General features: G+C 48.5%; 58 protein-coding genes, 2 tRNA genes, 1 other RNA gene, 1 pseudogene and 1 other annotated feature. Of the genes and pseudogenes, 47 read left to right on the top strand and 15 right to left on the bottom strand.

Annotated elements, in window-relative coordinates; all coding sequences use genetic code 11:
* Window positions 1–308: 308 nt before the first annotated feature.
* Window positions 309–1,328, bottom strand: coding sequence for a YaaC family protein (locus tag EDM52_RS13245; RefSeq protein WP_122909453.1), 1,020 nt, complete (start codon window positions 1,326–1,328; stop codon window positions 309–311).
* Between the two features lie 168 nt (window positions 1,329–1,496).
* Here EDM52_RS13245 and guaB point away from each other — a divergent pair, with 168 nt between their 5' ends.
* The 18 genes from guaB (at window position 1,497) to EDM52_RS13155 (ending at window position 22,095) form a co-directional block, all read left to right on the top strand.
* Window positions 1,497–2,957, top strand: a complete 1,461-nt coding sequence (guaB, locus tag EDM52_RS13240; RefSeq protein ID WP_122909452.1) for an IMP dehydrogenase — start codon at window positions 1,497–1,499, stop codon at window positions 2,955–2,957.
* A gap of 200 nt (window positions 2,958–3,157) precedes the next feature.
* Window positions 3,158–4,456 carry a D-alanyl-D-alanine carboxypeptidase family protein gene (locus EDM52_RS13235; protein ID WP_122909462.1) on the top strand — a complete coding sequence of 433 codons (1,299 nt, stop codon included), beginning with the start codon at window positions 3,158–3,160 and terminating at the stop codon, window positions 4,454–4,456.
* A 108-nt stretch (window positions 4,457–4,564) separates the two neighbouring features.
* A complete protein-coding gene (pdxS, locus tag EDM52_RS13230; RefSeq protein ID WP_122909451.1) occupies window positions 4,565–5,449 on the top strand; it encodes a pyridoxal 5'-phosphate synthase lyase subunit PdxS in 885 nt (294 codons plus the stop codon).
* Window positions 5,450–5,459: 10 nt separating this feature from the next.
* Complete coding sequence (gene pdxT, locus EDM52_RS13225; RefSeq protein ID WP_122909450.1) at window positions 5,460–6,032, top strand: pyridoxal 5'-phosphate synthase glutaminase subunit PdxT; 573 nt, start codon at window positions 5,460–5,462, stop codon at window positions 6,030–6,032.
* A gap of 94 nt (window positions 6,033–6,126) precedes the next feature.
* Window positions 6,127–6,344, top strand: a binding site (T-box leader).
* Between the two features lie 53 nt (window positions 6,345–6,397).
* Window positions 6,398–7,678 carry a serine--tRNA ligase gene (serS, locus tag EDM52_RS13220; protein WP_122909461.1) on the top strand — a complete coding sequence of 427 codons (1,281 nt, stop codon included), beginning with the start codon at window positions 6,398–6,400 and terminating at the stop codon, window positions 7,676–7,678.
* Window positions 7,679–8,095: 417 nt separating this feature from the next.
* Window positions 8,096–9,700 (top strand): malate synthase A, encoded by a 1,605-nt coding sequence (aceB, locus tag EDM52_RS13215; protein ID WP_122909449.1) that lies wholly within the window; start codon window positions 8,096–8,098, stop codon window positions 9,698–9,700.
* 29 nt (window positions 9,701–9,729) lie between these two features.
* Window positions 9,730–11,019, top strand: a complete 1,290-nt coding sequence (aceA, locus tag EDM52_RS13210; RefSeq protein WP_122909448.1) for an isocitrate lyase — start codon at window positions 9,730–9,732, stop codon at window positions 11,017–11,019.
* Between the two features lie 100 nt (window positions 11,020–11,119).
* Window positions 11,120–11,196: transfer RNA gene (locus EDM52_RS13205), tRNA-Arg, on the top strand.
* Between the two features lie 233 nt (window positions 11,197–11,429).
* Entirely contained in the window at window positions 11,430–12,440 is a 1,011-nt protein-coding gene (locus EDM52_RS13200; protein ID WP_122909447.1) for a LacI family DNA-binding transcriptional regulator, read from the top strand.
* Between the two features lie 11 nt (window positions 12,441–12,451).
* Entirely contained in the window at window positions 12,452–13,141 is a 690-nt protein-coding gene (locus EDM52_RS13195) for an RraA family protein (RefSeq protein ID WP_122909446.1), read from the top strand.
* Window positions 13,122–14,198, top strand: a complete 1,077-nt coding sequence (locus EDM52_RS13190) for an Ldh family oxidoreductase (RefSeq protein ID WP_338068313.1) — start codon at window positions 13,122–13,124, stop codon at window positions 14,196–14,198. The genes EDM52_RS13195 and EDM52_RS13190 overlap by 20 nt, the downstream gene beginning before the upstream one ends.
* Before the next feature lie 14 nt (window positions 14,199–14,212).
* Window positions 14,213–15,382 (top strand): iron-containing alcohol dehydrogenase, encoded by a 1,170-nt coding sequence (locus tag EDM52_RS13185; RefSeq protein ID WP_122909445.1) that lies wholly within the window; start codon window positions 14,213–14,215, stop codon window positions 15,380–15,382.
* Between the two features lie 51 nt (window positions 15,383–15,433).
* Window positions 15,434–16,924, top strand: a complete 1,491-nt coding sequence (locus EDM52_RS13180) for an aldehyde dehydrogenase family protein (protein WP_245996897.1) — start codon at window positions 15,434–15,436, stop codon at window positions 16,922–16,924.
* A gap of 24 nt (window positions 16,925–16,948) precedes the next feature.
* Complete coding sequence (locus EDM52_RS13175) at window positions 16,949–17,989, top strand: TRAP transporter substrate-binding protein (RefSeq protein ID WP_122909444.1); 1,041 nt, start codon at window positions 16,949–16,951, stop codon at window positions 17,987–17,989.
* Window positions 17,990–18,130: 141 nt separating this feature from the next.
* Window positions 18,131–18,637 (top strand): TRAP transporter small permease, encoded by a 507-nt coding sequence (locus EDM52_RS13170; protein WP_183185078.1) that lies wholly within the window; start codon window positions 18,131–18,133, stop codon window positions 18,635–18,637.
* Window positions 18,615–19,925 carry a TRAP transporter large permease gene (locus EDM52_RS13165; RefSeq protein WP_122909442.1) on the top strand — a complete coding sequence of 437 codons (1,311 nt, stop codon included), beginning with the start codon at window positions 18,615–18,617 and terminating at the stop codon, window positions 19,923–19,925. Before EDM52_RS13170 ends, EDM52_RS13165 begins: the two co-directional genes overlap by 23 nt.
* Window positions 19,926–19,938: 13 nt before the next feature.
* Window positions 19,939–21,072 carry a glycerate kinase gene (locus tag EDM52_RS13160; protein ID WP_122909441.1) on the top strand — a complete coding sequence of 378 codons (1,134 nt, stop codon included), beginning with the start codon at window positions 19,939–19,941 and terminating at the stop codon, window positions 21,070–21,072.
* 27 nt (window positions 21,073–21,099) lie between these two features.
* A complete protein-coding gene (locus EDM52_RS13155) occupies window positions 21,100–22,095 on the top strand; it encodes a 2-hydroxyacid dehydrogenase (protein ID WP_122909440.1) in 996 nt (331 codons plus the stop codon).
* 64 nt (window positions 22,096–22,159) lie between these two features.
* On the opposite strand, the gene EDM52_RS13150 is transcribed toward EDM52_RS13155, so the two are convergent.
* From EDM52_RS13150 to EDM52_RS13145, 3 genes are all read right to left on the bottom strand, one after another.
* Window positions 22,160–22,450 carry an MFS transporter gene (locus tag EDM52_RS13150; RefSeq protein ID WP_148038756.1) on the bottom strand — a complete coding sequence of 97 codons (291 nt, stop codon included), beginning with the start codon at window positions 22,448–22,450 and terminating at the stop codon, window positions 22,160–22,162.
* A gap of 20 nt (window positions 22,451–22,470) precedes the next feature.
* Window positions 22,471–22,623 carry an MFS transporter gene (locus EDM52_RS24360; RefSeq protein WP_148038755.1) on the bottom strand — a complete coding sequence of 51 codons (153 nt, stop codon included), beginning with the start codon at window positions 22,621–22,623 and terminating at the stop codon, window positions 22,471–22,473.
* A 222-nt stretch (window positions 22,624–22,845) separates the two neighbouring features.
* Window positions 22,846–23,256: a DoxX family protein gene (locus EDM52_RS13145; protein WP_122909438.1), complete on the bottom strand. Its 411-nt coding sequence runs from the start codon at window positions 23,254–23,256 to the stop codon at window positions 22,846–22,848.
* 194 nt (window positions 23,257–23,450) lie between these two features.
* On the opposite strand from EDM52_RS13145, the gene EDM52_RS13140 reads away from it, so the two are divergent.
* Window positions 23,451–23,792 (top strand): winged helix-turn-helix transcriptional regulator, encoded by a 342-nt coding sequence (locus tag EDM52_RS13140; protein ID WP_122909437.1) that lies wholly within the window; start codon window positions 23,451–23,453, stop codon window positions 23,790–23,792.
* A 6-nt stretch (window positions 23,793–23,798) separates the two neighbouring features.
* On the opposite strand, the gene EDM52_RS13135 is transcribed toward EDM52_RS13140, so the two are convergent.
* Window positions 23,799–24,146: a helix-turn-helix domain-containing protein gene (locus EDM52_RS13135; RefSeq protein ID WP_122909436.1), complete on the bottom strand. Its 348-nt coding sequence runs from the start codon at window positions 24,144–24,146 to the stop codon at window positions 23,799–23,801.
* 166 nt (window positions 24,147–24,312) lie between these two features.
* On the opposite strand from EDM52_RS13135, the gene EDM52_RS13130 reads away from it, so the two are divergent.
* Window positions 24,313–24,534 (top strand): helix-turn-helix transcriptional regulator, encoded by a 222-nt coding sequence (locus EDM52_RS13130; protein ID WP_276531792.1) that lies wholly within the window; start codon window positions 24,313–24,315, stop codon window positions 24,532–24,534.
* Between the two features lie 61 nt (window positions 24,535–24,595).
* Window positions 24,596–24,766, top strand: coding sequence for a hypothetical protein (locus EDM52_RS24700; protein WP_183185076.1), 171 nt, complete (start codon window positions 24,596–24,598; stop codon window positions 24,764–24,766).
* 142 nt (window positions 24,767–24,908) lie between these two features.
* Here the strand turns inward: EDM52_RS24700 and EDM52_RS13125 are convergent, their stop codons facing one another.
* The gene (locus EDM52_RS13125; RefSeq protein ID WP_245996896.1) at window positions 24,909–25,412 is read right to left on the bottom strand and encodes a ribonuclease H-like YkuK family protein; all 504 of its coding nucleotides are present in this window, start codon (window positions 25,410–25,412) and stop codon (window positions 24,909–24,911) included.
* A gap of 286 nt (window positions 25,413–25,698) precedes the next feature.
* Between EDM52_RS13125 and EDM52_RS13120 the strand changes: the two genes are divergently transcribed.
* Together EDM52_RS13120 and tadA are read left to right on the top strand one after the other, a co-directional pair.
* Window positions 25,699–26,298, top strand: a complete 600-nt coding sequence (locus EDM52_RS13120; RefSeq protein WP_122909434.1) for a nitroreductase family protein — start codon at window positions 25,699–25,701, stop codon at window positions 26,296–26,298.
* A complete protein-coding gene (tadA, locus tag EDM52_RS13115) occupies window positions 26,298–26,783 on the top strand; it encodes a tRNA adenosine(34) deaminase TadA (RefSeq protein WP_122909433.1) in 486 nt (161 codons plus the stop codon). Before EDM52_RS13120 ends, tadA begins: the two co-directional genes overlap by 1 nt.
* A 53-nt stretch (window positions 26,784–26,836) precedes the next feature.
* Here tadA and EDM52_RS13110 read toward each other — a convergent pair whose 3' ends face one another.
* Window positions 26,837–27,559, bottom strand: coding sequence for a pseudouridine synthase (locus tag EDM52_RS13110; RefSeq protein ID WP_122909432.1), 723 nt, complete (start codon window positions 27,557–27,559; stop codon window positions 26,837–26,839).
* Between the two features lie 199 nt (window positions 27,560–27,758).
* Here EDM52_RS13110 and EDM52_RS13105 point away from each other — a divergent pair.
* Window positions 27,759–27,847: transfer RNA gene (locus EDM52_RS13105), tRNA-Ser, on the top strand.
* Between the two features lie 150 nt (window positions 27,848–27,997).
* On the top strand, window positions 27,998–28,660 hold the full coding sequence (locus EDM52_RS13100; protein WP_122909431.1) for a YczE/YyaS/YitT family protein: 663 nt from the start codon (window positions 27,998–28,000) through the stop codon (window positions 28,658–28,660).
* Between the two features lie 73 nt (window positions 28,661–28,733).
* Here EDM52_RS13100 and EDM52_RS13095 read toward each other — a convergent pair whose 3' ends face one another.
* Window positions 28,734–28,979, bottom strand: a complete 246-nt coding sequence (locus EDM52_RS13095) for a type 2 periplasmic-binding domain-containing protein (protein ID WP_245996901.1) — start codon at window positions 28,977–28,979, stop codon at window positions 28,734–28,736.
* On the opposite strand from EDM52_RS13095, the gene EDM52_RS13090 reads away from it, so the two are divergent.
* Both EDM52_RS13090 and EDM52_RS24355 read left to right on the top strand, forming a co-directional pair.
* Window positions 28,925–29,398: an MFS transporter gene (locus EDM52_RS13090; protein WP_245996895.1), complete on the top strand. Its 474-nt coding sequence runs from the start codon at window positions 28,925–28,927 to the stop codon at window positions 29,396–29,398. The genes EDM52_RS13095 and EDM52_RS13090 overlap by 55 nt on opposite strands.
* The gene (locus EDM52_RS24355; protein WP_183185074.1) at window positions 29,376–29,873 is read left to right on the top strand and encodes an MFS transporter; all 498 of its coding nucleotides are present in this window, start codon (window positions 29,376–29,378) and stop codon (window positions 29,871–29,873) included. The genes EDM52_RS13090 and EDM52_RS24355 overlap by 23 nt, the downstream gene beginning before the upstream one ends.
* 126 nt (window positions 29,874–29,999) lie before the next feature.
* Here the strand turns inward: EDM52_RS24355 and EDM52_RS13085 are convergent, their stop codons facing one another.
* On the bottom strand, window positions 30,000–30,692 hold the full coding sequence (locus tag EDM52_RS13085) for a Crp/Fnr family transcriptional regulator (protein ID WP_183185072.1): 693 nt from the start codon (window positions 30,690–30,692) through the stop codon (window positions 30,000–30,002).
* Window positions 30,693–30,744: 52 nt separating this feature from the next.
* Here EDM52_RS13085 and EDM52_RS13080 point away from each other — a divergent pair, with 52 nt between their 5' ends.
* Genes EDM52_RS13080 through EDM52_RS13070 form a run of 3 tightly spaced genes read left to right on the top strand, consistent with a single transcriptional unit; the run spans window position 30,745 to window position 33,980 of the window.
* The gene (locus EDM52_RS13080; RefSeq protein ID WP_245996894.1) at window positions 30,745–31,881 is read left to right on the top strand and encodes an aminotransferase class V-fold PLP-dependent enzyme; all 1,137 of its coding nucleotides are present in this window, start codon (window positions 30,745–30,747) and stop codon (window positions 31,879–31,881) included.
* Between the two features lie 10 nt (window positions 31,882–31,891).
* Window positions 31,892–32,527, top strand: coding sequence for a YitT family protein (locus EDM52_RS13075; RefSeq protein ID WP_122909427.1), 636 nt, complete (start codon window positions 31,892–31,894; stop codon window positions 32,525–32,527).
* Window positions 32,528–32,573: 46 nt separating this feature from the next.
* Entirely contained in the window at window positions 32,574–33,980 is a 1,407-nt protein-coding gene (locus tag EDM52_RS13070) for an amino acid permease (protein ID WP_221175548.1), read from the top strand.
* Between the two features lie 64 nt (window positions 33,981–34,044).
* On the opposite strand, the gene EDM52_RS13065 is transcribed toward EDM52_RS13070, so the two are convergent.
* From EDM52_RS13065 to EDM52_RS13055, 4 genes are read right to left on the bottom strand one after another with little or no spacing between them, the layout of a single operon-like run.
* The gene (locus EDM52_RS13065; RefSeq protein ID WP_122909426.1) at window positions 34,045–34,560 is read right to left on the bottom strand and encodes an arsinothricin resistance N-acetyltransferase ArsN1 family A; all 516 of its coding nucleotides are present in this window, start codon (window positions 34,558–34,560) and stop codon (window positions 34,045–34,047) included.
* 18 nt (window positions 34,561–34,578) lie between these two features.
* The gene (locus tag EDM52_RS24695) at window positions 34,579–34,716 is read right to left on the bottom strand and encodes a hypothetical protein (protein ID WP_183185070.1); all 138 of its coding nucleotides are present in this window, start codon (window positions 34,714–34,716) and stop codon (window positions 34,579–34,581) included.
* A gap of 14 nt (window positions 34,717–34,730) precedes the next feature.
* The gene (locus tag EDM52_RS13060) at window positions 34,731–35,597 is read right to left on the bottom strand and encodes a permease (protein ID WP_122909425.1); all 867 of its coding nucleotides are present in this window, start codon (window positions 35,595–35,597) and stop codon (window positions 34,731–34,733) included.
* A gap of 52 nt (window positions 35,598–35,649) precedes the next feature.
* The gene (locus EDM52_RS13055) at window positions 35,650–36,099 is read right to left on the bottom strand and encodes a MarR family winged helix-turn-helix transcriptional regulator (RefSeq protein WP_122909424.1); all 450 of its coding nucleotides are present in this window, start codon (window positions 36,097–36,099) and stop codon (window positions 35,650–35,652) included.
* Between the two features lie 142 nt (window positions 36,100–36,241).
* On the opposite strand from EDM52_RS13055, the gene EDM52_RS13050 reads away from it, so the two are divergent.
* From EDM52_RS13050 to EDM52_RS13010, 9 genes are all read left to right on the top strand, one after another.
* The gene (locus tag EDM52_RS13050; RefSeq protein ID WP_122909423.1) at window positions 36,242–36,565 is read left to right on the top strand and encodes an ArsR/SmtB family transcription factor; all 324 of its coding nucleotides are present in this window, start codon (window positions 36,242–36,244) and stop codon (window positions 36,563–36,565) included.
* A gap of 26 nt (window positions 36,566–36,591) precedes the next feature.
* The gene (locus EDM52_RS13045) at window positions 36,592–37,884 is read left to right on the top strand and encodes an arsenic transporter (protein WP_122909455.1); all 1,293 of its coding nucleotides are present in this window, start codon (window positions 36,592–36,594) and stop codon (window positions 37,882–37,884) included.
* Window positions 37,885–37,899: 15 nt separating this feature from the next.
* Window positions 37,900–38,325: an arsenate reductase (thioredoxin) gene (gene arsC / locus EDM52_RS13040; RefSeq protein WP_122909422.1), complete on the top strand. Its 426-nt coding sequence runs from the start codon at window positions 37,900–37,902 to the stop codon at window positions 38,323–38,325.
* A 335-nt stretch (window positions 38,326–38,660) separates the two neighbouring features.
* Entirely contained in the window at window positions 38,661–39,245 is a 585-nt protein-coding gene (locus EDM52_RS13035) for a sulfurtransferase TusA family protein (protein ID WP_122909421.1), read from the top strand.
* A gap of 39 nt (window positions 39,246–39,284) precedes the next feature.
* Window positions 39,285–39,680: a DsrE/DsrF/DrsH-like family protein gene (locus EDM52_RS13030; protein WP_122909420.1), complete on the top strand. Its 396-nt coding sequence runs from the start codon at window positions 39,285–39,287 to the stop codon at window positions 39,678–39,680.
* A 30-nt stretch (window positions 39,681–39,710) separates the two neighbouring features.
* Window positions 39,711–40,862, top strand: a complete 1,152-nt coding sequence (locus tag EDM52_RS13025; RefSeq protein WP_122909419.1) for an MBL fold metallo-hydrolase — start codon at window positions 39,711–39,713, stop codon at window positions 40,860–40,862.
* Window positions 40,863–41,058: 196 nt separating this feature from the next.
* Window positions 41,059–41,541 (top strand): DsrE/DsrF/DrsH-like family protein, encoded by a 483-nt coding sequence (locus EDM52_RS13020; RefSeq protein ID WP_122909418.1) that lies wholly within the window; start codon window positions 41,059–41,061, stop codon window positions 41,539–41,541.
* Window positions 41,542–41,598: 57 nt separating this feature from the next.
* On the top strand, window positions 41,599–41,865 hold the full coding sequence (locus EDM52_RS13015) for a metal-sensitive transcriptional regulator (protein WP_122909417.1): 267 nt from the start codon (window positions 41,599–41,601) through the stop codon (window positions 41,863–41,865).
* A 21-nt stretch (window positions 41,866–41,886) separates the two neighbouring features.
* Window positions 41,887–42,276 carry a rhodanese-like domain-containing protein gene (locus tag EDM52_RS13010; protein ID WP_122909416.1) on the top strand — a complete coding sequence of 130 codons (390 nt, stop codon included), beginning with the start codon at window positions 41,887–41,889 and terminating at the stop codon, window positions 42,274–42,276.
* A gap of 65 nt (window positions 42,277–42,341) precedes the next feature.
* On the opposite strand, the gene EDM52_RS13005 is transcribed toward EDM52_RS13010, so the two are convergent.
* Entirely contained in the window at window positions 42,342–42,653 is a 312-nt protein-coding gene (locus EDM52_RS13005) for a DUF4870 domain-containing protein (RefSeq protein ID WP_122909415.1), read from the bottom strand.
* A 241-nt stretch (window positions 42,654–42,894) separates the two neighbouring features.
* Here EDM52_RS13005 and EDM52_RS13000 point away from each other — a divergent pair, with 241 nt between their 5' ends.
* Both EDM52_RS13000 and EDM52_RS12995 read left to right on the top strand, forming a co-directional pair.
* Window positions 42,895–43,542: a DedA family protein gene (locus EDM52_RS13000; RefSeq protein ID WP_122909414.1), complete on the top strand. Its 648-nt coding sequence runs from the start codon at window positions 42,895–42,897 to the stop codon at window positions 43,540–43,542.
* 112 nt (window positions 43,543–43,654) lie between these two features.
* Entirely contained in the window at window positions 43,655–44,539 is an 885-nt protein-coding gene (locus tag EDM52_RS12995) for a DMT family transporter (protein ID WP_122909413.1), read from the top strand.
* Between the two features lie 12 nt (window positions 44,540–44,551).
* Here EDM52_RS12995 and EDM52_RS12990 read toward each other — a convergent pair.
* Window positions 44,552–45,468 (bottom strand): annotated as a pseudogene (locus tag EDM52_RS12990) (EamA family transporter).
* Between the two features lie 285 nt (window positions 45,469–45,753).
* On the opposite strand from EDM52_RS12990, the gene EDM52_RS12985 reads away from it, so the two are divergent.
* The 6 genes from EDM52_RS12985 to recR all read left to right on the top strand — a co-directional run bounded on the left by EDM52_RS12985 (window position 45,754) and on the right by recR (window position 52,116).
* Window positions 45,754–47,262, top strand: a complete 1,509-nt coding sequence (locus EDM52_RS12985) for an HD domain-containing phosphohydrolase (protein ID WP_245996890.1) — start codon at window positions 45,754–45,756, stop codon at window positions 47,260–47,262.
* A gap of 92 nt (window positions 47,263–47,354) precedes the next feature.
* Window positions 47,355–47,619, top strand: an RNA gene (gene ffs / locus EDM52_RS12980) — signal recognition particle sRNA large type.
* A gap of 241 nt (window positions 47,620–47,860) precedes the next feature.
* Window positions 47,861–49,291, top strand: a complete 1,431-nt coding sequence (locus EDM52_RS12975; RefSeq protein ID WP_122909412.1) for a PAS domain-containing sensor histidine kinase — start codon at window positions 47,861–47,863, stop codon at window positions 49,289–49,291.
* 148 nt (window positions 49,292–49,439) lie between these two features.
* Window positions 49,440–51,152 (top strand): DNA polymerase III subunit gamma/tau, encoded by a 1,713-nt coding sequence (dnaX, locus tag EDM52_RS12970; protein WP_122909411.1) that lies wholly within the window; start codon window positions 49,440–49,442, stop codon window positions 51,150–51,152.
* Window positions 51,153–51,177: 25 nt separating this feature from the next.
* On the top strand, window positions 51,178–51,489 hold the full coding sequence (locus EDM52_RS12965; RefSeq protein WP_122909410.1) for a YbaB/EbfC family nucleoid-associated protein: 312 nt from the start codon (window positions 51,178–51,180) through the stop codon (window positions 51,487–51,489).
* Between the two features lie 30 nt (window positions 51,490–51,519).
* Window positions 51,520–52,116 (top strand): recombination mediator RecR, encoded by a 597-nt coding sequence (gene recR / locus EDM52_RS12960; protein ID WP_122909409.1) that lies wholly within the window; start codon window positions 51,520–51,522, stop codon window positions 52,114–52,116.
* Window positions 52,117–52,180: the final 64 nt, after the last annotated feature.

Here is a 52,180-nt window from a genome sequence, read left to right as displayed (position 1 = left end):
CAGACAACCTGGAGCCCACAGATTTGCCACGCAACAAGCGAATCAAGGCTACCAAGGTGAAATCGCTTGCTGATGTGCGCACCGAGCAAAAAACGAAAAAAGAGGAGTCCCCTAAAGAAGCAACCGGAAAATAACGTTTTGAAACGAACTAGCTAGTCCACAAAGCAGCTTCCAGAAGAAAAAAACGGCAGCTGCTTTTCTTATACTATCAGAAAGTTTAAGTGCGCTAAAGCTAAAAGATTAGCGGAAGATAGTATAAGTGCAACTAAGGCACCGCCAAAAGCTTGGCGTAGCCAAGTTTTCTAAATTTAAACCGGGAATTTTACCTGATTGTACAATTCCATCTGTTTCATAATCAGTGATGGAAAGGTCGCCATATGATGGGCGAGAAAACGTTCCACGAGGTATCGCTCCGCCATATCATGAGACATTGTTAATTCTCCCCACCATTCTGTTTCATATCGGCATAGCATGCCTAGCTGGTAAAGCAGCAGAAAGTGACTCGCCCATTGTGGAAGAGGAAGAGATTCTGCTGAGCCATTCCAAAAAAAGAGCGTACGATCATGGAGATAAAATAAAGGGTGTTGTTCCAATTGTGAAAGGGCAAACTGAGATAGGAACATTTGACGATTGGACCAGGCTTCCCAACCTATAGTGTTCAGCGAAATCGTACTAGGTGCAAGGCGCTGGATATATTGCTTCAACGTATCGTTCGAATATGCCAAGGAACCTTCTGTTTTTACCGGAAAAGTTACTCGATATTCATCAGCTTCTCGCCTAGAGGAAGCTGCACCCTCATGGACGGGTGAAGAAAGCTGGAGACGCGTCCAATGAGGCTGTATTTCTGAAAGTGCTGCACAAATTTCACTCATTTCAGCGAGTGAAGCAAACAAATCCTGTACGGAATAGCGATCTCGCAGCGGGGTAAGACGGAAGGTCTGAGACAGGTGCGAAAAAAACCCTTCCTTTTGAGGCCGAATTTCATCTTCCATCAGCACGTATGCTTGTCTTTTTACCTTTCTTGATGCAACGCCGTGCTGCAGCATCCGACTGTTCTGCGGATAAGCTGGATCACGGGTGATTAACATACCCTTGAGTAAATGCGTACAGCCATAAAAAAGGAGCAAGGGCTGAATCGACAAATCTGCTGATTCGGCCGTTTGATAAAAAAGACGTGCTTGCCTCCACAAATACAGATAGCGCGTACTTTGCTGAAAGGCAAGCCGATCCGGATGCTCCCATTCTCGATTTGTGTAGCATTGAGACAAAAACTTGCGTGAAGTAGGTTCAGTCTCTAGGTATTGCAATCTGTTCCAAGCAGAATCCATGCTCTATCACCTTCGATTAATTTTCGTCTTCTCACCGTGTTTGTAGATTAGTTTTTTGATTTATCTGGATAATCCGGTTGATTACCGAACAATATACGGATTCCTTGACAGTAAATTATGCCATTTGTTAAACTGTCTTAAACTATTTTCCGAAAGGAGTTTTCTGCTGTGCGGGAAGACAAATTTGTAAAAGAGGGTCTCACGTTTGATGACGTTTTGCTCATTCCAGCGAAATCAGAAGTTTTGCCAAGGGATGTTGACCTGCGTACCAAACTAAGTAAAACAGTGACTCTCAATATCCCCCTCATTAGTGCTGGTATGGACACGGTGACGGAATCAGCTCTTGCAATCGCAATGGCTCGCCAGGGCGGTATCGGGATCATCCATAAAAACATGACAATTGAACAACAAGCGAGCGAGGTCGATCGAGTCAAACGCTCCGAAAGTGGCGTCATCACCAATCCTTTCTCCTTGACGCAGGATCATACTGTAGCGGATGCAGATGCTCTGATGGGGAAATTCCGCATTTCCGGTGTACCGATTGTGGACGAAGGAAATCACCTGATCGGGATTTTGACCAACCGTGATTTGCGTTTCGTCCACGATTTTTCTACTCCGATCAAGGATGTCATGACCAAAGAAAATTTGGTTACAGCTCCTGTGGGGACGACCCTGCAGCAAGCAGAAGCCATTTTGCAGAAGCATAAAATCGAAAAGCTTCCTCTGGTGGACGAGAACAATATCCTCCGTGGACTGATTACGATTAAGGATATCGAGAAAAACATCCAGTACCCGCATGCAGCAAAGGATCAACAAGGACGTTTGTTGTGCGGGGCTGCTGTCGGCGTATCGGCGGACACATTCCAACGTGCAGAGGCATTGGTAAAAGCAGGCGTTGATGTACTCGTCATCGATACCGCTCATGGTCATTCCAAGGGAGTTATTGATACGGTGAAAGAGATCAGAAAAAGCTACCCGGAACTGACCATTGTGGCAGGAAACGTAGCGACAGGACAAGCTACGCGCGATCTGATCGAAGCAGGTGCTTCAGTAGTCAAAGTGGGCATTGGCCCTGGCTCGATTTGTACGACTCGTGTAGTGGCAGGAATCGGTGTGCCGCAAATCACAGCTATCAACGACTGTGCCAAAGTCGCGCACGAGTATAATATTCCAATTATTGCCGACGGCGGCATTAAATACTCAGGTGATTTGCCAAAAGCGATCGGTGCGGGTGCATCTGCGATCATGATTGGCAGTTTATTTGCAGGAACCGAAGAAAGTCCTGGCGAATTTGAAATTTATCAAGGTCGTCGCTTCAAGGTCTATCGAGGCATGGGCTCGATCGGCGCGATGAAAGCCGGAAGTAAAGACCGTTATTTCCAGGAGAATGAACAAAAGCTGGTCCCTGAAGGAATTGAAGGACGTGTACCGTATAAAGGTCCACTAGCAGAGGTAACCTATCAGCTTATTGGGGGATTGCGTGCTGGTATGGGATATTGTGGCACCAAAACCATCCAGGAACTGATCGAGAATGCCCAATTCATCCGTATCACAGGAGCTGGCTTGCGCGAGAGCCACCCACATGATGTACAAATCACCAAAGAAGCTCCTAACTATTCCATATCCTAGAATTTGGTTCTATGGACCTACTCCCCCTTTTTCTTGCAGAGAAAGGGGGTTTTTACTAGCTTTTGGAGTGGAGAAACAGGTCTCACAAGCTTCAATCACGCATGCTTCCTATGGTACACTTACAGTTGTGTGTATGGTCAGCAATGTCAACCAATTCAACCAAGACAAAATCGACAGAAGTGGGAGAGTGAAAGATGGCGATGAAACAAAAAACATGGACAAGACGATTAATGAGTCTATACCTTTCTGTCGCTGTATTTGTTACAGCTATGGTAGGAATGACAGCAACAGCAGAGGCAGCACCTGCGAATTTGGATTTGGCTGCAAATTCTGCGATTCTCGTAGAGGAATCAACGGGTAGAGTGCTTTATAGCAAAAACCCGGACCAGCCTCTCCCTCCTGCTAGCATGAGTAAGATGATGACAGAGTACCTGATTCAAGAAGCAGTGCAGCAGAAGAAAATCAGCTGGGACGATCAAGTCCCTGTTAGCGAATATGCGTTTTACGTTGCAAAGATTTCAGATGCTTCTGGTGTTTATTTGAACGCTGGAGAATCATTTACAGTCAGAGAATTGTATGAAGCAATGGCCATTGTTTCTGCGAACGATGCAACCGTGTTGTTGGCAGAAAAAGTAGCAGGTAGTGAACCGAATTTCGTTCAGATGATGAACAAGAAAGCAGCGGAACTGGGAATGAAAAACACCTCGTTCGTTACTTCTAGTGGTTTGCCTGCAAATGAATTAGGTCCTTACTCGGTGGACACAGAGCAAACAGAAAATCTGATGTCTGCACGTGATTCCGCCATTCTTGCCCGTGCCCTGATCCGGGATTTCCCACAGGCGTTGGAAGTGTCTAAAGTTCCCCGGTTTACTTTCCGTACAGGTACTCCACAAGAATTGAAAAAGGCCAACTACAACTGGATGCTGCCAGGCCTGAACAGCTTTTATGATGGTGTCGACGGTTTGAAAACGGGCTATACAGCAGCTGCACAGTACTGTTTTACGGGTACTGCTTCCAAAGACGGCATGCGTCTGATCAGCGTTGTTATGGGAACAGAAAGCAATACCAAACGCTTTGCCGAAACGAAGAAAATGTACGATTACGGCTTTAGCAATTACAAAGTAACCAAACAAATGGACAAGGGTGCTGTGGTGACCGGTTTTGATACTGCACCACTCAAAAATGGCGTTGAGTTGACTGTACCGGTTGTAACAGGTAACGAAGTAAAAGTACTCACCAAAATTGGGACAGAACCAAAATTTACACCAACCGTTTCCTTCTCTGAGCTATCTGCCCCCATTGCGAAGGACCAGGTAGTCGGAAAATTAGTTTTGAATGAAGAAGGTGTGAAAGAGTCGGATTATCTACAGGCCGAAGACATGCAGAAGGCATCCTACGATGTTGTAGCTGCTCAGGAAGTGGAAGAAGCGAGCTGGATTCGCCTGTTTTTCCGCAGTATCATCCAATTTTTCAGCGGCTTGTTCAGTAGTGGAAAATAAATAAAGTGTTGTTTCCCTCTGCGCTTTGGTTTACAATGAGCGTAACTCAACCATAACACCACATAACAGTTGTGGTGTTATCACTTTTATGACGTAGGGGGAAATAGCATGGTACAAGTAGGAACGGACCGCGTGAAAAAGGGAATGGCAGAAATGCAAAAAGGCGGCGTCATCATGGACGTCGTGAATGCAGAACAGGCAAAAATTGCGGAAGCAGCTGGTGCTGTAGCTGTTATGGCATTGGAGCGTGTTCCTTCCGACATTCGTGCTGCGGGCGGCGTAGCGCGTATGGCTGACTTGAGCATCGTCGAGGATGTGCTGAAAGCTGTTTCGATACCTGTCATGGCAAAAGCCCGTATTGGCCATTTTGTGGAAGCGCGTGTTTTGGAGTCCTTGGGCGTAGACTACCTCGATGAGAGCGAAGTACTGACCCCAGCAGACGACTTGTACCATATTAATAAAAAGGATTTTACTGTTCCGTTTGTATGTGGTGCCCGTGATCTGGGTGAAGCGCTGCGCCGAATCGGTGAAGGTGCATCCATGATTCGTACCAAAGGCGAGCCAGGTACAGGGAACATCGTAGAAGCCGTACGTCACATGCGCACGATGATGGCGCAAATCCGCAAAGTACAAGCGATGTCCTACGATGAATTGATGGCAGAAGCGAAAAATCTGGGAGCGCCATATGACCTGCTGGAGTATGTGCACAAGAACGGAAAGCTACCAGTCGTCAACTTTGCCGCTGGTGGAGTCGCTACACCTGCAGACGCAGCGTTGATGATGCAGCTCGGATCCGATGGTGTGTTTGTAGGATCTGGAATCTTCAAATCGGAAAATCCAGAGAAATTTGCCCGTGCAATCGTAGAGGCAACCACTCACTACACCGATTACGAACTGATTGCTCGTGTATCGAAAGGCTTGGGAAGCCCGATGCAAGGAATCGAAATCTCCAAAATCCGTGAAGCAGACCGCATGCAAGAGCGCGGCTGGTAAGGTGATCGCGATGAAAATAGGCGTACTTGCCCTGCAAGGTGCAGTAGTCGAACATCTACGTTTACTCGAAGCTGTGGGAGCTACAGCCGTTGCTGTTAAAAAGGTAGAGGAGCTCCACGACCTGGACGGCCTGGTGATTCCCGGTGGAGAAAGCACGACGATCAGCAAGCTCATGCACCAATACGGATGGATGGAAGCGATTCGTGCGTTTGGAGAAGCGGGAAAGCCGATCTTCGGTACATGCGCAGGCGCGATCCTGTTGGCCAAGCAAATAGAAGGACAGCAGGAAGCACACCTCGGTTTGATGGATATCAAGGTAGCGCGCAATGCCTTTGGTCGGCAAAAAGACAGCTTTGAAGTCAACTTGCCCGTAGCGGGAGTTGCTGCTGATTATCCAGCGGTGTTTATCCGGGCTCCCTACCTGATGGAGGTAGGAGAAGCTGGTCAGGTATTGGCAAAGTACGAGGATAAAATCGTTGCAGCGCGTGTCGGACAATATCTGGCAGCAGCCTTTCATCCCGAATTGACCGAGGATACGCGCTTGCACAAGTATTTTCTCGATATGGTGAAGGAATCAAAATAGGTTTCATACTCCGAATCGTGGTAGACAGCGACTCTTTACACAGGTATAGAACCTGTAGTACAGTTAACAATAGAAGTTAGAAGTTGTTAAATGTGCAAACACGCTGATGAGAACAAGTACTCCGCAAGGTCTGGTCTAGAGAGTCGGTGGGTGGTGCAAACCGATCCAGCATGCGAAGGAATCCATCTCGGAGTGACAAGGATGAACTTGTCCGGAACCGTCCCGTTACGACGGAAGAGTGGACAGATGTTTTGGGTACGATGCATCTGTCAACGAGGGTGGCAACGCGGGTATACAACACTCGTCCCTTACCAGGGGACGGGTGTTTTTTGTTTTTATTTGAAGTTGATTTGGAGGGATTCGAAATGCTGGACGTAAAAGTTTTACGACAAGACCTGGAGGAAGTTAAGCGCCGTTTGTCCGCTCGTAATGAAGATATCTCCGCTCTGGATCAGTTTGCCGAAGTGGATGAGAAGCGCCGCCAAGTGATTCAGGAAGCCGAAACCTTGAAAAATAAAAGAAACACGGTCTCCGAGCAGGTCGCGGTAATGAAACGCAACAAGGAAAATGCTGATAGCCTGATCGCTGAAATGAAGGAAGTAAACGAGCGCATCAAGGTTCTGGACGAAGAATTGCGTCAACTGGATGAGCAGCAGGAAGAAATCCTGCTCAGTCTGCCCAACCTGCCACATGAGAGCACACCAATTGGTACTTCTGAAGACGATAACATCGTAGCCTGGACATGGGGCGAACCTCGTGATTTTGGCTTTGAAGCCAAAGCACACTGGGATCTGGCTACACAAGCTGGCATTCTCGATTTTGAAACTGCAGCCAAAGTAACAGGCAGTCGTTTTGTCTTTTACAAAGGCTTGGGAGCGCGTTTGGAGCGTGCATTGATCAGCTTCATGCTCGATCTGCATACCACGGAGCACGGATATGAGGAAATTCTTCCGCCCTACATCGTCAATCGTGCCAGCATGACAGGAACAGGGCAATTGCCGAAGTTTGAAGAGGATGCATTCAAACTGGATGGACCTGATTATTTCCTGATTCCAACAGCGGAGGTGCCTGTCACCAACATGCACCGTGATGAAATCCTCGACGGAGCTGATTTGCCGCTCTATTATGCCGCATATAGTGCATGTTTCCGTTCGGAAGCGGGCTCTGCAGGTCGTGATACTCGCGGTCTGATCCGTCAGCACCAGTTTAACAAAGTAGAGATGGTGAAGTTCGTCAAACCCGAGGATTCCTATGACGAATTGGATAAGCTGGTGAAGAACGCGGAGAAGGTATTGCAGCTCTTGGGCCTGCCTTATCGTGTATTGAGTATGTGCACAGGCGATCTCGGTTTCACTGCTGCGAAAAAATTCGATTTGGAAGTATGGATTCCAAGCAACAACACGTATCGCGAAATTTCGTCTTGCTCCAACTTCGAGGCTTTCCAAGCACGACGCGCTAACATTCGTTTCCGCCGCGATACCAAGAGCAAGCCAGAATTCGTTCATACCTTGAACGGTTCGGGATTGGCGATTGGCCGTACGGTAGCTGCAATTCTGGAGAACTACCAGGAAGCAGATGGTTCCATTACGATCCCAGAAGCACTGCGTCCGTATATGGGCGACTTGGAGAAAATCGCCCCGAAATAAGCGTTGTCCAATAAAACAAACAGCTCTGATCCATTTGGAACAGAGTTGTTTTCTTTTGTACTAGTACAGTTGAAAAAATTTAAAAATTGTTGTTGCACTGTTATATTCCCTGTTATATAATAACTTCAAAAGTTAAGAATATTGTTTTAATACAGAAATAGGAGGAATGGGGAATGAATTGCTACAGGTGTGATGGAAACGGTGAACAGGATTGCACACGTTGTGAAGGAGTCGGTATCGAGGCGAATGGCACGACATGTCGCCATTGTCTGGGTGACGGGCATGTTTGCTGTAGCCATTGCAGCGGTAGTGGCAGCATAGAGTAGCCCATTTTTTTTGCTTGATCTGTACTATAATAACTAATTAATTTGCAATCTGTACCATAATAAAGCTGGGTAGGAAAAGGAGGGGCTTTGCTTGACTACAATACCAACGAACCCATCTCCAATGGAGATTGATGCAGAGATTCTGCCAGGGTATGAGGAAATTTTGACACCGGAAGCGCTTCAGTTCATCGTCAAGCTGGAACAAAAGTTTGGGGATCGTCGACTGGAGCTGTTAGCTAGACGCGAGGAGCGACAAGCGCAGATTGATGAAGGGGAATTGCCTGATTTTCTGCCGGAGACGGCGCATATTCGCAAAGGAGAATGGACGGTGGCACCTCTGCCGATGGATTTGTTGGATCGAAGGGTGGAGATTACCGGTCCTGCAGGCGACCGCAAAATGGTCATCAATGCCCTGAACTCCGGAGCACGTCTGTTCATGGCTGATTTTGAGGATGCCAACTCTCCTACGTGGGTGAACACGGTCCAAGGCCAAATCAACATGAAGGATGCGGTAAGACGCAATATTTCCTACACCAGCCCGGAAAACAAAAAATACATGCTGAATGAGAAGATTGCTGTACTGAAGATACGCCCGCGAGGTTTGCACATGGAGGAAAAACACATCCTGCTCGATCAAAAGCCGGTTTCTGCCAGTTTCGTGGATTTTGGCCTCTATTTTTATCACAATGTTCAAGCTCTTTTGGCGAACGGGACTGCCCCGTATTTCTATTTGCCGAAGCTGGAGAGTCATTTGGAAGCTCGACTCTGGAATGATGTTTTCTTGTTTGCGCAGGAGGAATTAAATATCCCCCGGGGTACGATTCGGGCAACCGTCCTCATTGAGACCATTATGGCTGCCTTTGAAATGGATGAGATCTTGTATGAGCTGCGCGAGCACAGCGCTGGACTCAATTGCGGCCGATGGGATTACATCTTCAGCTATATCAAAAAGCTGAGAAATCAACCCGACGTGATACTGCCGGATCGTGCACAGGTGACGATGACGGTACCATTCATGAAGGCCTATACCACCTTGGCGGTAAGGACGTGCCACAAGCGAATGGCTCCTTGCATCGGCGGAATGGCCGCGCAGATTCCGGTCAAGAACGACCCGGTCAAAAATGAGGAGGCCTTGGCCAAGGTACGTGCTGACAAGGAGCGGGAAGCATACGACGGACACGACGGCACATGGGTTGCGCATCCGGGATTGGTGCCCGTCGCGATGGAGGTATTCAATCGTCTGATGCGAGAGCCCAATCAGATCTGGTACAAACGCGAGGACGTGCAAGTGTCTGCGGAGCATCTGCTGGCTGTCCCAGCTGGGGAGATTACGGAAGAAGGGGTCCGCACGAATATCAGTGTCGGCATCCAGTATATCGAGGCGTGGCTGCGCGGATCAGGAGCGGTGCCGATCCGCAATCTGATGGAGGATGCTGCGACAGCCGAAATCTCCCGCGCGCAGGTTTGGCAATGGATTCGCCATGATAAAGGAGTTTTATCGGATGGCCGCAAAATCACGATCGCGCTGGTAAAGCAGTGGACGAGTGAGGAAATGCTTCTTTTGAAGCAGGAGCTGGGTGAGGAAAAGTATCAGCATAGCCAGTTCCCGTTGGCAGGAGAGCTGTTCCTGAGACTGGTGACAGAGGATACGTTTGAAGAGTTTTTAACCATACCGGGTTATCGCTATTTAGCTTAAATATAAAAACATGGGTGGAGGAAATGAAAATGACGAAAATCAACAAGCAGGAAGCGATTCAACAAGTGGAGCAATATTGGCAAACGGAACGTTTTCAAGGAATCACGCGCAGCTATTCGGCCGAAGATGTCGTACGATTGCGTGGTACGGTGCAGGTAGAGCATACCTTGGCACGACTAGGTGCGGAAAGATTGTGGAGCTTGCTTCATACCGAACATCATATCAAGGCGCTGGGGGCATTGACCGGGAATCAAGCGATCCAGCAGGTAAAAGCAGGGTTGAAAGCAATCTACCTGAGCGGCTGGCAAGTCGCAGCTGATGCCAACCTGGCTGGACAAATGTATCCGGACCAGAGCTTGTATCCTGCCAACAGTGTGCCGCAGGTAGTTAAAAGAATTAATCAGGCTTTGCAACGGGCCGATCAGATCGATCAATCCGAGGGAGGCTCTGACACGCATTGGTTCGCACCGATCGTCGCAGATGCGGAAGCCGGATTTGGTGGACCGCTCAACGTCTTTGAGCTGATGAAAGGCATGATTGAAGCGGGTGCAGCAGGTGTTCATTTTGAGGATCAGCTGGCTTCCGAGAAAAAATGCGGACATATGGGCGGCAAGGTGCTGATCCCGACTCAGGCAGCTGTTCGCAACCTGATTTCTGCTCGATTTGCAGCCGATGTGATGGGCGTTCCGACCATCATTGTAGCACGTACAGATGCGAATGGTGCTTTCCTTATCACGAGCGACATCGATGAGCAGGATCAGCCGTTTCTCACAGGAGAACGTACACCAGAAGGCTTTTTCCGTCTACGTGGCGGGCTGGATGCTGCTATCGCACGCGGTTTGGCTTATGCGCCTTACGCTGATCTCATCTGGTGCGAGACTGCGGAGCCGAATCTCGAGGAGGCGCGTCGCTTTGCCGAGGCGATTCATGCAAATTTCCCGGGTAAAATGCTGGCTTACAACTGCTCTCCGTCATTCAATTGGAAGAAAAAGCTGGATGACGCATCCATCGCTCGCTTCCAGGAGGAGCTGGGCGAGATGGGTTACAAATTTCAGTTCGTCACCCTCGCAGGCTTCCATGCCCTCAATTACGGCATGTTTGAGCTGGCTCGCAACTACCGTGATCGCGGCATGGCGGCATACTCTGAGCTGCAGCAGGCAGAATTTGCGAGCGAAGTGTACGGCTACACGGCTACGCGTCATCAGCGCGAGGTAGGTACCGGGTATTTCGATGAGATCGCACAGGTAATCGCTGGCGGGAACTCTTCGACCACAGCTTTGAGCGGCTCGACAGAGGAAGAGCAATTTACTCATCATTAATTCGGAAAAAAAGAGGAGGATCAGGGCTTGTTTGCCCTGGTCCTCCATTTGCCAAATGGCGATACTCTTTTTATAATGGAGAGTGTACAAAAGAAAATCTGTCCCCGTAGCTCAGCAGGATAGAGCAACGGTTTCCTAAACTGTAGGTCGGAGGTTCGAATCCTCTCGGGGACGCCATTGGAAAGCCGCGTGATTGCGCGGTTTTTTCTATTTTTTCGAAAGGCCCAACCACTACAAGCTGTGAAATAAGATTCTGCTAATTCAAAAAATACATATTGAAATCGCTTTATTGGGCTGTTAATATCTAGTTAACCGATTCACGAAACCGATTTCCAAAAACGGTTTCCAAAACTTCTAATACGAATGAATCCTTTATTTCTCAAAGAAATATGGAAAAGAGGAACTGATTAATGAAAGTAACGATTGATGATGTGGCAAAAAAGGCTGGGGTATCCAAGACTACGGTCTCCAGAATTCTAAACGGTCACTTCGAACATGCAACAGAAGAAACAAAGAAACGCGTATTGGAAGTGATTCGTGAATTGGATTATCGCCCAAATGCTTTGGCTAGAGGATTAAAGCAGATGCGGACAAACGTACTGGGAATCATTTTGTCCAATTTGCAAAACCCGTACTGGACCAGGGTGTTGGAGGGTGTGGAGGACGCTTGTCGTGCTCTGGGCTACAGTTTGATGATTTGCAACTCCAATGACGATCCTCAATTGGAGGAAGAGTACATCAGGGGACTACAGATGAGGCAGGTCGACGGGATCATTATCAACCCGACGATGAAAAATTTTGCCTTGTACGAGTCTTTGATTGGCAATAAATATCCCGTTGTGGCGGTCAACCGCAAAGTGGCGGAGCTGGAGCTGGATACCGTTGTCGTGGACAATGTGATGGGTGCTACGCTGGCCATTGATCAGCTGTGCAAAAATGGTCGAAAAAATATCGCGATCATGGTGTACCCTCCTGAAGGCGTAAGTCCGAGACTCGAACGGATTGAAGGATACAAGCAGGGCTTGGTTCGCAATGGCTTGGCTGTGCGTGATTCGCTGATACGGATTTTGCCAGAGAAAAAAGGGATTGTGAAAGAAGCCACCAAGGAGCTGCTTGCACAATCACCAGAAGTAGATGCGATTTTTTCTACTAACAACATGATGACGCTGGAAATCCTCGAAGCCATCAAGGAACAAAACCTGCGCGTGCCCCAAGATATTTCGCTCATAGGCTACGACGAGACGGTCTGGTCGAAGCATTTGGATCCTCCGCTGACAACGGTCAATCAACCAGCCTATGAAATGGGAGAGATCGCGGTAAAAAGTCTAATCAAGCGCATTCAGGCAAAGCGGCCTGTAAAACCCAAAACAACTTTGCTGGAACCCAATTTGATTATTCGTCGCTCTTGCGGGACGAAGTAGGAGGAATCATCATGGCGAACATCGGCTTTCGAATATTTCCAATCAGCAAGCGCCCTGCAAAGGAGCTTGTAGAACAATATCGGCACGTAGTTACTCCTCATATCAGCGATAACCTCAATAGGATGCATGGCGTGGCTGCCGGATTAACGCCCTATCATAAAGAAGGAAAGCTGGTCGGGACTGCTCTAACCGTAAAAACTCGACCAGGCGACAACCTGATGGTGCACAAGGCGATCGACATGGCCGAAGCTGGAGATGTCATTGTCGTCGATGCAGGTGGTGATTTGACGAACGCGATTGTCGGAGAGATCATGCTTCGAATCGCTCAGAAAAACGGGGTGAGCGGATTTGTGGTAGATGGGGCAATCCGCGATACCGAAGCCTTTAAACAGGACGTGTTCCCGGTATATGCAAGAGGAGTGACCCACCGTGGACCCTATAAAGACGGCCCAGGAGAGATTAATGTTCCTGTCTCGGTAGGAGGAATGGTCGTGCATCCCGGGGATATCATCGTTGGTGATGAAGATGGACTAGCTGTCGTTCCAGCGGATTTGGCTGAAGAGGTTCTGGCGCTGGTCAAAGCTCAACAAGCAAAGGAAGAAGCCATTCTTGCCTCTATTGCAGACGGAACCGTAGATCGTACATGGGTGGATGAGACATTAAAGCAGAAGGGCTGTGAATTTGTTGGCATTACCGAGTAGATACAGCTGGGAAGGACTACAACATTTTTGTGAGCAGGTATTTATCAAAGCGGGTGTACCCGCACAGTCGGCAGCGATTGTGGCCGATTCTCTGGTTCAGGCAGATTTGCGAGGAGTGGAATCGCACGGAGTGGTGCGGACGGCGATCTACCTAAAGCGCATCGAAGCAGGTATGATTGACCCCTTTGCTGCCGTGGAGAAGGTGAACGAGAGCGAAGCGACCATTTTGGTAGATGGCCAGAACAACTTTGGCTCTGTGATCGGCACGAAGGCATTGGATTTGGCATTGGAAAAAGCCAAGAAGCACGGTGCTGCATTTGTCGGTGTAAAAGGCTCCAATCATTTTGGCACCGGAGCTTATTATGTCATGAAGGCTATCGAGCAGGATATGATTTTGCTGGTCATGTCCAACGCCTCACAGACGATGCCTCCAACTGGCGGGGTAAGGCCTTTCATTGGAACCAATCCACTTGCAGTCGGTGTCCCAAGTGGAAAAGAGCTGCCCTTTATTCTGGATATGGCGACAAGTGTGGTAGCGCGAGGTAAAATTATCGTTTCTGCACAAAAAGGGGAGCCAATCCCATTGGGCTGGGCCATCGATAAAGATGGAAATCCTACAACGGATGCCGAAGCTGCTCTGGAAGGATCTGTTTTACCGGTAGGGGGTCCGAAAGGCTACGCGATCTCCATGTTTATCGATATTTTATCGGGTGTCTTAACAGGGGCCGGATTTGGCAAATACGTCAATAATATGTACGAAAACTGGGAGGAGTCACAAAACGTCGGCCATGTTTTCATCGCGGTAGACATCAATCGGTTCATTCCTGTCGAGCAGTTTAAAGCGCGGATGGATCAGTATATCCAGGAGATCAAGCAAGAACCGAAAGCACCTGGGGTACAGGAAATCTTGATTCCTGGCGAGTTGGAACACCGTCGCAGCCTAGAGCGTAAAGAATTTGGAATCGAACTACAACCAAAAGTAGTCGAGGAACTCACAGCAATCGGAAAGACTTACGGAGTCGATTTGGCACTAGCAGAATTTGAAAAGGCGAAATAACAGGGGGTTCATCCATGCAACTAAATCGCGTATTCCGATATGAAATTCCAACAGCCATCGAATTTGGAAACGGTTCCATTCGTTCGCTTGCAGACCATGTGAAGGCCTTGGGAGGCAACAAGGTACTGATCGTAGCAGACCCGGGTGTAGTCTCTGCCGGTGTCGTCGAGCGATTGGAAGAACCATTGAAAGAGGCTGACATTCCCTATGTGATTTTTTCAGAGATCGAAGCTGATCCGGACATTTCCTCGGTAGAAAAGGGAACTGACATAGCCAAAGCGGAAGGCTGCAACCTCGTCGTAGGGGTGGGAGGCGGCAGTTCGCTGGATACAGCCAAAGCGATCGGAACGATGCTGACGAACCCTGGGCATATCCGTGATTATGTCGGCATCAACAAGGTACTCCATCAAGCCGCTCCGGTCATTGCCGTGCCTACTACAGCAGGGACGGGAAGCGAGCTGACGATCTGGTCTGTACTGTCGGACAAGAAAGAAAATGTGAAATTGAGCGTTGGCAGTACATACAACTGTCCGACACTGGCGCTTTGCGACCCTGAACTGACAATCAGCTTGCCGTCGCACGTGACCGCAGCAACAGGGATGGATGCCTTGACGCATGCTCTCGAGTCTTATGTGAATAAAGCGACTCAGCCCATCTCCGAGGGGATGTCCATTCAGGCGATGAAAATGATTGCGAAAAGCTTGCGTGTAGCGGTCGTTGCAGGGGATAACCTGCAGGCGCGTCACGATATGCTGCTCGCCAGCCTGATTGCAGCGATGGCCTTTAACTCAACTCGCTTGGGACTTGCTCATGCTTTGGCCATTCCGCTTGGGGCTCATTTCAAGATTCCTCATGGCACGGTAAACGCCATTCTACTGCCAGAAGTCATGCAATTTAACCTGATTGGCAATTTGGAGAAGTTTGCGGAAATCGCATCGATTTTTGGGGAGAAGGTCGAGCATCTCAGTGACCGGGAAGCCGCAGAGCGTTCCGTCGTGGCGATTCGACAGTTGAAACAGGATGTCGGGATCACGCAGACGCTTTCAGACTACGGACTGAAGGAAGAGCACCTCGGTTTTATTGCCGAAGAAGCCATGCTGTCAGGCAATGTTCCCGTCAATCCACGCAAACCGACCTTGGAAGACCTGAAGCAAATCTGCAGAGCAGCCATGAAAAAGGATTAAAGGAAAGTTTGATCATTTTCATACTAGAAAAGCTGGAAAGGGGAAATTGCAGTGTCTCAACACGACATGCTGACTTGGCTGGACCAACACGCGGGGAAAACGTACGGGAATTACATCAATGGACAATGGGTTGACAGCAGCAATGGAAAAGCAGTTCCACTGTACCACACAGCCCGCAAATCGCAGTTGCTCGGTTATTTTCCGGATTCTACAGAGACCGATGTAGATGCAGCTGTTGTAGCAGCCAACGAAGCGTTCAAATCCTGGTCGAAAATGCCTGCGCCAGATCGTGGTGCGATCCTGATGAAGTTTGCCGATTTGCTGGAGCGGGATATCGACGAACTGGCTTACATGCTGTCGGCTGAGCAGGGAAAAGCACTGGCGGAATCTCGCGGAGAGGTTGCTCGTGCTGCCAAGGAAACTCGCTTTGCAGCAGGGGATGCGATTCGCATGGACGGAGAGACTCTACCCGGTGAGCGGACTCACGTGTGGAATTCGACGATACGCCAGCCGATCGGAGTCATTGCCGCCATCGCTCCGTGGAATTTCCCTGTTGTCACACCTGTTCGAAAAATAGCACCTGCTCTCGCCTACGGATGCACCGTTGTATTCAAACCGGCTTCAAATACACCGTGGGCAACGACCAAGCTGTTTTCGCTGCTTGCCGAAGCGGGGGTGCCAAAAGGCGTCGTCAATCTGGTGATTGGCAGCGGGTCGAAAGTGGGAGATCCGCTTGTAAAACACCCGCTGGTAAAAGGGATCAGCTTTACAGGATCGACCAAGCAAGGAGTGGCGATCCATGAAATCGCTGCCAAACGGTTGGTGCGAACCCAGTTGGAGTTAGGCGGGAAAAATCCGGCAGTCGTGCTCGATTATGCCAATCTGGAAAATGCAGCAAAGCAGATTGTCGGTGCGGCTTTTGCTTGCAGCGGTCAACGTTGTACGGCAATCAGCCGGGTCATTGTACTGAAAGAACAGGCCGAAGCTTTAACAAAGGCATTATTGGAAGAAATCCGACTGATCACAGTAGGTCCTGCCTGGGAACAGAAGGCCAACATGGGACCACTCGTTAACAAAAGCCATCTCGATTCTGTTCAAGAGTATCTGCGAATCGGCAAGGAAGAAGGAGCACGTCTGCTCGCGGGCGGAGAGATTCTTTCGGAAGGTGAGTATGCGCATGGCAGTTACATGACACCCGCCTTGTTTGACCAGGTGACTCCGGATATGAGAATCGCCAAGGAAGAGATTTTCGGGCCGGTATTGAGCGTCATTGCGGTTGAAGATGAGAAGGAAGCGTTTGAGATCGCCAATTCTGTCGAGTATGGGCTTGCCGCATCTGTCTTTACGGATAACCTTTCATCCGCATATCGTTTTGCTGAACAGATCGAGAGCGGGATGGTTCATATTAATCACGGTACAGCCAGTGCAGCTTATATGCCATTCGGTGGTGTAAAACAATCCGGGTTCGGCGCTTATTCGATTGGCAGTACCAACAAAGATTTCTTTACAGAATTGAAGGTCGTGTACTTCCAATACGATTAATCGAAAAATGGGGGAGAGATAGATATGAAGAAGTGGATGAAAGCAGCAGGTGTTTTTTCAGTAGCAATGTCTTTGCTGGTTGGTTGTTCTTCATCACCAGCAACGAATGGAGGGGGCAGCCAGCAGGCAGCGGGTGAAAGTAAACCGGCGGAGACTGCTGCTGCGGTGAAGCTGAAATTGGGCCATGTCTGGACATCCGCCGAAATCCATTCACAAGCGGTAGAGCAGTTTGCAGCGGAAGTGGAAAAGCTCTCAAATGGTTCCGTCAAAATTGAAGTATTTGGCGATGGAACATTAGGGAAAGACAAGGACCTTCTTGAAGGGTTGAAGGTAGGCACAGCTGATATTTGGATCGGGGGTGCGGGTGTTCTGTCCGGTTCCTCTGATGCTGCGAAGATTTTTACAGTACCTTTCATGTTTGACAATCAAGAGCATTTTAACAAGGTGTATGACGGTGAAGTAGGTAAAGAGATATCTGCTACGATTGAACAGCAATCGGGATATAAGGTATTAACTTATTGGGACCGCGGTGCTCGTTGGCTGACTGTGAACAAAGAAGTGAAGGTGCCTGAAGATCTGAGTGGATTAAAGGTTCGCGTACCGGAAAGTCCTGTGTTTGTAAAATCCTTCCAGCAGCTGGGGGCAGCACCGACTCCGATGGCATTTGGCGAGGTGTACACAGCCATTCAACAAGGGGTGATTGACGGACAGGAAAATCCGCTGTCCCTGATCTATTCGTCTAAATTTAGTGAAGTAAACAAGTTCCTGGTCAAGACGGAGCACGTTCGTGAACCGATCGCGATGGTCATCAGCGGTGAAAAATTCAATTCGCTAAGTCCTGAACAACAAAACGCTCTGATGGAAGCAGCAAATGGACAAGCCAAAAAGTATGTTATCGAACAAGTAGACAAGGGGAACAGCGAGTTTTTGACCAAGCTGCAGGAGGAAGGCATGACTTTGGTTGAGCCCGATCTGGCAGCATTCCAGGCCAAGCTGGAAGGATTCGTAGACAACCAATTCCCAGAAATCAAGGAACTGTACGAAAAGGTACTGGCGGCCAAATAAACAGACACGAACATTGGGGGAAGGGGCAGCCTTTCCCCCTCCTCTCCGCAATTTTCGATGATCCCTGTATGTAATGAAGGATGGATACATGCGGGGGTGATTGAGAATGAATGTAAGCATGCTACGTTACGAGGAGGACATATGAGACATGTAATTGCAGTAGCAGATCGCATGAACCTCTGGATTTTTAATCTGATTGTCATCATCTTCGGATTGATTTCCCTGCTCACGATATATCAGGTTTTCGCTCGCTATGTGTTGAAAAACCCACTTGTGTGGTCAGAGGAGTTATCTCGTTACCTGATGATTTGGATTGTATTTTTGGGAACAGCGATCGCTTTACGCAAAGGGCTTTTGATTTCTGTTGAAATCATCCAGCAGCTTGTCCCCAAAAAGGTAAAAAAAGTGCTGGAAGTCATCACTGTCCTGATTAATCTCGTTCTATTATTCATTCTGATCAAATACGGCTTTGGAATCATGACAAATCTGGTGGGACAAAGCACAGGGGCGATGGACATTCCTGTTGCCTGGACCTATGCTGCGATTCCGGTCGGAGCGATTCTGGCATTTCTGAATAGCGTGGTTGTCCTGATTGAAATCTTTACAGAGAAAGGGGAGGAGAAGAATGGCGGGGATCTTATTCTCTAGTTTGCTCATTCTGTTTGCGCTAGGTGTTCCGGTCGCCTTTTCCATGGGATTGGCCAGTATCTTCGCCATGATGGACAGCGGAATATCTTTGCAAGTCGTGATCCAGAGAGTATTTTCCTCCCTTGACTCCTTTCCGTTGATGGCCATTCCGTTCTTTATCCTTGCCGGTAACATTATGGAGTACAGCGGGATATCGCAACGCTTGATCAACCTGGCCAATTCGATTGTGGGTCGCATGACGGGTGGATTGGGTATGGTGACCGTATTGACAGCGATGTTTTTTGCCTCTATTTCCGGGTCAAGTGCCGCGACGACCGCAGCGATTGGCAGCATCCTCATCCCAGCTATGGTCAAGCGAGGATTTCCGAAACCATTTTCGACCTCTGTCCAGGCGGTTTCAGGTGAGCTGGGTGTCATCATTCCACCCTCCATCCCTATGATCATCTTTGCATTGAGTGCAGGAACAGCGATCTCGATCGGAGATTTATTTTTGGCGGGTATTGGTCCTGGGCTTCTCATCAGCCTCTCACTCATGCTGGTGATCTATCTCGTGAGCAAGCGAAATGGCTACGGTCAATTAGTGTTGAGTGCCGAAGAGCAAGAGGCGGAAGCAAAAATGATGAGCTGGCAGGGAAGATGGGACGCATTGCGAAAGGCGGTATTGCCTTTGATGATGCCTGTCATCATTCTCGGAGGAATCTATGGCGGGATTTTTACGCCAACGGAAGCAGCGGCTGTTGCAGTCGGATATGCGCTAGTCCTCGGTCTGTTTGTTTACCGTACCATCAATCAGACGAAAATGATGGAAATTCTGCGCAGCTCGGTTTTATCGACGTCTGTCATCATGCTCATTATCGGAAATGCGGGTTTGCTCGGTTGGGTGCTTACGGCAGAAAAGGTTCCGAGTCTTGTCGCCAACTGGTTTGTCTCTATTTCTGACAGTCCTATCGTCTTCCTATTGCTCGTCAATCTACTCTTGCTGTTGGTCGGGATGTTTCTCGAGACAGGGGCATCCATTGTCATTATTGCACCAATTTTGACTCCTGTTGCGATGCAATTTGGCATTGATCCCATACATTTTGGAATTATCATCATTGTAAATCTGGCTGTTGGCATGGTTACGCCACCTATAGGCGTGAACTTATTCGTCGCTTGCCAGATTGCCGGATTACGTATCGAACAAATCATGAAATCGATGCTGCCGTTTTACTTGATTTTAATTATTGATATCCTGTTGGTAACCTATTTACCGCAGATAACTCTCTGGCTGCCATCTATTTTGAAGTAAGAGGGGGAAGGCAATGAAGATTGTAGTAGCACCAGATTCCTTCAAAGGCTCCATATCTGCGCGTGACCTATGCGCTGCGGTGTGCAGGGGCATTCATGCCGCGGACCCGAAGATTGATGTGATCGAGCTCCCATTGGCAGATGGCGGGGAAGGAACCGTGGACAATATGGTTTACTCGACCCAAGGCGAAACCAGACTCGTACAGGTAAACGACCCGTTGGGAAGGCCCATTCGTGCAGCCTATGGCATCCTTGGCGACCATGCTACTGTGATTATCGAAATGGCCCAGGCTTCCGGTCTTCCGCTATTGAAGCCCGATGAGAGAAACCCGCTCATCACAAGCAGCTTCGGAACAGGAGAACTGGTATTACACGCCCTTAACGCAGGCTATCGGAAATTCATCATTGGTTTGGGCGGGAGTGCTACCAATGACGGTGGTGCAGGCATGTTGAAAGCGTTGGGGGCTGCCTTCTACGATCAGGATGGAGTTTTGCTACCGAAAGGCGGGGCTTCACTCGAAAAGCTTTCATACATGGATCTTTCCGGACTGGACAAAAGGCTGCAGGAGTCTACCTTTACCATTGCCAGCGATGTGAACAACCCATTATGTGGTGCCAATGGCGCTTCGGCTGTCTTCGGACCGCAAAAGGGTGCTACACCAGAGATGGTACAGCGTTTGGATATGGCGCTATCCCGCTTTGCTGACGTAGTCGAAAAGCAACTCGGTATTGACGTGCGTCATCTGCCAGGAAGCGGGGCTGCTGGCGGGATGGGGGCTGCGTTATTAGCATTTCTTCATGCAGAATTCAAATCTGGTATTGAGCTTGTCATGGATGCGATTCATTTTGAGCAAAAAATACAAGCAGCCGATCTGATCATCACGGGTGAAGGGAAGCTGGATGAGCAAACGATGGCTGGCAAGGTCATTGCTGGCGTATGTAAAAAAGCTAAGCCTTATCAGATACCAACTATCGCGATTTGTGGAGGCATGGAGCTGACCAGTGATCAGATGGATGAGATTGGTTTGCTAGCAGGGTTTTCGATCGTGCCTAAGCCATGTAGCCTTGAGCAGGCCATGGAACAGGCAGAAGGATGGGCACAGGAGCGAGTGGAGCAGATAATCCGGTTCATGAAGCGGTTCGTATAGCAAATTTTCCAGAGAGGATGGTGTACCTTGCGACCAAGCGTATATATTACGAGACGAATTCCCGATAGCACGTTGGAGAAGATCAGCGAAGTCTGTCAGGTAGAGATGTGGGAGGAGGAAGACATACCTGTCCCACGCGCTGTATTGGAAGAAAAAATAGAAAACATAGACGGTTTGTTCTGTCTCTTGACGGAGACGATCGACGAGGCACTATTGCAAAAAGCGAAGCAATTAAAAGTCATCAGCAATATGGCTGTTGGCTATAACAACATCGATGTAACCGCAGCCACCGAAAAGGGCATCTTCGTGACCAACACTCCTGGTGTACTGACGGAAACCACTGCAGATTTGACATTTGCCTTGTTAATGGCCACCGCACGTAGAATTGTGGAAGCATCTGATTTTCTGCGCGAGGGAAGCTGGAAAACTTGGTCCCCGATGCTGTTAACCGGTCAGGATATCTATGGGGCGACACTTGGGATCATTGGTATGGGTCGGATCGGTGAATCGCTGGCAAAACGGGCAAAAGGCTTTGACATGCGTATCCTCTACCACAACCGCAGTCGCAAGGAAGAAGCGGAAAAAACATGGGGAATCGAGTATGCCGACCTAGACAGCTTGTTGCGTGAATCCGATTTTGTCTGTGTGATGACACCGTATACGGAAGAGACCCGGAACCTGATCGGGGAAAGAGAATTGTCCTTGATGAAAAATTCGGCGATTCTCATCAATACTGCACGTGGCGGCATTGTAAATGAAGCAGCCTTGTATGAGGCATTGAAACAAAACAAGATTTGGGCAGCGGGAATTGATGTATTTGAGCAGGAACCAGTCAGTCCTGATCATCCGCTTCTGACTTTGCCCAATGTGGTCACGCTGCCACACATCGGCAGTGCGTCCATTCAGACTCGGACACGGATGGCTGAGCTGGCTGCGGCCAATCTGATCCAGGGAGTAATGGGAGAGCCGCCGAGAAATCGGGTGAATCAGGACGTTGTGCAAGCAAGGAAAATCGATGTATAGCTTCAAAAAATGAAAAGCTTCATTCCTCTTTGGGAACGAAGCTTTTTTGGTTTGCGTGGAGCGATTACCCTTGCTGGTTCAAAACCTGCAAGCCCTCTCGTTTCTTCCTGATCACAGCTCTCCGATGATGCAAGGTATAATACGAAACGACGTACATAAAGCTGTAGTTCATGGCCGATGCGATCATTCCCAGTACGAATGAGCCAACCCCCATACCGGTATCAAGCAAAAGAAAGTAGGTACCCGTTGCCAATCCTCTGCGCTCGTTTGGAGCGGATTTGATCGCGATGGCTTGAAAGCTGGGGAAAACACTACCATAGCCGAGTCCAATCACGCCGCTCGCCACCAAAAACATGACCGGACTATGTGCTTGGCTCAGGAGGTAAAGGGGCGGGAAATGACAATCATAATGGCATAAATCACAAAGAAGTAGCTGGAGGTCTCCACCATGCCTTGTTCTTTCGCATAGACAGGAATAAAAGATAGCAATCCACTATAGGCAAACGAGAGCTTCTCGATCACCGCCATTCAAGACCTCCATGACGTAGACAGGCAGTGTAGCCACCAAGGCGTAATACGTGATGAACAAAAACAAACTGCTGAGACAAATACTGAGGAAGTCCCTACGCCATAGGGGCTGTCGTTGCAATGTAATCTCTCCTATCCCACGGATGATAGATTTTTTATCCATGCAGCTCCGCGTTAATATTCTCTCTAATTTTGGCTAACAACTTTTTTAACAGCTCAATCTCATTCAGCTTCTTTTTTCCCGGAGAATACCCGGTCAACACTGTACAGCGAGCTACCGCTGATAACCAATGCAACCAGCATAGCCAACAGGGCGAGGTCGAGCTCGTATCCAGCGCCTGTTCCATTTCCCATAAATCCACCGCCAAGCTTTGCAGTGAAGATGGCACCTACCATGACAATACCCAGCAGCCCAGAGAAGATGCGGGTACCCAATCCAAGAATCAGGGCAAGACCGCCAATGGTTTCCAGAAGTGTAACCACATATGCGAGAAAGGCTGGCAGACTCATGCTGCCGAAGAATCCGACCACGTTATCCAATCCCATCTGGAACTTGGCAATTCCGTGGATAAAAAAGGTAATCCCTGCAATGACGCGTAGGATAAGAGCACTCCATTCAAAACGACTATTCATAATGGCCTCCTAATTGTTTATGTTTAATAATAAGATTACTTTTCGTTAGTAAGTATACAATAATAATTAGAGTTGTCAACCCTCTCTATTCCTAGTGGATGAAGACAAGATTCGTTATTTACACTCCATTCTCATCATACGTTTTGAAGGAATCATAAAAGAGCGGTATACTGGAAGGAGAATGAGGTGATTTTATGAAACAGTCTTCCCTCTGTCCCAGGTTTGAAAAAGGCATGCAACTACTAGGCAAACGCTGGACGGGGCTCATATTGTATCAATTGCTTTCCGGGCCTCAGCGATTTTGTGCCTTGGAAGGAGCTTTGCCGGTAAGCGGAAGGCTACTCTCTGAACGCTTGAAGGATTTGGAGAAGGAAGGTCTTGTGCATCGCCAAGTTTTTACGGATTCAGCACCCGTACGCGTAGAATATTCGCTGACTGATAAAGGCCGTGCTTTGGAGCCGGTCTTGAAGGGAATTGAAAGCTGGTCGCAGCAATGGATCGAGCTGGACGCTGATCATGCATCCATAGACGAATAAAACCCCTCATTGAGGGGTTTTCTTTTTCCATTTCAGGTATTCGATGTGATTTTTTATCTCTGCCAGATCACTTTCGTTCAAACCTTGCAGATCAAAAAAGGGTGCCTGTGTCTCTCGAACGGATGCATGTTGCCAAAAGGGAGCGGGGTTGTCCGTTTTGCCGTGAAGAAAATCTGTTGAGACTTCAAATATGTCTGCTACATGGGAGATAAGATAATAATCGACACCTTTTTTCTCGCCGGATTCGATACGAGACAGAACCGTATTATGAATCCCCAGCTTCTCAGCCAGTTGGAGCTGGGACCATTTTTTTTGTTCGCGAAGCCATTTGATTCGTTTACCAACCACTGACATGCTGGAACCACCTTTCCGTTATGGCAATATTATTTTATCAATTTTCCAAAACGGAAAAAACAAGTTTGTCGAAATGACAAAAATTGTATTGACTTTGTTAAAATGGAAACGATATGATGACTTTAATTAGGAGTTTGCTATTTTTACAAGAGGGGGAGAATAGCAAATGGAAGTGGAAGTAATCAATCTTGCGTTTATTGCCAAACGGAGAGCGGAATGTGGTTGGACTCAACAGGACATGGCAGAGTTTTTGGGCTTCAAAAACGCCTCTGCCTATCAAAAATATGAGAAGGGCGAGTATGCTTTCAAAGCCATTCATTTGCCCATATTGGCCAGGAAGCTCGGGTGTGACCTGCAGGATTTATTTTACAATCGCCAAGTTTTCTAATGCGCATCGGTTTTGCTAAAACAGCAAAATAAAGACAGAAGGCAGGTAAGGAGTGAAACCAGTGAAGCCGTATGAGGCAAATTTGCGACAGCTGGAAATTTGGAAAAAGACGATTGAGTATGAAATTCAGATGATGGCGCCACAAAGCAAGGCAGCTTGCGACGACTTTGTGGTTCGCCTGCTGCTTTTTGAGCAGAAATTACGGGAAGAGATGAATGTACAACGTTCATAGCTTAAAGAACGAAAAGTGCAGGTTTTACAGTTACTGTAGGTTAAAAAAGTAGGATTTCATGAACGGTATCACGAATCCTTTGAACATGACAGAAAAATAGCGGTTACGCTAAGGCAGCGCTCCGCTGTGTGTATGGCCATTGCTACCGGGTAAACTTGTCGGCAATGGTGGAAGCACAGAAGGAATGAGGCTTGATTTCTGCGCGAAACTGATTCGATGCTGCTAAGCTGAGTAGAGACTGGATAAACTTACGAGTAGGTCCATTCGCACCAATGTCAAAATGGAGACGGACAGGTGTGTCATGATCGTGGTCGCGAAGGTATTGGCGTACTTCGGTCGCTAAACCTACTGCGTAGACCGCTTCCTGAAAAATGCGTTGCTGCAGTGAGGAGTAGCGCTGCTCCTGGAACTTGTGATAAAAGAACGATCCGCCATGACCGGGCCGAATGACGGTGATGACCAGAGCAAAGAATGTGCCGCGACTTTTCAGCTGGGAATCGGCACCCACGATAATCTCGAAGGAGCCTTTATTGGAAGCGATGGTCTGTTCTATCAGGGAGAACACATCATCTTTGGTTAATTGCCCTTTGGTAGGGCTGTGAAAAGATTCAAACAGGTTGTTAGTCGAAGATAAGCCCACTCGCATCCCTCCAAAACGAGGCTCACTGTCACTTGCATCCAGTTTCCTTACACCATTAATGTATGTAATCTCTCGGAGAGTATGTGAACGGGTAAGGACAAAAAAGCTCATGAATAAACAAATAACAGTTTTTTTTACAATGAATTATGAAGAAAGTTTGCCTCATGCGGTGCGTGTAGCATCAGGCTGTTTGGGCACTTGAGTGATAATAAGAACGAATGTTCCTTATTATAGATAAGCTTTTCCCTATCCCGATTGATGTATGAAAAAATGAAATCAGGAGGCACGAAGCATGACGAAGGTGTATTTACCCCAGGTACAAGAAAATCGACAAGCAGGACATGATATCGATCCTGTCTTTTTGAATCGTTGGTCCCCGCGTTCCTATAAAACTGACGCGGTACCAGATGAAGTGCTGTTCAGCTTGTTTGAAGCGGCGCGTTGGGCTCCATCTGGTAGCAACGAACAGCCTTGGCGCTTTATTTTTGCCCGTACACAAGAAGATAGAGAGCGTTTCTATCCATTTATCGCGGAGGGCAATCGCGCATGGTGTGAAAAGGCACCTGTCCTCGTTCTCGTCTTGTCCAAAACGATCAGCTCGCGTGAAACTCATCTCCGCTCCCATGCTTTCGACGCAGGAGCAGCTTGGGGATATCTGGCGCTGGAAGCCACTCGTCAGGGTCTGGTCACGCATGCGATGGGTGGTTTTGACCCGGAAAAAGCGCGCGAGGTGCTGAGTATTCCAGCTGAATATGAGCTCCACGCCGTGATCGCGGTGGGCTATCAGGGTGAAAAGGAAGCATTGTCTGAAGCCTTCCAGGAGCGGGAAAAGCCATCCTCCCGCCGTCCGCTGGAAGAAACGGTTTTTGAAGGAGTCTTCAAAGAAAAGTGATGGAACTTCAGGCACATGAAACGTACATGCGTGCTGCGATGGAGGAAGCACAGAAGGCCGCTGCAATCGGTGAGGTACCGATCGGCGCTGTGATCGTTCGCGACGGGGAAATTGTAGGTCGAGGCTACAACCTGCGGGAAACCCGCAAAGATCCTACTCTCCACGCCGAAATGATCGCGATTCGGGAGGCCAGTGAACGATTGGGTGGCTGGCGTCTGATCGGCTGCACCTTGTACGTCACACTGGAGCCCTGCCCGATGTGCGCTGGAGCCATCGTGCAAAGCAGGGTCGAGCAGGTGGTATATGGCGCAGTCGATCCCAAAGCAGGTTGTGCCGGGACATTGATGAATTTGCTAGAGGAACCTCGCTTTAATCATCAGGTTCCGGTAGTAGAGGGTGTGCTTGCCGAAGAGTGCGGGCAATTGCTGAAGGATTTTTTTCGTGGCTTGCGAAAAAAAAGACAGCCTGCTCTCCCTGAAAAGTGACGAAAAACCGCCCGGTGCAACTCGGCAGATGCGCCTGGGCGGTTTTTGCTTGGTTATTTTTGAATGTGATTGCGCAGCATTTCCAGCTCTTCTTCGGTCAGCTCCCGGTATTCGCCCAGCTCGAGGCTCGGATCGAGTGGGATAGGACCCATGCGTACGCGCTGCAGGTAGGCGACATGCAAGCCAAAGGCAGCAAACATGCGTTTTACCTGGTGAAATTTACCCTCCATGATGGTGACGCGAATCTCCGAGGTTTCTCCGGAAGAGAGGATGTTAAGCGTGGCCGGCATGGTGGTAAAATCCTCAAGCTCTACACCTTTGGCAAACTCCTTGACATGCTCCTCTGTCACGCGACCTTCGATGCGAGCGAAGTATTCTTTTTCCACTTTCTTTTTGGGGGAAAGCAGGCTGTGCGAGAACTGTCCATCGTTGGTCAAAAGCAGAAGCCCTTCGGTGTCGATATCCAGACGTCCCACGGGATGCACCTTGATCGCCCATTCGTACGGAAGCAAGTCGACAACCGTCTCATGCAGGTTGTCCTCCGTCGCAGAAACGACTCCAGGGGGCTTGTTCAGCATGACGTAGACCCACCGCTTGTAGTTGAGCTCCTCGCCATCAACGACGATCTCCTGTTCTTCCGGTATGACGTGCATACCAGGATCAGTCGCGACTTTCCCGTCTACGACTACAACCTTATTCTTTACGAGTGCTTTCACTTCCTTGCGTGTGCCAAAACCCATATTGGCGAGCACTTTATCCAATCGTTCACGTTTCATCTATGTTCCTCGTTTCTTTTATGTACTTTAGGGAGTACGGATTCGCTCTACTTTGGAGAAAATGACAAGGCAAATGCCCGTTTTGCATACTCTTACTAGTTTGTCCTATTGGCAGGCTCAAATCAAGAGGTGGCAGGGATTTACACTTGCATTTGAGCATAAGTTTTGCTATATTAAATAATGTTTCGATAAACGATATGGAGAGATACCCAAGTGGTCATAAGGGGACGCACTCGAAATGCGTTAGGCGTCGTGAGGCGTGCGTGGGTTCGAATCCCACTCTCTCCGCTTTGTAGGAGATGCAAAGCATATTTTTGCCGTAGGCGAGAATATGCTTTCGTTTTTTTTTATTGGCAAAAAAGAGAAATTTTCATGTTCTGGAGGTTCAGATCCAGCATTTCCAATATTCACATTAAGAGGAAAGGAGAGATGTCTCGAATGAAGACTCAAAATCCGCAACGAATTCGACAATATATCGTGTTTCTGGCAGGTCTTTTTTTTATGGGACTTGGAATCGCGCTGGTGACGAAATCAAACCTCGGGACGTCGCCGATTTCCAGTGTTCCGTACGTGTTGAGCATGACGCTTCCCATTTCGATGGGAACGCTTATTTTTCTGTTATGTACCTTGTTCTTTTTCATTGAACTGATGATTGTGGGCAAAAAATTTCCCAAGAAGCAGTATCTGCAGTTGCTTGTGGGACCGATCTTTGGCGTTTTTATTGATTTGGGAATGGCGATTTTCTCGTTCTTGGATCCTTCCTTGTATTTCGTCAAAATCGTCGAGTTGGTGATCGGTTGCATTCTTCTTGCACTGGGGATCTACCTGCAAATTGCGGCGAATACGATTTTGAACCCGGGTGAAGGTGTGGTAAAGGTCATCGCCGATAAAGTGGGGAAAGAGTTTGGCAATGTTAAAATGATGTTTGATGGAACCTTGGTGCTGGTCGCTTTGATGGTTTCGTTTGTTGCTTTTGGATCAATCGAAGGTCTGGGTGAAGGGACCATTATTTCCGCCTTTCTGGTAGGCTTCTTCGTGAAGCTGATCAGCCGGATCGGGAATAAAATCGTGTATAAAAACAAGCTGGAAAATGCAGCTTGAGCCATCCTTATACGTGTTGAAAGAGCCATCAACCAGGCATATGTTTGGGTTGATGGCTCTTTCTGTTTCTTCGTTAAATCGCCCCGAGTTCGCGTTCATTATTTTCCGCAAAATACTCCACCAAAAAGCTTTGTAACTTGCGAGCAGCCAATGAAAGATACCGTTTTTCCAACCAGGCTTGAACGAGACTCATCATGGCAGCAGGCTCTTCTACCTCACAAACAATATTGGGTTGTATGCCCGCTCTCCCCAGGATGTCGGCATTTGTTTTTCGCAAGGGATGGCCCGTCTTATACTCGACAAAAGGTTCATCCGCTATCTCGTGCAGTGAAATGCTTTGTCGCCCAGCAAAACGATGCCCAGGAGGGAGGGCGAGGCTTTCCGCCAGAGACACGCGGTCATGCGCTCGGAATTTCCGCTACAGGATTGGCAGTCGGTGGCGCGCTTGGTCCGGTTATTGCGGCATTGGTCGTAAGTGTCGTGCATTGGCGATGGCTGTTCTGCATTCCGTTATTTATCGTGTTTATCCTGCCGTACTTCCGCAAACATTTGGACAATCATCAAGGGGATCGGACGCGTATCGTGGCTTGGCGGAGGGCTGCTCGCAGTGACAGTCGCTCCTTTTGTTCCAGTGACTCTATTGAAAAACAAACGCTATGCGGCCGGATTGGGATTATGCGTATTGGTAATGGGGATGGGCTTTTCACTTCCATTTTTGACGCCGCAGCTTTTGGCTGAAGTCAATCAACGGGAAGCGGGATGGATCGGCTTCGCGATGGTACCTGCTGCAGTGGTATCTGCTTTGTTGGCTAGAAGGGTCTTGTACCTGATCAGTTTCCTGCTGCTTTCGGTCTTTGTGGGGATAGAGCCTGTATTCGTTGCGCTCTTTTTGATCTTTGGAACGGTGGGTCAACTGTTCATACAAATCTCGATGTCCAATGCGATATCCCGAACACTCTCAAAGGAACAAACGGGGGTAGGAATGGGCCTGTTTTCGATGGTTGGTTTCCTATCTGGTGCCGTTTCAACAGGCATTTACAGCAAAGCTGTCGATTACGGTGCTGCGACGTATTGGATTCCGTGGAATCCTTACGCAAACGCGGCGGTTTTCAGCAATATCTACCTGGCGCTGATTGTTATGACGGCTTTGATTTTGGTGATATTCCGGTATTTCTTTAGCAAGGAAACCGTGACAAATATTCATAAAGGGTGAAGAGTTGGTTCGTATGACCGGTTGTTTGAGGCAACCGGTTTTTATAATTATCAGAAATGTATAAAAATAATTGCAGCTGTAAAATGCTTTACTGAATGTCCTGCTGCTCTTCTTGTATCGTGGGTACTACAGCAGCATGTTGACCAAGACGGACGAGTACCATTCTGACTCCTTTTCGATGACGTACATCCCGTTTTCTTTGGACAGGAACTGCTGACGCTCCAATTCTTTCATCGTATTGGCTACCGTCACACGCGAGGTACCGACTACGTTGGCGAGCTCCTGGTGTGTAAATTTCACGGTGATGACGCGCTTTCCATCCGAGACTTTCCCATACGTGCTGCCGAGCTGCAATAACGTGTAACAGATCCGCTGCGTGGCGGAGTAGAAACTCAGCTGCATGCTATGGGAGATCAGTACGTGATTTTTCAGGTCGATAAAACGCAGCGCCTGATGAGCGAGCAGCGTGTTTTGGTTCCAGGCTTCCCGGAATCGCTCTTTCGGAATTTTGATGAGAGCAGCCTTGCTGGCAGTGATGACTGCGTGGTTGTAGGTCGGGTGATCAAAAAGACAGCTTTCACCAAGCAAGCCATTCTTGCCTACGATCGCAATTGTTTTCTCGTCTCCGGAAGGCGAGGTGAAGAACATGCGGATACGCCCACTCATGACCACATAGATGTGCCCTGCAGGTTCGTCCTGATGAAAGATGATTTCATGCTTCTTCAGCAGGATGGTTTGTCCGAGAGGGGCAACGTCCTGCCAATCGTACGGGAGATTCTCCATCCAAGGTGAGCTCTTGGTATCAATAGTCAAAATCATAGTCTGTATCACTCCATACCAAAATGAACAGTGAGGAAAGAGGGTTATCAATGTGTTTCCATTTGCAAAAGAACGAGCGTATTTTCCGATTTTGAATGAACAGATCATGCTGTCCAGCTGCTCCCAAAGCGCACTGAGTCGACAGGTCGAGGAAGCGATTCATTCCTATTTGGACACGCTGCGATACACAGGGATGGACTGGATGCGCTGGATGGAAGAAGTAGAGGCAGCGAAGCAGCAGTTTGCCAAGCTGATCAACGCCTCACCTGAAGAGATCGCGGTTCTGTCATCCGTATCGGATAGCGCATCATCTGTAGCGAGCGCCCTGGATTTCACTGGTCAAAGAAATCAGATCGTCACAACGGAGATGGATTTTCCGAGTATCGGTCACGTGTGGCAGGCCCAAGAAAGGAAAGGCGCACAGGTCCGATTTATTCCATCACAGGATCAGATGATACCGTTAGCGTACTATAACCAAGCCGTCGGTGAACAGACCCTGATTACCTCCGTTCCCCATGTTTCGTATTACAACGGATTTAAGCAGGATCTGCAAAAAATCGCCTCCATCGTTCATGAAAAAGGCTCTTACCTGTTTGTAGACGCCTATCAGTCGGCTGGAAGTGTAGACATCGATGTAAAGGCGGCAAACATTGATTTTCTCGCGGCAGGGACACAAAAATACTTGCTGGGCATTCCGGGTATCGCCTTCCTGTATGTGAAAAAGGAAGTAGCAGAGAAGCTGGAGCCTGCAGTCACTGGATGGTTCGGCCGTACCAATCCTTTTGCCTTCGATATCAAATGCCTGGATTACGCACAAGGAGCGCGTCGCTTTGAAACGGGGACTCCTCCGATGATCAATGGTTATGCGGCTCATGCTGCACTGCGCTTGCTCAATGAGATTGGAGTCGAAAAAATCGAGAGCTATCTGGGAGAGCTGTCTGAAAAAGCGGTCCAATACGCAGGGGAAAAAGGGCTCACCGTAGTCAGTCCCCATGATCGGAGTCAGAAAGCATCCAATACGGCTATCTATGTTCCGGAAGCATCAAAAGCCGAGATTCTCTTGAGAGAAAGAGGAATCATCGTTTCGGCCCGCAATGATGTGATTCGCATCGCTCCCCATTTTTACAATACCGAGCAAGAAGTGATGACAGCGATTGACGCTTTGGCTGAGCTGACAGTCAGACTGTAGGAGGATTTGGATGAGCGGGGCCAATCGTAAAAAGAAGATAATGCTGGAATGGGGCTTGATCTTTATAGGGACCGCGATTGTGGCTTCTACCTACTATCTGTTTCTGAAGCCCAATGACATCATGACCCCAGGGTTGGGAGGGGTAGCCATCCTGATTGGCTATCTTCTTCCTCTCTCTTTGGGACTGATTTACTTCTTGCTCAATATTCCGTTGTTTTTGTTAGGTTATCGGTTCGTGGGAAGACAATTCGTCATTCGAAGCCTGGGAGGCATGGTCAGCCTGTCGCTATTCCTGTCCCTGTTTGAGTTCTTGCCTGGCTGGCATCAGCCGATTGCGGGAACTTTACTCGGCGGGGCTATCAGCGGTGTAGGAATTGCGCTTGTTCTACTGGGCGGAGGAACGACAGGCGGGGTAGATATAGCTAGTGTTGTGATTTATAAAGTGTGGCCGACTTTTACAATTGGACGCGGCATGATTGCGATCAATAGTCTGATTGTCATCGCTTCGTGGATGACGACAGATGTTTTACATTCCATCTATACGTTGCTCTCGCTCCTCATAGCGGGAAAAACGATCGATGTCTGTTACGCCAAGTGGTCAGGGAAAGGCGGTGATTACGGAGAAAAGGCAGAAGTGACCTCGTAATAGTCAAAATATTGGGAATTAGGAACGAACAAAGGGGGTTACCAGGTTGAAAGACAACTTTATGGAACGTGAATCAGGTCTGCACAGAGGACTTACCAAAGGCCAGCTTACAATGATTGGCTTGGGTGGGGCGATAGGAACAGGATTGTTCATGGGAAGTGCTATCGCGATCAGTTACGCGGGGCCTGCCGTCATTCTCAGCTATGTCATCGCAGCATTCATCGCGGTCATCATGATGTTCAGTCTGTCCGAAATGGCAGTTGCGCATCCGACAGCAGGTTCGTTTGGCGTCTACGCGGAAAAATACCTCGGTGGCTGGGCAGGCTTTACTTCTCGTTGGACATACTGGGCTGCACAAGTAATCGCTGTCGGAGGAGAGGCAGTCGCCGTAGGGATTTATATGACCTATTGGTTTCCCGATATCCCCGTCTGGATCTGGACACTTGGTTTTGGTGCCGCACTGATCTACGTCAACTCTCGTTCTGTTGAAAATTTCGGCAGCTTTGAGTATTGGTTTGCCATGATTAAAGTGGTTGCAATTATTGCGTTCATTATTTTTGGTATCGCCGTTGTCTTTGGAATTGGTACACCAGCCGTAGGTTTTGAAAATTTTACAAAGCATGAAGGGTTCATGCCGCATGGTTTTGGCGGGGTCTGGATGGCTGTACTGATGGCCATTTTCAGTTTCGTCGGGGTCGAGGTGATTGCCGTGACAGCGGGTGAGGCGAAAGATCCTCGTTCGGCCGTACCGAGAGCCATGAGGACGATGGTTTTCCGCTTGATCGTGTTCTACTTCCTTGCGATGAGCATTATGATTGCGGTGGTACCATGGATTCAAGCAGGGGCGAAGGAAATCGCGCAAAGTCCGTTTGTTCTTGTCTTTGATCATGTCGGCATTACAGCTGCAGCCGGCATCATGAATTTTGTCGTCATGACGGCAGCACTATCCAGTATGAACACCAACCTGTATTTGACATCACGGATGATCTTCTCTCTTTCTCGCAGTCAGTACGCGCCTGATACATTGGGCAGGCTGTCCAAAAACGGAACGCCGATCAACGCACTCCTGCTCTCCAGTCTAGGGGTAGCTATAGCGGCGCTCATCTCCAAAATCAGCCCATTGGCCTACAACTACCTGTTTGGTATCGCACTTTTCGGTGCCTTGTACGTCTGGCTGTTGACGCTATTGTCTCACTTGAGATTCCGCAAGCAATGGGAGCTGAGCGGTGGAGAAAAGCTTCCGGTACGCGCTCCGCTGTTCCCGATCCTGCAAATCATCGGGATTGCGCTGATTGCTGCGATCCTCATCACGATGGGTTTAGACACGGAGTTTTGGAATATATCGTGGATTATAGGGGTTCCGTGGCTGCTGTTTCTCACTTTGATCTACTATGCCAAGTACAAGAAAAGGCTGGGTCAGCTCAATAAGGACGAGTCAGGGAAAACAATGTAAAAAAATAGCCCTATGATGATGGTGTGGATGTTCCGACACGATAATCATAGGGCTTCTTATTCCATTACTGGGCATGGAGGGATTCGCGCAGTACCTTTTCCATCGCCATGACATCAACGTACTGACCGTCGAGTATTCCTTGCTTTTCAAAGATACCAATTTCCCGAAACCCTCTTTTTCGATAAAGGCCTTGCCCGAGCTGGTTCTTGGCGAAGGTAAACAAAACGATCTTGTGAAAGCTTTGGCTATGTGCTTTCTTTTCTAACTGCTCCAGAAGATGCTGGCCGACACCATGACCTCGGAAGCTGCGCTCCACGTAAATGGAAAGGTCAGCTACACCGTCGTACGCACAGCGATGAGAATAGCGGTTTAATGAAGCCCAGCCGACCACAACATCAGCCATTTCAGCCACCAGCACCGAATACCTCCCCTGATGCTCGCCAAACCAGCTCGTCATATAGACCATGTCTTTTTGATCCAGCTCCAGGGTAGCGATGCGATCTTCGATACCTTGGTTGTAGATGAGCCGAATTTGTTCCAAATCACGAGCCTCTGCGTGACGGATGCGTATTTCCTGCATGACCTTCCCTCCAAATGCCTACATTTCGTTCTTTTCGCAGCAGTTATTTTGCTCTGATTCTTCGCAGCATGCGCTTTCTTCACTTTGGACATCTTCGATCTTGATGTCGCAGCATGCGTCTTGCTTCTTGCCCAATAGATGGTTCCAGATTGTCATTGTTTTCACCTCCTTTACAAGAAATAAAACAGGTAGCCAGATAGTGTAGCCATGATCAGAACAGACACGATAAAGGCCACCACCAGTCGTCTCTGGAAAATCGCGCCGAGCAATGCAATCTCAGGCAGGCTCGCTCCAGCGGAACTAATCATCAAGGCCATGACAGGAGCGAGTGCCATTCCTTTGGCGAGCAGGATTTGCGACATGGGGATCATCATGGAAAGCCGGATGTACAAGGGAATGCCGATCACTGCAGCTATGGGAACCAGCCACCATTGCTCACCACCCAGTACGGAGGAAATCCAATCAGCGGGAACGACACCGTGGATGACAGAACCGATCGCAGCTCCGGCGATCAGGTACGGGTAAACGGTCCTCATCATACTGAAGGTTTCCGCCCATGCAGTCGTCCAGCTGAATCGCTGTGTCTTTTCTTCGTACCCGGTCATCACCACTTGTTTGACCGCTTTTTCAAAGCCCAGCTTTTCCAGTGTCAGACCAATTGCGACAGATAGGATCGACGTGATAACAGTGTAAGCGACAGCTACTTTTATCCCGAGCATGGCTCCCATCAGCGTGATAATCGTCGGGTCCAGAACCGGTGATGAGAATAGAAAGACCATGACGATACCGAAGCGCACCTTTTTATTCAACAGATTGACCACTACAGGAATGGTGGAGCAGGAGCAAAAGGGTGTGATGAAAGCAAACAGGAGTGCAGCCAAGACTCCAAGGACGGTGTTGTTACCGGACAGGTAGCGATTTATTTTTTCATAGGGAATCAAGCCTTGAAGCAAGCTGATGAGAAAGGAAATGCCAATAAACAAGATCGTTAATTCAAAGGCGATGGACAAAAACGATTGAAGCCATGTGATGAACATATATGTATCCCCCTTTTTGGTTGTAAAATGCAAGTATTTATCAAATAGAAGACTACCCCAGTGGAGTAGTGCAGCATTTTCCTGATTTCGCCATGCTCTCGTTTAACAATTGAATGGAGCGAATCACCGTTTCTTTTTCGAATGCGTTCATGTGCGAGAACACTTCTTCCAGATACAGCTTCATCTGCTGATCGATCGTCTCGGTGACATAGTTTCCCTCCGGAGTGAGCGATAGCAAGGATACGCGGCGATCTTCCGGGTCAGGCGTTTTTTTCACGAGATTCATTTTGATCAGGGATTGAATTTGACGGCTAAATGTAGTGATATCCGTACCTAATGTTTCGGCGACTTGCTGCATGGAGGGACGGCGTTGGCGAGAGATTTCATAAAGAATATGGCTTTGTACCAGGGATATGTCGCATCCCCCAGCAGTACAGCAGTTTTTATTGAGAAAACCGAAGCGGCGTGTCATCACTTGAAACAATTGGCGTAGATCATCCATACTTTTCATTCACCTCAACATCACAATATGCCATTTGATTGCATTTTGCAACTTGTTTTTTTGTATTTTTTATTTAAATAACCATATAGTTATAGTACTATTAGGTTGTGAAGTAAAAGAGAAAGGAGGGATTGACATCGAGATGGATTCCAATCAGTTGGTGACCATTCTAAAGGCATTGGCTGATCCTACCAGGCTGAAGATCGTGGGTTTGTTGAGCCATCGCAACTGCTGTATTTGTGAACTGGTCCCGATTTTCGGGATTTCACAGCCAGCCGTATCGAAGCATATGAGTCGCTTAAAAAGTGCGGGACTTGTGGTGGAAACGAGGAGGGGGCAGTGGGTTTTTTACGCCTTGAATCATGAGCGTTTGGAACAGGTTCGATTTGCCTTGGGGAATCTGCCTGATTACTCCGCAGAATTTGAAAGGCTTGCTGAACAGGGGCTCCTGGTCACCTGTGAATAGAGACAGAGTTGGGAGAGATCAAGTTGTTGGTTTGGTTGGCTTTTCTCATATTTGCTTTGACGATTACCTTCGTCATCTGGCAGCCTAAAGGCTTGGGCATCGGCTGGACGGCAACAGGCGGGGCGATTTTGGCTTTGGCGTTTGGGGTTGTCAGCTTTGATGATGTCATCACTGTGACCGGTATTGTCTGGAATGCAACTTTGGCGTTCGTAGCCATTATTCTGATTTCATTGATCCTGGACGAGATCGGTTTTTTTGAATGGTCCGCCTTGCATATTGCACGGCTGGCAAAAGGAAACGGGACGCTGATGTTTGTCTACGTGGTGCTGCTGGGCGCGGTAGTATCCGCCTTTTTTACCAATGACGGTACAGCGTTGATTTTGACACCGATTGTGTTGGCGCAGGTACGGGCCTTGAAGTTTCCTGACCATATGATTTTGCCTTTCATCATGGCGAGCGGGTTTATTGCCGATACGACCTCATTGCCTCTGGTCGTCAGCAATCTGGTCAATATCGTTTCGGCAGATTATTTCGAGATCGGCTTTATGGAATACGCGTCCCGGATGATTGTCCCTAACCTTTTTTCTTTGGGGGCCAGCTTGCTCGTTCTCTACCTCTTTTATCGGAAGAGCATTCCCGCCCATTACGATATCACCACCTTGAAGCAGCCGCGTGAAGCGCTGAAGGATCTACGGCTTTTTCGATTGTCCTGGGTGATTCTGGGGCTGCTGTTCATCGGATTTCTGGCAAGTGAATCCATTGCTGTTCCTGTATCCTTCATTATCGGGATCGCCGCGATCATCTTTGTTCTGGATGCGCGACGCAGCAAAGTAATCGCTACGAAAAAGGTGATCAAGGAAGCTCCTTGGTCCATCGTCGTTTTCTCGATCGGCATGTATGTTGTCGTGTACGGATTACGCAATGTAGGACTTACCGATACCTTGGGGGAGCTGATCCAGACATTTGCCCATCAAGGATTGTGGGCAGCTACAGTCGGTATGGGTTTCTTGGCCGCTGTTCTTTCCTCCATTATGAATAATCTGCCTACTGTAATGATTGGCGCATTGGCTATCCAGGAAACGGAGACGACAGGTGTGATTCGTGAAGCTCTCGTATACGCCAATGTCATCGGCAGCGATCTGGGTCCCAAGATCACCCCGATTGGTTCACTAGCGACCTTGCTCTGGTTGCATGTCCTTTCCCGCAAAGGGGTGCGCATCACTTGGGGCCAGTACTTTAAGACCGGAATCGTGTTGACGGTACCGACGCTGTTTATCACCCTGATGGGTCTGTATCTATGGTTGCAAATCATTTCGTAAAAGGGGTCGACTTCTATGAAAGAAAAATCGCTTGTGTATTTTCTTTGCACGGGGAATTCGTGTCGTAGCCAGATGGCGGAAGGCTGGATGAAGGAATTGGGGAAAGATCGTTTTGAAGTAAAAAGCGCAGGGCTTGAGGCACATGGGCTAAATCCTCGGGCAGTGGAGGTCATGCAAGAAGCGGGGATCGATATCAGCAGCCAGACTTCAGATGTCATTGACCCTGAAATACTGAATAGAGCGGATTACGTCATTACGCTGTGCGGCCATGCCGACGAGCATTGCCCGGTCATTTCCAATCGTGACGTGGTCAAACAGCATTGGGGCTTCGACGACCCGGCCAAGGCGACCGGGTCGGAGGAAGCGATCATGAACAGCTTTCGAGTGGTGCGGGATGCGATTCAAAAAAGAATGAGGCAGTTTTTGGAGGAAGTTAAATAAGGCTTACGGCTGGTTAGGTTCGATCGAAACGAGCTGTGGCGAAGTTCCCTGCCTCGTGAAATTAAAAAGGCGACAATGCTAGATAGCCAGATGTAAACAAACACCTCCTGCGGGAGGTTTTCTTTTTGGCTATACACAAAAAAGCACTACAAGGATTGACAAAGAGTCAACAGGAGCCTAATATAATACCTATAGGGGTATATGTAATTTACAATACGTGCGACGACCTCGCTCAAATCACCACATTCAGAGAATTGCCTGTATAGATCAGTTCAGTCCGCCTCCAGAATGGAGATCACGGCATGAAGGCAAAATAATACGGGGAGGTATGCCATATGACCAAACAAACAGCAATACCAGCCAATCACATATTGGACTGCAAAGGTTTGGCTTGCCCGATGCCGATCGTGAAAACGAAAAAAAGGATCGAGACCATGCTGCCCGGTGAAGTACTGGAGGTCCAGGCTACGGACAAAGGCTCACTGGCTGACATGCAGGGCTGGGCCAAAAATACCGGACATGCTTATCTGGGTACGATTCATGATGGGGACGTACTCAAGCATTACCTGCGAAAGGCTAGCCCGCAGGAAACAAAGACAGAGACCAAGTTTCCGCATACCATCACCAGCGAAGAGCTGGAACAGAAGCTGTCTGCCAACCAAGCAGGTACTGTGCTGGATGTCCGGGAACCAGCAGAATATGCTTTTAACCGCATACCAGGAGCCAAGTCGATTCCTTTTGGAGAGCTGGAGAAAAGGTGGAACGAATTAAAGCCGGAGGACGAGATTCACGTCGTATGCCGATCTGGCAATCGGAGTGATTTGGCTTGCCAGGTCTTGGCGGACAAAGGCTTTACACGTGTGAAAAATGTACTGCCCGGAATGAACGGGTGGAAGGGTCCCGTGGAATCAAATGAATAAAGAAGTTAAAAAACATGTACACAAGGGAGAGATTTGATCATGTCAACAAAAGTAGCGATTATTGCAAGCAACGGCGGAATGTTCGATGCCTACAAAGTGTTTAATATTGCCACTGCTTCTGCAGCAACGGATGCAGAAGTTGCGATCTTCTTTACCTTTGAAGGACTAAACTTGATTCACAAGCAAGCCAATCAACAGCTTTCCATGCCAGCAGGGAAAGAACATATGGCAGAGGGTTTTGCAAAAGCCAATGTTCCGTCGATTCCTGAGCTTGTAGGCATGGCTCAAGAGATGGGTGTCAAAATGATCGCCTGCCAGATGACCATGGACGTCATGAATTTGCAAAAAGAAGCGTTCATAGACGGGATTGAAGTAGGCGGAGCTGTAACCTTTCTTGATTTTGCCAAGGACGCCAACATTTCATTGTCGTTTTAAACCAATTTACAGAAGGAGAGTACATTGACAATGACTACTGCAACAACAGCATTGCAAGCGATGACGCCGCATGAATTGGCTAAAATCGTCTTCAATCAGGAGCGTCTCTTTATCCTGGATGTCCGCAATCAGAGCGACTTTGACGATTGGAAAATTGAAGGGCATAACATCGAGATCATCAATATCCCGTATTTTGATCTGATGGACGGAGTCGACCCTGCACTGGAGCGAATCCCTGAGGGGGAAAAGGTGCTGGTCGTCTGTGCAAAAGAGGGTTCGTCTATCTTTGTGGCTGAACAGATAGTCGAAGCGGGAAGAAGCGAAGTGTTTTATCTCCAGGGCGGGATGAAAGCATGGAGTGAGCATCTGGAGCCGGTCAAAGTCGGGGATCTGCGTAACGGTGGAGAGCTGTATCAATTCGTACGGATTGGAAAAGGCTGCCTTTCCTATATGGTGATTTCTCAAGGGGAAGCCGTGGTCATTGATACGCTGCGCATGACAGACGTGTATGAAGCCTTTGCCAAAGAACATAAGGCTACGATCAAGCACACAATCGACACCCATCTGCACGCTGACCATATCTCCGGAGGGAAAAAACTGGCGGATCAGGTAGGTGCGACATACTGGCTACCGGAGAAAGACGCTACTGAGGTGACGTTTTCCTACGAAAAGCTGGAGGATGGCAAGGCCATAAAAGCTGGGAACACGGATATCACGATTCTGCCGATATACTCCCCGGGGCATACGATCGGGAGTACCTCGTTTATCATCGACGATCAGTATTTGCTGACAGGAGACATCCTTTTTGTGGAGTCCATTGGCCGTCCTGACCTGGCTGGCTTGGCAGAGGATTGGGTGGGTGATCTGCGCCATACCTTGTATTCGCGCTACAAAGAGCTATCTCCTGATCTGATCGTTCTGCCTGCACACTTCGGGAAGATTACAGAGCTTGGTAAAGGTGGACAGGTGTCGACTAGACTGGGGGATCTGTATCAGCACAACCCGGGTTTGTTGATTCAGGATGAGACGGAATTCAGAAGAACAGTTACGGAAAAATTGCCGCCACAGCCCAATGCGTATCAAGAAATTCGTCAGACAAATATGGGAAAAATCAAGCCTAATGAGGAAGAACAGCGCGAGATGGAGATTGGACCAAACCGTTGTGCTGTTCACGACAGATAACCAGACTAATTCGATGAAAAGGAGCGAGCCCTGTTACGAGGTGTTCGCTCTTTTTGTCTCGTCGGAATACCCTTTGCGAGGCGAGTAGGTTCTTTTTATCCATAGGTACATTTTTGTACTTGCAAAATAGTGACCGCCTCCCGTATTATACTGGTAGGGGTATAAGTATAAAATGATGAGAGGGGTTATTATTCACATGGAAAACCAAAGAGAAAAAACGACGATTGTCCTGTTTAGCGGGGATTTAGATAAAGCCATTGCAGCATTTATCATTGCCAATGGAGCTGCAGCCTACGACCACGACGTCACGATCTTCTTCACTTTCTGGGGACTGAATACCATGCGCAAGGACGAGGTTGTCCCTGTGAACAAGGGCTTCCTGGAAAAAGCGTTTGGCTGGATGATGCCACGCGGTGCCAACAAGCTGGGCTTGTCCAAAATGAACATGATGGGTATGGGACCTGAGATGATCAAGCACGTCATGAAGAAGCACAATGCGCTGTCCTTGCCGCAATTGATCGAATTGGCGCAAGAGCAGGGAGTCAAGCTGGTAGCATGTACGATGACGATGGACCTCTTGGGGCTGCAAAAGGAAGAACTGATCGATGGCATGGAATACGCTGGGGTTGCAGCCTATCTGGGGGATGCGAACCAGGCTAAAGTGAATCTGTTTATCTAAATCTCCTTTTTCGTTTATAATACGAGTATACGTATGAATGGAACGGAGGGAATCAGTATGGATTACACCTACGGCGATGATGTGAAAAGACGCTTGCGCAGGATTGAAGGACAGATTCGCGGCGTATTGCGGATGATGGAAGAACAGAAGAATTGCAAGGAGGTAGTGGCTCAGCTTTCAGCTGTTCGGAATGCCTCTGACAGAGCGATCGCACAGATTGTTGCGGAAAATTTGCAACGTTGTTTATTAGAAGAAGAGGGAGCAGGCAAAGACCCGGAAAAAATGGTGAAAGAAGCAGTCGAACTACTGGTTAAAAGTCGCTAAAGAGAAAGGGCGAATGCATACGTGGATTTCACAACTATCCTATTGATTGCCGTCTACGCTTTGCTCACCTATTTTCTGGTCACGCGTTTTGTTCCGGTCAAAGGTTTGCAAAACCTGAATGCCGACCAATTCAAAGAACGGGTAAACCAAAAAAGCAAGGTACTGCTCGTCGATGTACGGGAACCGCATGAGTTCAAAGCAGGCCATATCCCTTCCGCAATCAATATACCGTTGTCGCAGCTCAACAGCAGGGTCAAAGAAATTTCCCCTAAAAATGAAGTGTTGCTCTATTGCCGAAGCGGCATGCGCAGCAAACAGGCTGGGAGAATCCTGAAGAAGCATGGCTACAGCAATCTTGCTCATTTGCGTGGAGGCATTATGGCTTGGCGCGGGGCTATAAAAAAGAAATAAGGTGCTGTCCATTCGTATCACAGACCAAAAAGACCAGCGAGCGAACGCTGGTCTTTTAGCTTGTATTAGTGGCCCACCAAAGACCCGATAATCGGGTAGTGGAATGGGCGGCCTTGCAACGAGAAGATGACTCCTTTGATTGGATAGTAGATTCCGATCAAGCCGAAAACGATCAGGAATGGAATACCGATCAAAATGTAGGAAAGAACTGCGGAAATACTGATTAAAATACCGATACCTACGTGAAAGAGCAGAGCTTGCAGGGCCATGCTTTTTACATGACGGTCTTGCATCAACAGCCATACGAGCAGTGGTACCAAAAACGGGGCAAAAAATGCACTTGCATGGGTGATTGCTTTAACACCATTATGATCCATGAATGATCCTCCTCATCTCAACCGAACCGTTGTATGATTCTATTGTACTGTAAGTTCGAGATCAACAGATACCGTCAAAAGCGCGATTTTTGACTCCAACTTGAGACGGACTGTCTGTTTCTGTTAATATTTACAAGTCGCTTTGTCGTATGGGTTGCAAGTATATTGGGCAAAGGCGGTTAAGCTTTGTACCATTCGGAAGATGGATATCCCTTGAGAAGGATAGGAGGAACAAAAAGAAATGAGTGTTGAAATGCTGAGTGAATCCGTGAGTCAGTTTGGATATCCAGCTCTATTTTTCACGCTATGGCTCGGTATTGTGGGAATGCCCATCCCTGATGAGGTGATTGTCTTATCAGCAGGGGTGTTGACTTCGCTGGGAATACTCAGCTTTGTTCCGGCATTTATCGCCACCTATCTGGGGGTCGTTTCAGGACTATCGCTCGGATACGTTCTGGGTAGAGCACTTGGTGCGCCGGCATTAAATTGGATTAGCAAGAAAAAAGGGATGAGCAGGCACGTAGATCGCGCACAGTCGCTGCTGGAGCGATACGGCAGCTATGCGTTGTGTATCAGTTATTTCCTGCCTGTAGTGAGACATGTGGTTCCCTATCTGGTTGGGATCGGAAAAATGACATTTCGTCGCTATGCGATGTTTTCTTATACGACTGGTTTTGTGTGGACTTTGGTCCTGTTTTTCGTCGGTTATGTTGTGGGAGACAATGCGTCTGACATGGATGCCTTCCTCAAAATGTTTACACAGGATATGGGGATCGGCGTCGCTATACTCGTAGTGGTAGGTGTGGCAGGGATATTCGGATATCGAAGATTCAAAGCATCGAAAGCTCAAAAACAGGTGGTCAGCTCCAATCAGGACCCTGATTGCTAATACAGATTTTTGTAGGGTTGCGCAGAAAATTGATAGACGCTCTCCTCTGCGAATGGTGATAAAATATTTTCCATGAAAGCCAGGGGAGAGCCCTGCATGGAGGAGCGATACAGTGGCAACCAAGAAACAATTGATCTGGGCTGATTTATCTTTGTTTTTCATCGCGTTGGCCTGGGGATACACCTTTGTTTTGAGCAAAGATATTTTGACGGAGATGACGCCCTTTTACTTTCTGGGCACACGCTTTTTGTTAGCGGCCTTTCTTTTGCTGCCATTCGTCTGGAGGCGGTTGAAAAAGGTCAGTCGTGATGTCTGGGTGCAGGGGATCATCTGCGGTATCGTACTCTGTGCAGCGTTTACGTTTCAAATCCTGGGGATTGATCGGACGACACCGGGAAAAGCCGGGGTCATTACGGGGACAAACGTCATCCTTGTACCGTTTCTCTACTTTTTTTGGCGACGCAAGCCCGTAGGAAAAGGGGCGGTCATCGGAAGCTTGCTTGCCTTTGCGGGATTGACTTGTCTGTCAGGGGATGAGGGATGGACAGGCATCTCGTTTGGGGATTTTCTGGTGTTTTTGTGTGCGATCTTCTTTGCCCTTCATATTTTGCTGGTGGATCGCCTATACGAGCAGCGGGAAGATGTCGATTCCCTGAATTTTGTTATGATTCAACTTTTGGTGGTAGGTGTGATCGATCTGGCGATTGCCTTGTTCGTCGAGCCACTTCCACAACCGCTCAGCTCTTATGGATGGTTTGCCTTTCTGTTTGATTGCTTGATTGGGACCCTGCTTGCTTACATCGTACAGATCAAGGCACAGCAATTTTCTCCTCCGGTGCACGTCAGTATCCTGCTGTCGCTTGAGGCGGTATTTGCTTTTCTCTTTTCGTGGCTGCTATGGGGAGAACCCGTTACCCCGATCGTATGGACAGGAGTGGCCCTCATGCTCGCGGGCATTTATATAACAGAGCTGGGAGATCATCAAAAACCCACCTGAGTCGTGAAGCTTTTAGCTCCACTCAGGTGGGTTTTTTGTCTGGTAAGAAGTTGCGGCAGGTTTGATTTTTCTGCGTTGAAGCAGCTTGGGCAGCACGATGCCAAGCAGGATGACAATAACACCGGAAATCTGCAGCCAGGTTACAGTCTCATGCAAAAAAATGGATGATGCGAAGACCGCCATGGGCAATTCAGCTGCACCCAGAATGGCCGCCATTCCTGCTCCGACATGCGGTACGCCAAAATTAAAGCAGGCAGTAGGAATCAGCACCCCAAACAGTGCGAGTAAGAAAACATAAGGGAACAGACCGTCCAAAAGCGTCCCATCAATGAGGAAAACAGGTGGATAGATCAGACAGGTGAGCAACAGCGATCCCGTGGACATGCTGGAGCTTCGCAGCCAGGGATTGACGGACAAGGCTGTTTTGCCACTGAAAATGATGAAAAGCGTATAGGACACAGCAGACAGCAAACCAAACCATACGCCGACCAGATGAAACTGTGCAAGTCCTCCATTCTCCAACAGACCTCCTGCCAGTATCGTCCCCACGATCAGCAAGATCAACGAGGCAAGAGTCAGCTTGTCCGGGAGCTTGCGGGACATGATCGATTCTGCGAGTACACCCATCCAGGTAAATTGAAACAGCAGCAGAATCGCCAGGGAAGCGGGAATGTACTGCAAAGCGTTGTAATACATAATGCCAGTCGTACCGACCACGAGTCCGACTGCCGTCAAGAGCAGCAGCAAGTGCTTGGGTGGCTTGGTACGCAAAAAAAGAGAGCAGGTAGCCAGGTTAGCAGGAAACCGAATACCATCTGGCCGCCGATGACTTCAGCAGCAGAATATCCTTGACTGTATGCGAGCTTGACGATGGTTGACAGGATTCCATAGCTGCAAGCCCCGATAAAGACCAGGAGTATATATTTCATGTTTGTATCTCCTTATGAATAGCTTCAGACAATCCAGTAGCTAGAATAATACGTGTTTAGGAAAAAGTCCATTCTCCTTGAAATAATAGGGAAAAAAAGGTTTATAGATCCCTTTTCCGTGGAAATAAGGAAATGATGCGATCTGACTTCGCAAGTGACACATCGTTCAGCCTAGAGCGCAGACGAAGAAGGAGGAGGCTGGTGTTTTCAAAGTTCAATGCCCGACTATTAGCAATATTGTTTTTAGTGAGTCTGCTCTCCATTCTCATAATCTGCAGTTTTCTTTTGTTTAAAGAAGCTCGCAAGGCTGTCATTACGCAATATAAGACCAGCGTTAGCAGTCAGATGGAGCTAATCGACGAACGATTATCTCAATTTTTTAATGGAATTGCAAAAGAGACAAGATTTTTAATGGATACACCGGAAATGCAGTCGGCTGAAAAAGAACCGACAGATCCTCAGGTGATGAATGAACGATTAAAACCTTTTTACCGCCTGCACGAAGCGATTGGAAATATACATTTGCTCAGAGACGATGGAAAGATTTTTTCCTTGTGGCCAGAAACAGGCTGGGATGGAAATGCCCTGAGCAGAATTCAACTCCAACGAGAAAGCGTAGGCTGGGGGCATGAGACAATTTGGCTGTATGGGAACAACCCAATGAATGAGGAAAAAACGATCTATTTATCCCAACGCGTTGAAAATCATGACGGACATTCCTATGCCGCCTTGCTGGTAGAGATCCATCTGGATAAGCTCTACCAATGGGTGACTTCCCTACAATCATACAAGCCTCATGAGCTGATGGTAGTTACCCCTGATGAGAGGATACTGCTCCATAGCAACCCGACTTTCATGGGAAAAAAAGTTCATGAACTCCCTAATTACGAAGACTTCAGCATCCATTTCGGCGCAAACGCTTCAAGTCAGGAGAGCACGTTTTCTTTTCTAATCAACGAGAGTTGGGTACATGCCTACCATCAGGCTTCACCTAATAGCGGGTATGTATACTACGAATTGTTGCAGGGGGAAGAAATCGATCATCACCTCCTTCGCCTGCGTCTGATGTTCTTCGGAATTGTTATTTTGATCATCCTATCGGTGGCATACACATTCTATCTGTTTTGGAGGAGTGAAGATTCTAATCACGCCAGGTATTCGCCTCCGATTTCTCTGGCAAAGGTTTCGCGAGCAGGTTTGGATCAAATTGTGCGCAGTTTTTACCTAGCCGTAGAAATGAAGGATTCCTATACAGCCGGTCACACGGAGCGCGTAGCCCAATATGCTTTGGCGATCTACGATCAAATGGGGGAGGAGCACAAGCATTTGCTTCCACGCGATGATTTACGGTATGCCGGCTTGCTGCACGATATAGGCAAGGTTGCCATTCCAGATCATATTCTGCTCAAAGAGGGCAAGCTGACAAAGGAAGAATATGAGAGAATCAAGCTTCACCCAACCATCGGCGCGGACATGGTAGAGCAGATCGAAAGTCTTGCCCACGTCAGTCCGGGAGTTCGCTATCACCATGAGCGTTGGGACGGGAGAGGGTATCCCAAACAGCTGAAAGGTGAAGAAATACCGCTGATCGCCCGCATACTGGCTGTGGCCGACACCTTTGATGCTATGATTTCTACCCGTTCTTACAAACAGGCGGTTTCACCCCGGGCAGCCTATGAAGAGATCCTTCGTTGCTCCCATACCCAGTTTGATCCGAATGTCGTCAGCTTTTTCAAGCAAGCGTATGACAAAGGCTCCCTTCAAGTAAAACAAAGGGATGGGGATCATCCATAGATGGTGGTTATTCCCCTGAACAGGGAAGCTTCCCCTGCATTGGATGGGTTTACGCCTTGCTATCAGCCCGTATCTCTGGTATTCTAATTGTGCCGTGCTAGACGGGGAGGTTGCGGTGCCCTGTAACCTGCAATCCGCAATAGCAGGGTTGAATTCCTATCATAGGTCTTCTCATGTGAGGCTGCCTTATGGCGGCGGTGTTGAGGAGCGGGTCCTGTGCAACGTGAACCCATGAATCTGGTCAGGTCCGGAAGGAAGCAGCCATAAGTGGATCATCACGTGTGCCGCAGGGTAGCCTGGTCTGAGCTGCTACCACAAGTAACGCTCGGATGTGGAGTATCGAAGATAGGTGCACGGTACCTTCATATGAATGAGAGTAATGGTGTGTCTTCGTAGAGAGGACAGGCCATTTTTGTATTTCACGGGCAAAAAACGAGCTATTTTGTTGATTTTTGGCGAGAACTAGCGAAACATTTCCCACCTGCACCTGAGTATCAAGGGCAGGTTTTTATTGTATTATCACGAAATTCTCAAAGAGGGCAATTACGATATGCTTTCCTGCACGATAAAGTACGTCATAGGTCAGGGGGGACAAGCTGTGAGTACGTCTTTTTCTTTAAACCTCGTCGGCTCGTCCGATCGATTGCAGCAGTTCATGTATCAACTGCCTACTGCCGTTTTATTGGTCGATCAAGAGGGTAGAATCGTGGAAGCAAACGAACAAATGCTTCGTGTGACTGGATTTTTTCGTGAACAACTGCTGCAACAGTCTGTGCAAAAGATACTTCCTCATCACGGTTCGGTAGAGAAGTTGTACGAGGAACTGCTGTATAAGGAAAGTGAGTCTGAAGCTTTTGTAGAAGTCCAGTGGAAGGACCATTGGGGGAACGAGAAAACAGCTCCAGTATTCATTCTGCATCAGGATGCCGAGGAATCCTTGTACCTGATTCATTTTTTCCAACTGGGAAAAGATACGGGACAAGACTTGACTGGGCGAATTGTCTCAAAATTGACGCATGATACCAGTCTCGGGTTGTTTGTTTTGGATGGAGAAGCACGGATTGTCGAAGCAAGTCAAACAGCATGCAAATTATTGGGAATGGATCGACTGCAGGTCCTGAACAAGCATGTCGACCAACTGTTTGCCGGAGTACCCGAACAGCATCGCTTGATCAAAAAAGAGTGGTTGGACGGCGTAAAGCTACATAACATCGCCACGTCGTGGTCGAATGATAAGCAGCGCTATGAGTTGATTGTCGACGCGAATTCGCTGCAGGACGAGACAGGGAAAACGGTTGGGGCCTTTGTCTTGTTCAAAGACATCACCAACCTGCGTTCCTTTGAGCAAAAAATCGAACGAAATGAACGTCTGGCCATGATCGGTCAAATCGCTGCCGGGACGGCGCATGAGATACGCAATCCACTTACATCCATCAAAGGGTTTTTGCAGATGTTTCTGCAGTCGTTTAGCGAGAGTGGGATGGATCGTGAAAAGACCTACACAGAGATCATGCTGACGGAAATCAACCGGATCAATTCGCTTGTAAGCGAGTTTTTACTCTTGAGCAAGCCACGTGACGTGCAGTATTCCATCGTCGATCTCAACATCGTCTTTGAGGAAATTCTGCCGATCGTGGAGTCACAGGCGCATCTCTATGGCGTCGAGGTCAAGCTCACTTCCCGAGGCAAGCTGCCACTGGTTGTAGGGGATACTGAACTGCTCAAGCAGGTGTTTATCAATATTTGCAAAAACGGAATTGAAGCGATGGGAGAACAGGGTACACTGCAAATTTCCCATCATATCGACCATGATGGGGACAAGATGAGCATCGATATACGGGATACAGGTCCGGGCATCCCCCTCTACATCATCGATAAGATTTTTGACCCGTTTTTCACGACGAAGGAAGAGGGTACAGGACTGGGATTGTCGGTATGCCAAAAAATCATTCACGACCTTGGGGGGCAGATTCGCGTTTCCTCCAAAGGCTTCGGAACCACCTTTCACATCCTGCTGCCGTATTTATAGGACAGTGATAGACATGACACGTCCCCGCTCACAACCCGTGACGGGACTTTTTTTCTGTGTGCAAGAGCGTTTTGTACGAACTATGCCAATGGTGTATACTATATAGGATATGGAAGAGGACTGTGCAGATGGGGAGTGTCACACGAACATGGCTTATACCGCGCTGTATCGCGTATACCGACCGCAGAGATTTGAAGATGTAGTCGGACAAGAACATGTGACGATCACCTTGCGTAATGCGTTGCGCGAAGGTAGGCTTTCCCACGCCTATTTGTTCAATGGTCCCCGTGGTACGGGTAAAACAAGTGCAGCAAAAATCATGTCCAAGGCAGTCAACTGTGAACAGCCTCGGGATGGTGAGCCGTGTAACGAGTGCTCTACGTGCAAAGCCATCTCGGACGGATCGGTGACGGATGTACTGGAGATCGACGCCGCTTCCAACCGTGGTGTGGAGGAAATTCGGGACATTCGCGATAAAGTGAAATTTGCCCCCAGTGACGTCAAGTACAAAGTGTACATTATCGATGAAGTGCATATGCTGACGACGGAGGCGTTCAATGCGCTTTTGAAAACACTGGAGGAACCTCCTTCGCACGTGCTTTTCATCCTTGCCACAACGGAGCCACACAAGCTGCCAGCGACGATCATCTCCCGCTGTCAGCGCTTTGATTTCCACCGAATCCCGTTGCAGGTCATGGTGAATCTTTTAAAGAAGATTTGCGAGTCGCAGGGAGTACGCGTAGAGGACCAGGCGCTTCAGCTGGTGGCAAAGATGGCGGAGGGTGGAGCGCGTGATGCGCTGAGCTTGCTGGATCAGGCAATCAGCTTTAGCCAGGACGAGGTTCGGGCGAGTGACATCATGCAGATTACGGGTACGGTTGCCCAATCGTACTTCTCCGTACTGGCAGGACATATCGTCGAACGAGATGTCGCAAAAGTGATGGAGCAGTTCGATCAGGTCATGGTGCAAGGGAAAGACCCTGAACAGTTCCTGCATGATTTTCTGTACTACTATCGAGATATGCTGCTGCTCAAGGCTGCCCCTCAATTGGAAGAGATCGTGGAGCGCACGATGCTTGATGACCAGTTCGCTCAAGTGGCGCAAAAATATACGCTGCCAGATTTGTACGCCAAGATTGAGGTTTGCAATCAGGCCTTGTCCCAATTGAAATGGTCAACCTATGCCAGGGTATTGGTGGAGTTGACGCTGGTCAAGCTGTGTCAGCCCGTCGAGCAATCCATGTCGATGCCGAACGGCGCAGCTGCTGGAGTCTCCCCTGCCGATGCGGGAGAAATCGCTAGCCTATCGGATCGAATTCGTGTCCTGGAGGAGCGGCTGGTGCAGGTCATACAGGGGCAGGTAAGCATTCAGGCGCCGAGCAAAGCCGAGGAATCGCGCAAAGCGGAGCCAAGGCGGGCAAATGCGGCGACTGGCGGCTCTCGTACACCGTTGAACAAGGTACGTGAGGTAGCCAAGGCAATGGATCAAAACCTGACCAGACAGGTGCAAGGTCAATGGAGTCAGATATTGGTCGACCTGAAAAAGATCAAAATCCAGCATCAGGCATGGCTGGTCAATGGTCAACCGGTCGCTGCCGGAGCCGATGCGGTGGTCGTTACCTTCAAAAGTCCCATACATTGTGATAAGACGATGGAGCCTGAGCTGAAGAGTGTAGTTGAAAGGGTCATGCAGAGCGTATTGGGAAGACCATTGCAGCTTCTTTCCGTCATGGAAGAGGAGTGGCAGTCGGTCGAGCAAACCTCCTCGCAAGCGGATACGCCTGTAGAGGAGGAGCAGGACCCTTTTCTAGCCGAAGCGATCAAGCTCGTCGGTGAAGGACTCATAGAAGTAAAAGATTAGGAAGATATCAAAGGAGGATACCCCAATGAAAAACATGCAACAAATGATGAAACAAGTGAAAAAAATGCAGGAAGAGATGCAAAAAGCGCAAGAAGGCTTGAAAGATAAAACGGTAGAAGGCTCTGCTGGTGGCGGTGCCGTAACGGTGACTGTAGATGGCCACAAAACCGTTAAAGATATCGTGATCAAGCCGGAAGTGGTAGACCCAGAGGATGTTGAAATGCTGCAAGACCTGGTTCTGGCCGCTGTGAATGATGCGATGCGCAAGGCTGATGAGCTGATGGGCAAGGAAATGGGACGCTTTACCGGAGGAATGAACATCCCGGGTCTGTTCTAATTTCAGGCAAGCTGAAGGAGTAAACACACGATGTTCTATCCAGAACCGGTATCCAAGTTGATTGAAGGCTTTATGAAGCTGCCCGGTATTGGGCAAAAAACGGCAGGACGTCTTGCCTTTTACGTCCTCAACATGAAAGAAGACGACGTGTTGGATCTGGCAAAGGCTCTGGTCAACGCCAAACGCCAGCTGCACTATTGCTCGGTCTGCAACAACATCACGGATCTGGACCCGTGCCATCTGTGCCGGGATAAGAGACGGGATGGCTCGACCATCTGTGTGGTTCAAGAACCAAAAGATGTCGTGGCAATGGAGCGGACTCGAGAATTTGAAGGGTATTACCACGTGCTCCACGGAGCTATTTCCCCGATGGACGGCATTGGACCGGAGGATATCAAGATTCCTGATCTCTTGAAGCGACTGAGCGACGAGCAGGTGAAGGAGGTCATCCTGGCGACCAATCCGAATATCGAGGGTGAAGCGACAGCCATGTACATTTCGCGGCTGATCAAGCCCTTTGGCATTCGCGTGACGCGGATTGCACACGGACTGCCAGTAGGTGGAGATCTGGAATATGCGGATGAAGTGACATTGACCAAGGCGCTGGAAGGTCGGCGCGAGCTATAGCGAATGTAGAGAAGACAGGGAGACCCTGTCTTTTTTTTACTATATGAATCAATTTCATAATTGC

The organism is Brevibacillus invocatus (assembly GCF_003710915.1).
Taxonomy (GTDB): domain Bacteria; phylum Bacillota; class Bacilli; order Brevibacillales; family Brevibacillaceae; genus Brevibacillus; species Brevibacillus invocatus.
The sequence above is the reverse complement of the archived record's forward strand: the minus strand, read 5'-3'. Positions and strand labels throughout refer to the sequence as shown.

Bases quoted from the DNA above. Each gene is read 5' to 3' on its own strand.
- EDM52_RS13245 (WP_122909453.1), bottom strand. From the start codon at position 1,328: ATGGATTCTGCTTGGAACAGATTGCAATACCTAGAGACTGAACCTACT.
- EDM52_RS13235 (WP_122909462.1), top strand. From the start codon at position 3,158: ATGAAACAAAAAACATGGACAAGACGATTAATGAGTCTATACCTTTCT.
- pdxS (WP_122909451.1), top strand. From the start codon at position 4,565: ATGGTACAAGTAGGAACGGACCGCGTGAAAAAGGGAATGGCAGAAATG.
- pdxT (WP_122909450.1), top strand. From the start codon at position 5,460: ATGAAAATAGGCGTACTTGCCCTGCAAGGTGCAGTAGTCGAACATCTA.
- serS (WP_122909461.1), top strand. From the start codon at position 6,398: ATGCTGGACGTAAAAGTTTTACGACAAGACCTGGAGGAAGTTAAGCGC.
- aceA (WP_122909448.1), top strand. From the start codon at position 9,730: ATGACGAAAATCAACAAGCAGGAAGCGATTCAACAAGTGGAGCAATAT.
- EDM52_RS13200 (WP_122909447.1), top strand. From the start codon at position 11,430: ATGAAAGTAACGATTGATGATGTGGCAAAAAAGGCTGGGGTATCCAAG.
- EDM52_RS13195 (WP_122909446.1), top strand. From the start codon at position 12,452: ATGGCGAACATCGGCTTTCGAATATTTCCAATCAGCAAGCGCCCTGCA.
- EDM52_RS13185 (WP_122909445.1), top strand. From the start codon at position 14,213: ATGCAACTAAATCGCGTATTCCGATATGAAATTCCAACAGCCATCGAA.
- EDM52_RS13175 (WP_122909444.1), top strand. From the start codon at position 16,949: ATGAAGAAGTGGATGAAAGCAGCAGGTGTTTTTTCAGTAGCAATGTCT.
- EDM52_RS13170 (WP_183185078.1), top strand. From the start codon at position 18,131: ATGAGACATGTAATTGCAGTAGCAGATCGCATGAACCTCTGGATTTTT.
- EDM52_RS13165 (WP_122909442.1), top strand. From the start codon at position 18,615: ATGGCGGGGATCTTATTCTCTAGTTTGCTCATTCTGTTTGCGCTAGGT.
- EDM52_RS13160 (WP_122909441.1), top strand. From the start codon at position 19,939: ATGAAGATTGTAGTAGCACCAGATTCCTTCAAAGGCTCCATATCTGCG.
- EDM52_RS13150 (WP_148038756.1), bottom strand. From the start codon at position 22,450: ATGTTTTTGGTGGCGAGCGGCGTGATTGGACTCGGCTATGGTAGTGTT.
- EDM52_RS24360 (WP_148038755.1), bottom strand. From the start codon at position 22,623: ATGGCGGTGATCGAGAAGCTCTCGTTTGCCTATAGTGGATTGCTATCT.
- EDM52_RS13145 (WP_122909438.1), bottom strand. From the start codon at position 23,256: ATGAATAGTCGTTTTGAATGGAGTGCTCTTATCCTACGCGTCATTGCA.
- EDM52_RS13140 (WP_122909437.1), top strand. From the start codon at position 23,451: ATGAAACAGTCTTCCCTCTGTCCCAGGTTTGAAAAAGGCATGCAACTA.
- EDM52_RS13135 (WP_122909436.1), bottom strand. From the start codon at position 24,146: ATGTCAGTGGTTGGTAAACGAATCAAATGGCTTCGCGAACAAAAAAAA.
- EDM52_RS13130 (WP_276531792.1), top strand. From the start codon at position 24,313: ATGGAAGTGGAAGTAATCAATCTTGCGTTTATTGCCAAACGGAGAGCG.
- EDM52_RS13125 (WP_245996896.1), bottom strand. From the start codon at position 25,412: ATGCGAGTGGGCTTATCTTCGACTAACAACCTGTTTGAATCTTTTCAC.
- EDM52_RS13120 (WP_122909434.1), top strand. From the start codon at position 25,699: ATGACGAAGGTGTATTTACCCCAGGTACAAGAAAATCGACAAGCAGGA.
- tadA (WP_122909433.1), top strand. From the start codon at position 26,298: ATGGAACTTCAGGCACATGAAACGTACATGCGTGCTGCGATGGAGGAA.
- EDM52_RS13110 (WP_122909432.1), bottom strand. From the start codon at position 27,559: ATGAAACGTGAACGATTGGATAAAGTGCTCGCCAATATGGGTTTTGGC.
- EDM52_RS13100 (WP_122909431.1), top strand. From the start codon at position 27,998: ATGAAGACTCAAAATCCGCAACGAATTCGACAATATATCGTGTTTCTG.
- EDM52_RS13085 (WP_183185072.1), bottom strand. From the start codon at position 30,692: ATGATTTTGACTATTGATACCAAGAGCTCACCTTGGATGGAGAATCTC.
- EDM52_RS13075 (WP_122909427.1), top strand. From the start codon at position 31,892: ATGAGCGGGGCCAATCGTAAAAAGAAGATAATGCTGGAATGGGGCTTG.
- EDM52_RS13065 (WP_122909426.1), bottom strand. From the start codon at position 34,560: ATGCAGGAAATACGCATCCGTCACGCAGAGGCTCGTGATTTGGAACAA.
- EDM52_RS24695 (WP_183185070.1), bottom strand. From the start codon at position 34,716: ATGACAATCTGGAACCATCTATTGGGCAAGAAGCAAGACGCATGCTGC.
- EDM52_RS13060 (WP_122909425.1), bottom strand. From the start codon at position 35,597: ATGTTCATCACATGGCTTCAATCGTTTTTGTCCATCGCCTTTGAATTA.
- EDM52_RS13055 (WP_122909424.1), bottom strand. From the start codon at position 36,099: ATGGATGATCTACGCCAATTGTTTCAAGTGATGACACGCCGCTTCGGT.
- EDM52_RS13050 (WP_122909423.1), top strand. From the start codon at position 36,242: ATGGATTCCAATCAGTTGGTGACCATTCTAAAGGCATTGGCTGATCCT.
- arsC (WP_122909422.1), top strand. From the start codon at position 37,900: ATGAAAGAAAAATCGCTTGTGTATTTTCTTTGCACGGGGAATTCGTGT.
- EDM52_RS13035 (WP_122909421.1), top strand. From the start codon at position 38,661: ATGACCAAACAAACAGCAATACCAGCCAATCACATATTGGACTGCAAA.
- EDM52_RS13030 (WP_122909420.1), top strand. From the start codon at position 39,285: ATGTCAACAAAAGTAGCGATTATTGCAAGCAACGGCGGAATGTTCGAT.
- EDM52_RS13025 (WP_122909419.1), top strand. From the start codon at position 39,711: ATGACTACTGCAACAACAGCATTGCAAGCGATGACGCCGCATGAATTG.
- EDM52_RS13020 (WP_122909418.1), top strand. From the start codon at position 41,059: ATGGAAAACCAAAGAGAAAAAACGACGATTGTCCTGTTTAGCGGGGAT.
- EDM52_RS13015 (WP_122909417.1), top strand. From the start codon at position 41,599: ATGGATTACACCTACGGCGATGATGTGAAAAGACGCTTGCGCAGGATT.
- EDM52_RS13005 (WP_122909415.1), bottom strand. From the start codon at position 42,653: ATGGATCATAATGGTGTTAAAGCAATCACCCATGCAAGTGCATTTTTT.
- EDM52_RS13000 (WP_122909414.1), top strand. From the start codon at position 42,895: ATGAGTGTTGAAATGCTGAGTGAATCCGTGAGTCAGTTTGGATATCCA.
- dnaX (WP_122909411.1), top strand. From the start codon at position 49,440: ATGGCTTATACCGCGCTGTATCGCGTATACCGACCGCAGAGATTTGAA.
- EDM52_RS12965 (WP_122909410.1), top strand. From the start codon at position 51,178: ATGAAAAACATGCAACAAATGATGAAACAAGTGAAAAAAATGCAGGAA.
- recR (WP_122909409.1), top strand. From the start codon at position 51,520: ATGTTCTATCCAGAACCGGTATCCAAGTTGATTGAAGGCTTTATGAAG.